Genomic DNA, 47,596 nt, shown 5'->3' on the forward strand with positions numbered 1-47,596 from the left:
TCTGCACGCTGCCGCCTACGCTCGGGGTGTAGCTGTGCTCGACCACCAGCTCGCGGCCGGCCGGGAAGGTCTGATCCCAGCAATAGGTCGCCCGCAGCCGCCAGTTCGGGGCGAGGTGATGTTCCATGCCTTTGCCGGCGTCGAAATCGTCGGGCCGTACGATCTCGTCCTTGAGCAGTTGCTGCTGCGCCTGCGCCGGCAGCGCTTCGAGTGCGGTCTGCGTCGCTTTCGCTCGCGGCTGCAGCGGCACGCCGAGTGCTTGCAGCCGGGCGGTGACGTCGGTCTTGCCGACCAGCGCCTTCTGTTCGAGCTGAGCCGCAACGTCTCGGCCATCGACCTTGGTGTGGAAGTTCAGGAAGTTGTCGGCTTCGTTGTTCGGCACTTCGATGTTGTTGGCGTCCGAATAGTCGATCTCCGGCATCGGAAACGCTACAGTGACGTACTGATCGGTACCGGAACGATTGAGGAAGCGGTAGCGCACGTCGATCCGCTCACGCGAAATCGACAGATCCTCCGACAGCATCTCGATATCGGCATTGGTGCGGAATTCGAGCCCGCCGGTCGTCAGGGCTGCGGTGGTATCATTGGCTCGCACTGGCGGGCAGTACGTCATCAGCGCAGCCACAACGGCTGCTGCGGACGGAGCGATTGTTCGATGCACGGTATCCCCCAACGCCGAGGCTTTGCCGCGAACGCATCGCGGCGCTTGATCCAAATGTGCCAGAGCGCACGACCGGATCAAGCTTGGCGTGACGGGAGGTTCGTCATCAGTTCTGTGCCGGCGCCCAACTCGGAAACGGATCGGGCAACTGCCGCCACGCATCCGGCGTGAACTCCGCATCCTCGCCGACGAGACACAGATCGAGCTGGCGACGCAGCGCTGTCTCGTCCATCTCGGCAGTGCCGATGAACACGATTTCCTGGCGGCGGTCGCCCCACACCGGATCGAAGTACGGCTTCATCGCCTCGTGCCAGTCGTTGCTGTCCGGCCAATGCGTCTTCGGCACCGCCGACCACCACAACCCACGCTTGGAAGTCCGCACCATCGCGCCGGCTTGTGCGATTTCGCCGACATGCTGCGGTCGTGTCGCCAGCCAGAAGAAGCCCTTGGCGCGGATCACGCCAGGCCAGCTCCGGTTGCAGAACGACTGAAACCGCAGCGGATGAAACGGCCGCCGCGCGCGGTAAACGACCGAGCGGATACCGTATTCCTCGGTCTCCGGCACGTGGTCGGCGAAGCCGTTCAGCTCCTTGAACCATAGCGGATGCTGATGCGCGCGCTCGAAATCGAACAGCCCGGTATGCAGCACCGACGACAGCGGCACCTCGCCGAAATCGGCCTCAATGATCTTGGCATCCGAGTTCAGCGCCCGCACAATCGATCGCGCAGTTTCGCGCCGGCTCGGTGAGGTCGCAGAGACCTTGTTGAGCACGATGACGTCGGCGAATTCGATCTGCTCGACCAGCAGGTCGACCAGCGTGCGCTCGTCGTCCGCGCCGGCGACTTCGCCGCGGTCGCGCAGGAATTCCTGGCTGGAGTAGTTCGCCAATAGGCTTGCGGTATCGACCACCGTCACCATCGTGTCCAGCCGCGCGATGTCCGACAGGCTGGCGCCGTTCTCGTCGCGGAATTCGAACGTCGCGGCGATCGGCAGCGGCTCGGCGATCCCTGTTGATTCGATCACCAGACCGTCGAACCGGCCGCTTTCGGCGAGCTTGCGCACTTCCTGCAGAAGGTCCTCGCGCAGTGTGCAGCAGATGCAGCCGTTGGTCATCTCGACCAGCGTTTCCTCCGATCGCGTCAGCCCGCCATCCTGCCGCACCAGCTCGGCGTCGATGTTCACCTCGCTCATGTCGTTGACGATCACCGCCAGCCGTCGCCCCTCGCGATTGGCCAGCATCCGGTTGAGCAGGGTGGTTTTGCCGGCACCGAGAAAGCCGGACAGCACGGTGACCGGGAGCAGGGGGTGATCCATGACGAGGAAAGCCTTCGTTGCAGGTACTGTAGGGTTGTGAATGCAACGTTATAACATTACATATGGGGCGGCAAGCGGCCGCGGTTCGGCTTGGACGGACGCCGTTCAATTGATCGTGCGCAGGCGGTGGCGGCTTGAAGCTAGCCTGCGATCGGCGTCGCTTTCGTGCCGCTCGCATTGGGCTGCGCGCCCCGGCGACCATTGAGAGGCCGTTGGTTCTGCAGTAAGGCTTGTTGATGGTCGCTTTGCTTCGGCGCGCCTCTCACTGAAGCCTGTTTTCGGCCGCCGGCGCGCCTTTCCGGCGACGGACATTTTCACGGAACAGTTCAATGCCTGCTTATCGCTCGAGAACGACGACCCACGGCCGCAATATGGCCGGCGCGCGCGGCCTGTGGCGCGCCACCGGTATGAAGGATTCCGATTTCGGCAAGCCGATCATCGCGGTGGTCAATTCGTTCACCCAGTTCGTGCCCGGCCACGTCCATCTCAAGGACCTCGGCCAGCTCGTCGCGCGTGAGATCGAAGCGGCCGGCGGCGTCGCCAAGGAGTTCAACACCATCGCGGTCGACGACGGCATCGCGATGGGCCACGACGGCATGCTGTATTCGCTGCCGTCGCGGGAATTGATCGCTGACAGCGTCGAGTACATGGTCAATGCGCATTGCGCCGACGCGATGGTGTGCATCTCCAACTGTGACAAGATCACGCCCGGCATGCTGATGGCGGCGATGCGGCTGAACATTCCGGCGGTGTTCGTCTCCGGTGGTCCGATGGAAGCCGGCAAGGTGGTGCTGAAGGGCAAGACCCACGCGGTCGATCTGATCGACGCGATGGTGGCGGCCGCCGACAGCGCGATGAGCGACGAAGACGTGCAGACCATGGAGCGCTCGGCGTGCCCGACCTGCGGCTCGTGCTCGGGCATGTTCACCGCCAACTCGATGAACTGCCTCACCGAAGCGCTCGGCCTGTCGCTGCCCGGCAACGGCTCGGTGCTCGCCACCCACGCCGACCGCAAGCGGCTGTTCGTCGAGGCCGGCCACACCATCGTCGATCTGGCGCGGCGTTACTACGAGCGCGACGACGCTTCGGTGCTGCCGCGCAATATCGCGAACTTCAAGGCGTTCGAGAACGCGATGACGCTCGACATCGCGATGGGCGGCTCGACCAACACCGTGCTGCATCTGCTCGCTGCCGCGCGCGAGGCCGAACTCGATTTCTCGATGAAGGATATCGACCGGCTGTCGCGCCGGGTGCCGTGCCTCAGCAAGATCGCGCCGTCGGTGTCGGACGTGCACATGGAAGACGTGCATCGCGCCGGCGGCATCATGGCGATCCTCGGTGAGCTCGATCGTGCCGGCCTGCTCGATACCTCCTGCGGCACCGTGCATTCCGAAACGCTCGGCGCAGCCCTGGCGCGGTGGGACATCCGCCAGAGCAACAGCGAGAGCGTCCGCACCTTCTTCCGAGCGGCCCCGGGCGGCGTGCCGTCGCAGACCGCGTTCAGCCAGGACCGTCGCTACGACGAGCTCGATCTCGACCGTGAGAAGGGCGTGATCCGCGACGCCGCGCATGCGTTCAGCAAGGACGGCGGTCTCGCCGTGCTGTACGGCAACATCGCGCAGGACGGCTGCATCGTGAAGACCGCCGGCGTCGACGCCTCGATCCTGACCTTCTCCGGCCCGGTGAAGGTGTTCGAGAGCCAGGACGACGCGGTGTCGGCGATCCTGACCAATAAGATCGTCGCCGGCGACGTCGTGGTGATCCGCTACGAAGGTCCGCGCGGTGGTCCGGGCATGCAGGAGATGCTGTATCCGACCAGCTACTTGAAGTCGAAGGGCCTCGGCAAAGCCTGTGCGCTGATCACCGACGGCCGGTTCTCCGGCGGCACCTCGGGCCTTTCGATCGGCCACGTCTCGCCGGAAGCGGCGGAAGGCGGCCTGATCGGTCTGGTGCGCGACGGCGACCGGATCTCGATCGACATCCCGAACCGCACCATCAGCCTCGACGTCTCCGAGGCCGAACTCGCCAAGCGCGGCGAGGAAGAGCGCGCGCGCGGCGAAGCAGCGTGGACGCCGAAGGACCGCAAGCGCAACGTCTCGGCGGCGCTGCAGGCCTACGCGATGCTGACCACCAGCGCCGCCAACGGCGCGGTGCGCGATGTGAAGCGCCGGTTCGGTAAGTCGAACTAAGCGGCTGACTTACGGCTGGGCAGTTCTGTGTTGATGAACGCAGAACTGCCCGCGACCGCTCTCAAGGCAACGATATCTTCAGGGCACGGACGCATTGCATGTAGCAATGGTGCTGTGCCTCAGCCTGACCGCCGCAGCACTGCGGGCCGCTGCCGCGCCGTACGATACGCGGCGACCGCTTCGCCGAAGGCGAGAAACAGCGCGCGGTTGATCGGATTGACCTGCGGATCATATTCGGCGTGCCACTGCACGCCGAGTGCGAAGCCCGGCGCCTCGGCGATGCGGATCGCCTCGATGGTGCCGTCTTCGGCGACGCCTTCGATCACAATGCGCGGGCCGGGCTGGAGAATGCCCTGGCCGTGCAGCGAATTCACCCGGATCAGATCGCGGCCGAACAGCCGCGCGAACACGCCGCCTGACGTGAGCTGCACGTCGTGGCGATCGGCGAACACCACGGTCGGATCGGGATGGATCTCGCCGTTCTCCAGCCGCGGCATCCGGTGGTTCATCCGTCCCGGCAGCTCGCGGATCTCCGGATGCAGCGAGCCGCCATAGGCGACGTTCATCTCTTGAAAGCCGCGGCAGATCCCGAACAGCGGCACCCCGCGCTCGACACAGGTGCGCACCAGCGCCAGCGCCAGCTCGTCGCGCGGCTGGTCGTAGGGCTCGTGGCGGGGATTGGGCTCGGTCTTGAAGTAGGTCGGATGCACATTGGCCCGGCCGCCGGTCAGCAGGATGCCGTCGACCACCGCGAGCAGGTCCTCGATCTGGGCGAACTCGGACGAGCCGCCGAACATCAGCGGCAGCGCACCGGCCACCTCGGCCACCGCGCGCAGGTTGCGCTCGCCCACATGCTGGACGGCAAACCGATTATCGACGAGATGGGCGTTGCCGATCACGCCGACCACCGCTCTGCCAGTCATCCTGTTCCTCCCAGACAACCCTCGGACCATACAGCCAAAACGACGAAAATCGAGCCCGACGATGCTGCCTTAATTGGTTGCCAGCTCTGCACTGGCGATCCGTCTGATCAGCCGGTAGAAGCTGGCGCCAATCAGCCGAGTTCGTGCGGCGTCCGAGCCGGCACGGGCTTGTATTTTCCCGAGGATCGCCCGCAGCCATGTGCCTCGCTTCATGTCGATGACCGTCCTTGCCGGCAGGGCCGCCCGATGAGCGTGGTCTCGCGCCCGGATACGCCCGCTGTTGCAGGCCCCACCTCCGCGGCGCCGGCGGCGTCCGCTCCGTGGCGACTGCCTGCCGTGGTGCGCAATTTCGTGCGCAACCGGGAAATCGGTCTGGTGTTGGTCGCGGTGGTAATCGGGCTGTTGTCGGGCCTGTTAGTGGCGATCATCTGGCGCCTGAGCGAATTCGCGCATGCGGTGCTGTTCAATATCCCATTCGATACACGGCTCAGCGCCAACGGCGTGATCTCCTGGCAGCGCACCCTGTTGGTGCCGCTCGGCGGCGCCATTATCTTGACCCTCATCGGCCTGTTTTACGCTGGCCGGTTCAAGGGCCGGCTCGCCGACGCGATCGAAGCCAACGCGCTGTATGGCGGACGGGTGTCGATGCGCGGCAGCCTGCTGATCTCGCTGCAAACGCTGCTGTCGAATGGCTGTGGCGCTTCGGTCGGCCTGGAAGCGGGCTACACTCAGATCTGCGCCGCGTTCAGCTCGCAGATCGGCCAGCGGCTCGCCGCCCGGCGCGCCGACATGCGGCTGCTGGTGGCTTGCGGCGCCGCCGGCGCGATCAGTGCGGCGTTCACCGCGCCGCTCGCCGGTGCGTTCTTCGCTTTCGAGGTCGTGCTCGGGGCCTATACGTCGGCGAGCCTGGTGCCGGTGATCGCCAGCGCGGTGTCGTCGTGGCTGGTGATGCGCAATCTGGTGCACCCGTCGTTCCTGCAGATCCCCGGCGTGCCGACGCCGGCCTCGGTCGAGATGATCGGCCAGACCATGTTGCTCGGCGTGCTGTGCGCATTCTTCAGCATCCTGGTGATGCTGGCGGTGGCGTTCTCGGAGCGGGTGTTTCAGCGCATCAGCATCTGGCGCGGCGCGCTGCGGCTGGTGATCGGCGCACTGCTGCTCAGCGGGCTGGCGCTACTCAGCCCGACCGTGCTCGGCTCGGGCCATGGCGCGATGCAGCTGTTGCTGATCACCAACCCGACCTGGCTGATGCTGTTGACGACACTGATCCTGAAGACGCTGGCGTCGGCGATTTCGCTCGGCGCCGGCTTCCGCGGTGGCCTGTTCTTCGCCTCGCTGATGCTCGGCTCGCTGATTGGCCAACTCTACAGCACGGTGCTCACGCCGTACTTCCCGGACATCGCGCTGCAGCCCGGCACGGCTGCGGTGGCCGGCATGGTGGCGCTCGGCACCGGCGTGATCGGCGCGCCGTTCAGCATGATCTGTCTGGCGCTCGAACTGACCGGCGACTTCTGGGTGACGATCGGCGCGGTGGTGGCGGCGTCGATGAGCGCGCTGATCGTGCGCGAGCTGTTCGGCTACAGCTTCGCCACCTGGCGCTTCCATCTGCGCGGCGAGACCATCCGCGGGCCACAGGACATCGGCTGGGTCAAGCAGATCAGCGCCGCCACGCTGATGCGGACGGATTTCCCGACCGCGCCGGCCGACCTGCCGATCGTCGAGGCGCAGAAGCTGTTCCCGCCCGGCCGCGTCAAGCAGATCGTGTTGCGGCACGTCGACGGCAGCTACACCGGCATCGTCAACTCGGCCGAACTGCACGGCGTTGCCGATCCGGGAGAGGCGTTGCTGGAGACCCTGGCGCAGCAGCGCGATCAGTTCCTGCTACCGCAAGTGACGGTTCGCGACATTCTCGCAGCGTTCGATCGCACCGAGGCCGACGTGCTGGTGGTGATCGACAACGCCGAGGATCGCCGCGCGATCGGCACCGTCAGCGAGGCGCACGTGCTGCGGACCTATTCGACCGAGCTCGAGCGCCGTAATCAGGAAGTGTTCTTCCGCTGATGGCGGAGACCGTTCAGCCGGTCGCCGCCAGATCCGCCATGTAGGCGCGCCAGCCACCGAAATGCGAGATATCGCGGGCGCCTTCGATCGCCGCCGGCTCGGTGAGGAAGCCCTTCACCGCGGTGCCGTCGGCGAGCGTCAGCGTGCCGATCGACAGCGGCGATGGGATTGCCGCAACGAACGCGCCAAATGCGCCCGGCGACAGCGCCCACACTTCCACAGCGATCGCAGAACCACCACCGGGCGCCACGCGCAGCAGGCCAGGCTTCGGCGGCACGGTGCCTTTCAGCGCATAGAGTTTGTAGTCCGGTGCCGTGGCGGTGGCCGACAGCAGCCGGCCGCCGAGTGCGGTCAGTTCCCGGTTCAGCGGCATGCCGGACAGATGCGCTCCGACCACCGCGATTGCGATCTCCTCGGGCGCATCACCACCTGTGACTTTGGCTAGCGGTGGCTGGGAGTGGCTGCTGGCGCCGATCGGCAGCGCGGTGTCTGCATGGAAGACACGGCCGAGACTGGCAAGTTCGGCATCGCGCCCGGCAGGCGCCAGCAGGGTGATGCCGAACGGAATGCCGTCGCTGCGGATCGACGCCGGCAGCGCGAGGCCGCAGAGGTCGAGCAAATTGACGAAATTGGTGTAGGTGCCGAGCCGGCTGTTCAGCGTGATCGGATCGGCCAGCACCTGGTCGACTGTGTAGGCGGTTGGCGCGGTCGGCAGCACCAGCGCGTCGATGCCGGCGAAGCTGCGCTCGGTGATCTTGCGCAGTGCCTGCAGCCGGTAGAGCGCCGCGAAGGTGTCGGCGGCTGACAGCTTGGCGCCGGCGAGCGTGATCTGCCGTGTCACCGGATGCACCGCGTCCGGCTGGGTTTCGAGCAGCTCCCGAATGGTCAGATAGCGCTCAGCCACCCATGGCCCTTCGTAGAGCAGCCGGGCCGTCTCGTAGAGCGGCTCGACGTCGATCTCAATCAGCTCCGCGCCGAGCCGCCGCCAGCGCTCCAGCGCCTCCTCGTATCCCCCTGCCGCGAGGTCATCGCCGAAGAACTGCAACTGGCCTTTCTGCGGTATGCCGAGTCGGACCCGCGGCGGCATCGCCGTCACTGCCGCCACCGGCCGCTCGCGCGAGAACGGATCTTCAGCGTCCGGCGCCGTCATCACCCGCAGGGCGGTGATCGCGTCATCGGTAGTCAACGCGAACACCGAGACGCAGTCGAGCGTGCGGCAGGCCGGCACGACACCCGTGGTCGAGATCATTCCGAGGCTCGGCTTCAGCCCGACGATGTTGTTGAGCATCGCCGGCACTCGGCCGGAGCCCGCCGTATCGGTACCGAGCGACAGCGGCACCAGACCGGCACCGACCGCGACGGCCGAACCGGAGCTCGATCCGCCGGGCACGAGATCGCTGCGCATCGCGTTGCGCGGCACGCCATAGGGCGACCGCACACCGACCAGGCCGGTGGCGAACTGATCGAGATTGGTCTTGCCGATCACGATCGCACCGGCGGCGCGCAGCTTGGCGACCGCGGTGGCGTCGCGGGCTGGCTGATACGCAAATGCCGGGCAGGCGGCGGTGGTCGGCAGGCCGGCGACGTCGATATTGTCCTTCACCGCGACCGGCACGCCGTACAGCGGCAGCGATGGATCGCGCGCCGCCAGCGCAACCGCTTCGGCGATCGCGTCCGCCTCTTCCCGCAGGGCGATGAACAGCGCCGGGTCCGCATAGGCACGGATGCGCTGATAGCAGCGTGCGATCGTCTGCGCCGGGGTAGTGGTGCCGGCGCGATGCGCGGCGACGATTTCACTGATCGTTTCAAACTTGCTCATACCGACACCGCGTAGATTTCGTATTCGTCGCGCACCAGATCGATGTGATGGCGCATGGCCTTGGCAGCACCGTCGCGGTCGCCGCGCAGGATCGCGATCACCACGCGATCGTGCTCTGCGTGGGATTTCGCCAGCCGGCCGAGATTGCGGAATTGGGCGCGGCGGAACGGTTGCACCCGCACCCGCGTCGCCAGGGTGATCTCGGCGATGTAGTCGTTATGCGCGCCGGCATAGATCGCGTTGTGGAAGTGCTCGTTGACGTCGTGGAAGCGTTCCGGATTGCCCTGCGAGCTGAGCATTCGCAGTTCCTCGTGAATGGTCTCCAGCGTCCGGCGCTCCAGCGGCGTCATCCGCTCGGCTGCAAAGCTCGCGCACATTGCTTCGAGTTCGGACATCGCTTCGAACATGCCGGTCAGCCGTTCGAACGACGGCTGCGCCACTACCGCGCCGTGATGCGGCCGCGACTCGACGAGGCCGCTGGCGACGAGCTGGCCTAGCGCCTCGCGCACCGGCGTGCGAGAGACCTTGAAGCGTTGCGCGATGTCGGTTTCGTCGAGCGCCGCGCCGGGTCGTAGCGTGCCGCGCACGATCTCGTCGGCAAGTTGGCGCCGCAGCTCCTCGGCGCGGGTGATCTTGATTGGAGGGGGAGCGGACCGCACGATCCGCGCGTCCGGATTGATTACTCCCGGCGGCGCGAGAGGCGGCCTGGTTCGGCGTGAAGCCTGCGCATCATCGAAGCTCATGGCGACGCCCGCGGTTCGTCGATCATGCTGACATGAGCCGCGACGATGCGCCAGCCTTCGGCAAACCGTACCCAGGTCTGCATCTGACGTCCGACCTTGCCGGGCGCGTTGTCGCGGTAGAACAAGGTCGATGCGACCGCGGTGTCACGGCCATAAGCCGTGATAATCGTCCGCGCGGTGGTGCGCATCAGTCCGACCGGCGAGCGAGCGCCGCGGAACGCTTTAATCTCGTCGTAGCCATAGAGGTTTTCGCCGCCGCCATAGCGCAGCGTGCGCGGATCGTCGTGAAACAGCTCGTTGAGCGTGGCGACGTCGTTGCCGACGAGTGCGGCCTCGTAGCGGGCGAAGGCATCGCCGACTTCGGCGACAACGTCGGGCAGATCGATATCCATGGTCAGAAATCCTTCGGTCGCGGCGCGCGGGCGACGCCGGCGCGCTCCAGCGCTGCGGCGACGCGCAGCGCGATGTCCTCGCGCCACGGCGCGGCGATGATCTGCACCCCGATCGGCAGCGGCTCGAGCGGGATTGGGGCGGCTACCACCGGCAGGCCGATGAACGAGATCGGTTGAGTGTGGATGCCGACGTTGGCACGCACCGGCAGTTCGACTCCGTCGAGCGTGAAGGTGACCTGTCCGAGCTTGGGCGCCACGCAAGGCGTTGCTGGAGCGATGATGACGTCGACCTGCTCGAACAATTCGAGCACGCGGGCGCGGTACCAGCGCCGGAATTTCTGCGCGCGGTCGACCAGCGGCGCCGGCACCATCGCGCCGGCGAGCAGCCGGTCGCGCACCGCGGGATCGAAATCATTCGGCTGCTGCCGCAGCCGGTCGAGATGCAGCGAGGCGCCTTCGGTCGTGCTGATCACGTAGGCCGCGGCGCGGGCGCGGGCGGCTTCCGGCAGTTCGACCGAGCGGGTGATACCAAGCGCCTTGACCACACGGCCAACGGCTTCCTGCGCTTCCGGAAACAGATTGGTCTCGAAGTAACCACCGGCCTTTGCGATCCGCAGGCCGTCGATGCCCCCCGCGAGCAGGCCGGAGACCGGCTCCGGTGCCCGCGTGGTGCAGGGGGCGTCGCCGTCGTCCGGCCCCTGCATCGCGTCGTAAGCCAGCGCCAGATCGGCGACGCTGCGTGCCAGCGGGCCAAGGTGATCGAAGCTCGCCACGAACGGGAACGAGCCGGTGCGCGGCAACCGCCCATAGGTCGGCTTGAGTCCGAAGATGCCGCACAGCGAGGAGGGCACGCGGATCGAGCCGTTGGTATCCGAGCCGAGCGCCAGTGGCACCTCGCCGCCGGCCACCGCCGCGCCCGATCCGCCGGAGGAGCCGCCGGTCATCCGGGTCGGATCGTGCGGATTGCGCGACGGGCCGTCGTGGATGTTCTCGCCGGTGAAGTCGTAGGCGTATTCGCCCATGTTGAGCGCGCCGATCAGTACCGCGCCTGCCGCTTCCAGCCGCTTGATCAGCGGCGCGTCGCTGGCGGCCGGGCTGCGGTCGCGGTTGATCTTGGAGCCGGCGCGGGTGGCGAGGCCGGCGACATCGAACAGGTTCTTCACCGCGAACGGCACGCCAGCGAGCGGGCCGACGCTTTCGCCGCGCGCGATTGCGGCATCAATGTCGCGGGCGCGTGCGCGGGCCCGCTCGGCGACGACATCGGTGAAAGCGTTGAGGGTCGGATCGGCCTTGGTAATACGGCTGAGTGCGGCCTCGGTGGCGGCGAGCGCAGTGGTGCTCCGGTTCGCTACGGCTGCGGCGATCTCGGCGGCGGTCATCCAGTCAGTGGACATTACGGGATCGATCTCAGGCACGGAACACGCTCGCAGGTTCGGTCTCGTCGGGAAGCGGAAATTCATCGACCATCCGCGCCAGCTTCAGCGAGACCTCGAGATTGGCCCGCACGGCCGGCTTCCACGCCGGATCGATCGGCAGCCCAAGCGCAGCAGCAACGGCGTCGATGTAGGAGTCGAGGGGATCGTTCAAAGTCAGTACCTTTCACGAGCGCTATAGTTCAGGTCGTCATTCCGGGGCGCTCGCGTGAGCGAGCGAACCCGGAATCTCTTTTTGATCATCTTGGGATTCCGGGTTCGCGCTGTGCGCGCCCCGGAATGACCATGGAAAATTGCGCATCGCGTCATCACGTCACCGGCAGTGGCGGATGCGGGATCGCGGTGAGGAGTTCGCGGGTGTAGCCGTGCTTCGGGCTGCCGAGCACCTGCTCGGACGTTCCCTGCTCGACGATCCGTCCGGCGCGCATCACGACGACGCGGTCGCACAGCAGCCGCACCACGTTGAGGTCGTGCGATACGAACAGGTAGCTCATCCCGAGAGTCTGCTTCAGGTCCTGCAGCAGGTTCAGCACCACCGCCTGCACCGAGACGTCGAGCGCAGCAGTCGGCTCGTCGAGGATCACCAGCTTGGGCCGCAGCGCGATGGCACGCGCGATGCCGACGCGCGCCTTCTGGCCGCCGGACAGCTGATGTGGAAACCGATCGAGCAGATCGAGCGGCAGGCCGACCTGCTCGGCCAGTTCCTCGCAGCGGGCGCGCACCGCATCGCGGCCTTTGATCTCGCCGAGTTGCAGGATCGGATCGGCAATCGCGCGCGCCGCGGTGAAGCGCGGGTTGAGGCTGTCGGTCGGATCCTGAAACACCATCTGGATCGACTTGCGCAGCGGCAGCCGGGCGAACCGCTGCGGCAGGATGGTGCCGATCTCCTCGCCGTCGAACACGATGCGGCCCGAGGTCTGATCGAGCAGCCGCATCAGCATCATCGAGGTGGTCGACTTGCCGCAGCCGGACTCGCCGACCAGTCCGACGCTTTCGCCATGGCCGATCTGGAAGCTGATGCCGTCGACCGCGCGAAACACGTCTGGTTCGGGGGCCGGTCCGCGCGAGAACAGCCGGCTCATCGTCGCAGTCGCACCCTGGCGCGGATATTCCTTCACCAGCTTTTCGACCAGGAGGAGGGGAGCAGCTGTCTTCGAAGCGTTTGCGTCTTCGCGCGAGCCACTCGCCTCATCGTCACCCCCGGGCTTGACCCGGGGGTCCATCGTCTTCGACGAAGCTTCTCCCGAAGTGGGATGGATCGCCGGGTCTAGCCCGGCGATGACGCCTTCACGCGGAGCCCCGTCGCCTTCACCCTCCGTCAGCAGCTCCCGCAGACTCACCCCGAGCCGCGGCGTCGCGCGCATCAGTTTCTTGGTGTAGGGGTGCTGCGGATTGGCGAAGATATCGGCCGCCGAGGCGGTTTCGACCACGCGGCCTTTCTCCATCACCACGACCCGGTCGCAATAGGCGGCGGCTAGACCGAGGTCGTGGGTGATCAGGATCGTCGACAGCCCGCGGCTCTTGGTCAGCTCGACGATCAGGTCCATCACCGCCTTCTGAGTGGTGACGTCGAGGCCGGTGGTCGGCTCGTCCGCGATCAGAAGCTGCGGATTGCAGGCGAGCGCCAGCGCGATCACCACGCGCTGACACATGCCGCCGGAAAGCTGGAACGGATAGGCGTGGTAGCGCTCGCGCGGCCGCGCGATCTTCACCGCCTCCAGCGCCGCGATTGCCTTCTCGCCGCGATCGGTCGAGGTTGATTGGACGTGCTGGCGCAGCACGTCTTCGATCTGATCGCCGACCTTGCGGATCGGATTGAGCGCGGCGCGGGGGTTCTGGAAGATCATCGAGATCTCGCGGCCGCGCAGGTCACGCATCTCGTGCTCGCTGGCGGCCTTCAGATCCATGCCGCCGAACATCACCGAACCTTCGGCGATCCGGCCGGCGCGGTCGAGGATCCGCATCACTGCGTAGGAAGTGACCGACTTGCCGGACCCGGACTCGCCGACGATCGCCAGCGTCTCGCCTTTGCCGACGCTGATATCGACATGCTGCACCGCCTTGACGATGCCGCGGCGGGTGATGAATTCGACCGTGAGGTCACGGACGTCGAGCAGGGGCTGGGTGGTCATCGCGGCATCTCCACATTCCAGTTGTCACCGCCGGGCTTGACCCGCCTGCGGGGCCGAAGCCCCTTCGGCGCGGCGGAGGCCCGGCGGTCCATCGTCTTCGAACGACGCTTTTGCGAAGCGGGATGGATGGCCGGGTCGAGTCCGGCCATGGCGGAGGCTTGTGGGGCGAGGTGAGCGGCCAACAGGTTCATGGCTCACGTCCTCCGCTGCGGGTCGAAGATGTCGCGCAGGCCGTCGCCGAGCAGGTTGAAGCAGAACACGGCGATCATCAGCGCGAGGCCGGGGAACAGCGCGATCCACCATTCGCCGGAGACCATGAACGACGCACCTTCCGCGACCATGATGCCCCACTCGGCGGTCGGCGGACGGACGCCGAGGCCGATGAACGACAGGCCGGCGGCGTTGAGGATGGCGTAGCCCATCGTCAGCGACATCTGCACGATCATGATCGGCATGATGTTTGGCAGGATGTGCGCCAGCAGAATGCGCATCTCGCTGTTGCCGGACAGCCGCGCCGCCATCACGAAGCCGGCTTCGCGGCGAACATTGGCCTCGGCACGGGCGACGCGGGCATACAGCGGGAAGTTCACGATCGCGGTGGCGATGATGATGTTCTGCACTGTGTTGCCGAGCGCAGCGACAATCCCCATCGCCAGCACGAACAGCGGAAACGCCATGATGGTGTCGGCGACGCGGCCGACGATGCGGTCGGTCCAGCCGCCGAAGTAACCGGCGGCGACGCCGGCGAGACCGCCCATCAGGAACACCAGCACCACCGAGGCGACGGCGATGAACAGATCGAGCCGTGTCGCGACCACGACGCGGCTGAAGATGTCGCGGCCGAGCTGATCGGTGCCGAACCAATGCGCGGCCGACGGGGCTTTGAGTGCCTGCGCGGTGTCGCTGGCGAGCGGATCGTAGGGGACGATGTACGGCCCGAACAATGCGGCGAACACGATCACCACCAACAGGCCGAACGCGAAGGCGGTGACGCGGTTGTCACCGAGCACGTAGCGGGTGTGCTCGATGGTGTCCCGCAGTGCAGAGCGGCGCGCGGGTTTGGCGCTGGCGGAGGTTTTGCCGATCGGAGGGGCGACGCTGGTCATGGTCATGCTCCTAGCCTTCCAGCCGCACGCGTGGGTCGATCACGCCGTAGAGAATGTCGATCAACAGGTTGAGCAGCACGTACATCACCGCCATGGTGAGCACGAAGCCCTGCACCGGCGCGAAGTCGGACGCGATCAGCGCTTCGACCGCGTAGGAGCCGATGCCAGGCCAGGCGAACACCTTCTCGACCAGCACGTTGGCGCCGAGCAGGAACGAGAACACCATCGACAGCGTGGTGATCACCGGCAGCATCGCGTTGCGGAATGCGTAGGTCATCGTCACCTTGCGCGGCGACAGGCCGCTGGCGCGCGCGGTGCGGACGAAGTCCGAGGCCAGCACCGCCAGCATCGAGGCGCGGGTCATGCGGGCGATCGGTGCCAGCGAGAAGATCGCCAGGGTTGCTGCGGGGAGCAGAAGCTGACTCAGCGCCGACCGGAAGGTCTCGAAGTCGCGCGCGATCAGGCTGTCGATGAGATAGAACCCGGTCACATTGGGGGGCGCGCTGTAGAATACGTCGAGCCGGCCGAGCGGCGCCGGGGCCCAGCCGAGCTTGAAGTAGAACACGTAGACCAGCAGCAGGCCGGTGAAAAACACTGGCAGCGAGACGCCGGCGGTGGTGGTGACGCGGCAGAGGTGATCGATCCACGAGCCCGGCCGCGTCGCCGCCATGATGCCGAGCGGGATCGCGATCACGATCGCCAGCGCGAGGCCGAGCAGCGTCAGTTCGGCGGAGGCGGGCAGGCGGTTCCTCAGTTCGGTGACGACGGGTTGGCCTGTAGTCAGCGACTCGCCGAGATCCCCGCGGGCGAGATCCGTAGTGTAGCGGACGAACTGTTCGGGCAGCGATTTGTCGAGGCCGAGCTTGTGCCGGATCTGCTCGATCGCCTCTTTGCTGGCCGCGGGCCCGGCGAAATACGCCGCCGGATCGCCCGGCAGCGCGCGGGTCAGCAGAAAAGTGACGATCACCACGCCGATCAGGCTCGGGATCGCGAACATCAGGCGTTTGCCGATCAGGGTGAGCATTGGATCACAGCCTCACGAACATAGTCATTGCTGAAGTATCAGCGGGCCTGCTCCCCTCCCCCTTGCGGGGAGGGGTCGGGGTGGGTGTCCCCAGGCACAGTGCCTGCGTCGTCCTCACCCCGGCCCTCTCCCGCAAGCGGGAGAGGGAGAAGAGGAGCGTTGTTGTCACGCTCAGCCCTTCACCATCGTCCGGTAGTCGAGACGGCGGTGGAACCAGTAGGCGAAGCCGGAGACGTTCTTCTGCATCGCGACGTTGAGGTAGGGCTGGTACAGCGGAACGCGCGGGATGTCGGTGAAGGCGAGGTCGACGAATCCCTTGACGTCGCGGTCGTAGGTCGCGGTGTCGCCGATCGCGGCGGCGATGCGGGAGCTATCGATCAGCTTATCCATCTCGGGCGAGTCGTAGCCCATGGTGTTGAAGATCGACTTGCCGGAGTGATAGCACCAGTAGAAGAAGTACTCCGGATAATCGAGCCAGCCCGAGAAGATGTTGACGTAGAGCGGCATCACCTTCTTGTTGAGCTCGGTACGCCAGTTGGCGCCGGGGATCTTGTTGATGGTGCAGCGGATGCCGATCTGCGCCAGGCTCTCCTGGATCAGGATGCACATCGGCTCGTTGACGCCGGCGAAGCCGAGGTCGAACGACAGCGTGGTGTCGAAACCGTTGGCATAGCCGGCCTCGGCCATTAGCGCCTTCGCCTTGGCCATGTCGGTGTTGTACTTGGTCGGCTGCGGCCACTTCACTTCGGTCGGCTTATCGGCGGCCGCGCCGAACATCGGGTTGGCGAGGCCGAACATCACCGCGTCGATGATCTTCTGATACGGAACCGCATAGGCCACCGCCTCCCGCACCTTCGGATTGTTGAACGGCGGCTGAGTGACGTTCATGCCGAGATACTGGATGCCGTTGCTGATCGGCAGCGACACCACGTTGACCTTGCCGTCGCGCTTCATCTCGGCGAAGTCCTGGTTCGGCAGCTCGTAGGAGATGTCGGCGTCGCCGCGCTCCAGCAGCGCGCGGCGGTTGCCGGCCTGCGGCACCATCCGCCAGATCACGCGCTTGATCTTCGGCAGCGGGCCGCCGACCCACTTGTCGTTGCGCTCCATGATCACTTCGGTGCCGGCGGTCCACTTCACCACCCGATAGGCGCCAGAGCCGGCGGTGTTCTGCTTGGTGTATTCGAGACCCCACGGGTCCTTCTCGGTGGCGTTCTTCTTCACCAGCTCGGAGTTGACGACGCAGGGCACGATCACTGCGAGATCCGGGATCGTCAGCCGGTCCTTCTTGAGGAAGTCGACCCGCACCGTGTGGTCGTCGACCACCACGAACTGCTCGGGCTTGGTCAGCGAGCCGGCGCTCATCTGGAAGGTCGGGAAGCCGCCGACGCTGACCGAGCGATCGAGCGACCACTTCACGTCCTTGGCGGTGACCGGCGTGCCGTCCTGGAAGGTGGCGTTCTTCTTCAGCTTGAAGGTCGCCGACATGTCGCCGATCACCATGTCGTCGGCGAGCTCGCCCTTGAACTTGTCCTTGTCGTAGTAGGGAACGCCGCCGGGGCCTTCCTTCATTTCGTGGGTGATCAGCCGGTCGTAGCAATTCCACGACACCTCGTAGCCGGGCACGTTAGTGCCGACGCCGTGGATGTCGAGATTGTTCGGACCGCTTTCGGAGACGACCAGCAGAGTTTCCGATCGGGCGTCGGCCTTGGCGGCCGACCAGATCGCCGGTGCTGGCACCATCGCGCCGGCGGCGAGGGCTGTAGCGGACTTGAGGAAATCACGACGCTTCATATGCGGCTCCAAAAGCAACGAGGAAGTAGCTGATGGAACTGGTTCGCAAGCTTCGTGCCAGACGCTTAAATCTGCATAACCGTCTGAAATGTCGCTGTATTTTTATGAATGGGGGTTGGGAGGGTCGCCTCCGTTCCGCCCAATTGCATACAATGCGCAGAATTTGCACAAACAATGTGCACGTGCCGGTCGGTGGGCCGATGGTGAGCGGGAGGGCCGCGCCGCACTAGCGCCGCCTTCGGAAGATCGGCCTTCGAAGGCGGCTGCGCGGCACTAGTCCGATGCTCGCTGAGGGGGAGCGGCCAAAACAAAAGCGGCGGGGAAATCCCCGCCGCCTGCGTCGTCAGTGGCTCGAACGATCCGCCAGAGGCGATCAGTTGATCTTGGCGCTTTCGTTGCGGACCTGGGTGTACAGCACGCTGTCATTGGCCGGCTTGGCTTCGATCGCGGTGGTCGGGCGAACCACCGGACGGTGGCTGCGATACACTTCGAAAGCGTACCAAGCGGCGACCACGGCGGCGATCAGCGCAACCTGGCTCGGCGGCAGGATCAGCGACAGCGCGATCAGCGCGGTGGCGACCGTGCCGGCCTTCACCACGCTCTCACCGTCGTGGAACATGGCGTTGAAGCGTTCCCAGTTCTCGCCCTTCCAGAAAGGTGCCGAGAACCGGTCGAGCGCGAACCGCGTCCACGCGCCGGCGAAGCCGAGCTTGCGCGCCCACATCAGATAGAGCGAGCCCGCGAAAGCGAGCAGCGAGACCAGCGCGCCGACCGGACCGGCGGCGTAACCGATGACCACGACCAGCGCGGCCGTGAATGCAATGATCCAGTATTGCATTGTGTGACCCTTTCACCCGCTTGGCGGGCGCCTTTCAGATTTGATTCGATGGCGGCGTTAGCCGGTGCATTATGGGCTGTTTTCCACAGCGGCGCCGCAAAAAATTGGCGCGTTAGTTATTCATCCGATTAGCACTTTGGTCAAAGGTAATTAGTTATGGCGCGCTCTGCGCCAGAAATGATCGCCGGGTGCGACAGCCTGCCGCGACCCGACGACCGTGCGATGATTGTCGAGGATGATCTTACCGCAGAACGTCAGCGCGCGAGGCGGCTTTCGGCTTCGGCGATCTTGGCGTTGCGGATGCGCTTGGCGTCGCGGCTGGCCATGAATGGCATGCCGAGCTTGCGCGCCTTCACCTGCACCGATGAACGTGCGCGCTTCAGGGCGGCTGCCGCGCGCACCGCCGATGCGCCGCTGGCAATCAGCTCCTTCAACCGCTCGACCTGTTCGTCGTCCCACGGTCTACAAGCATTGCTCTTGGCGGACGTCGGCATCAGCGGCTCCTTTTGCTGTCGGGCCCGCTCGCCGGTGGCCAGCGCGCGGGCAGGGCATGTGAAGGTTCGTGCGCGAACTCTGCGGCTGGCGGGGCGGTCGCCGATGGTCGCAGCGCAGGTTCGGCGATCGGACTGGCCCGGACGCGATCAGCCCTCGTCGGGAGGCCGGGCGCAGTCGTTCGCATCTCAATCATTTGCAGCAGCGAAAGTTCCTGGTTGCGGCTCGCGGCACCTGTTACCGGCGCTGTCGCAAACCTGTCATCGGCGATCGATAGGGGAGGGCACGCAGCGGCGGCCGTGCCGCCCGAGGCTGCGTTCAGTCGAAAATGAGGAAGCCGATGAAACTGGTCCGGTTGATGACCGCGCTATGTGCGCTGTCCGCATTTGCTTCGCTGCAGCCGGCGAAGGCTGCGGATGTGATCTGCTACAACTGCCCGCCGCAGTGGGCCGATTGGGCGACGATGCTGAAGCAGGTCAAAGCCGATCTGGGCTACGACATCCCGTTCGACAACAAGAATTCCGGCCAGGCGCTGTCTCAGCTGATCGCCGAGAAGAGCAACCCGGTCGCCGACATCGGCTACTTCGGTGTCAATTTCGGCATGAAGGCGAAGGCGCTGGGCGTCACCCAGCCGTACAAGCCGGCAAAGTGGGACGAAGTCCCGGCCGGCCTGAAGGATCCCGAAGGCGAGTGGACCGCGATCCATTCAGGCACGCTCGGCCTGTTCGTCAACGTCGATGCGCTCGGCGGCAAGCCGGTTCCGGCGTGCTGGAAGGATCTCGAGAAGTCGGACTATAAGGGCATGGTCGGCTATCTCGATCCGCCCTCGGCGGCAGTCGGCTATGTCGGCGCGGTCGCGGTCAATCTCGCGCTCGGCGGCAGCGATCAGGATTTCTCGCCGGCGGTGTCATTCTTCAAGAAGCTGCACGACAATGATGCGATCGTGCCGAAGCAGACTTCTTACGCCCGCGTCGTGTCGGGCGAGATACCCATCCTGTTCGACTACGATTTCAACGCCTACCGCGCCAAGTACAGCGAAAAGGGCAACTTCGCTTTCGTGATCCCGTGCGAAGGTTCGGTCGTATTTCCCTATGTGGTCAGCCTGGTGAAGGGTGCGCCGGACGCCGAAAAGGCCAAGAAGGTGATGGACTATCTACTGTCCGACAAGGGGCAGGCGGTTTGGACCAACGCATACTTGCGCCCGGCGCGGCCGATCGCGCTGCCGCCCGAGGTTAAGGCCAAGTTCCTGCCGGACAGCGACTACGCGCGCGCCAAGAACGTCGACTGGGCCAAGATGGAAGCCGCGCAGAAGGCGTTCACCGATCGCTACCTCGCCGAAGTCCGCTGAGCCGGTCCCTCGTCCCGGCCAGCGACGGCCGGGACAACTCCAAATCATGAAGCACCGACGTTTCCTGTTGATCTGTCTGGCGCCGCTGGTCGTGTTGACCGCGGCGTTCTTCCTGCTGCCGATGGCACGGCTGGTGGTGGTCGGCGCCGAGGGGCCGCAAGGGCCGGCCGGTTATCTTGCGATCCTGCTGGAGCCGCGCTACCGCGCGACGCTGATCAACACCGTGCTGCTCGCCGCCGCCACCACGGTCGCGACGCTGGTCATCGCGACCATCGCCGGGCTGTTCCTGCAGCGGCACCGGTTTGCCGGCCGCTCCGTGCTGATCGCGATGCTGACCTTCCCGCTGGCATTCCCTGGCGTGGTGATCGGCTTTCTGATCATCCTGCTTGCCGGACGGCAGGGCGTGATCGGCGATCTGACGCGGCTCGCCACTGGCACCAAGGTGGTGTTCGCCTATTCGATCTGGGGGCTGTTCCTCGGCTATCTGTATTTCTCGATCCCGCGGGTGATCCTCACCATCATGGCGGCGGTGCAAAAGCTCGATCCGGGGCTCGAAGAGGCGGCGCGCTCGCTCGGAGCCAGCCCGTGGGCCGTGCAGCGCGACGTGGTGCTGCCGGCGTTGGTGCCGGCCTTTGTTGCTTCCGGCGCGATCGCATTTGCGACCGCGATGGGCGCGTTCGGCACCGCCTTTACGCTCGCTACCAATATCGATGTGCTGCCGATGCTGATCTACACCGAGTTCACGCTGGCGGCGAACTTCGCCACCGCGGCGTCGTTGTCGGTCGGCCTCGGCCTGATTTCTTGGGCGATGCTGGCGCTGGCGCGGTCGTTGACCGGCGGCACCGTGGCGGCGACGGGCTAGGCCGATGCGCGACCGCTTGATCTTCGCCGGACAATTGCTGTTCACGCTGCTGGTCGCCGCGTTTCTGGTGGTGCCGGCGCTGCTGTCGGTCGCAGCGGGTGTCACGGCGAACTACTTCCGCGGCATTTCATCCGGCGTCACTCTGCAATGGGTGGTGCAGGTGTGGACGCTGTATGCCGACAGCATCGTGTTGTCCTTCGTGATCGCACTGGCGACGCTGGCCGTGACGCTGGTCGTCGGCGTCCCGGCCGCCTACGCGCTGCATATCCGCGGCGGAGCCTGGTCGCGGCTGATCGAAGAGGTAATCACGCTGCCGCTGGCGATCCCGGGCCTGGCAATCGCGCTGGCGCTGCTGCTCACCTATGGCGGCTTCGGTGAGTTCCGCCGGTCCTGGCTATTTATTCTGGTCGGCCATGTGGTGTTCACCATGCCGTTTATGGTGCGATCGGTGATGGCGGTGTTCGCCACCATCGACATCCGTACCCTCGACGAGGGCGCGGCTTCGCTCGGCGCATCGCCGGCGCGGCGGTTCGTCGATGTCATTGTGCCGAATGTGATGCCCGGCGTTCTGGCCGGCGCCCTGATGGTGGTGACGCTGTCGCTCGGCGAGTTCAATCTCACCTGGATGCTGCACACGCCACTGACCAAGACACTGCCGGTGGGCCTCGCCGACAGCTACGCGTCGATGCGGCTCGAAGTCGCCTCGGCCTACACGTTGATCTTCTTCATCATGATCGTCCCCTTGCTGGTGGCGATGCAATCGCTCGCGGAGCGGGAGCCGAAACGATGACGGCGGATGACGGACACGGCGTGGCGGTCGAGGTCGCGGCCTGTGGCAAGACCTTTGCGGACGGGACCCGCGCGCTGGAGCCGGCAAGCCTCAGCATCGCGCGCGGCGAAACGCTGGTGCTGCTCGGTCCGTCCGGCTGCGGCAAGACCACGATGCTGCGGATCATCGCCGGGCTGGAGAGCCCGGATGCCGGCGGGCGGGTCTTGTTTGACGGCGCAGATGTGACCTCGGTGCCGATCGAGAAGCGCAATGTCGGCATGGTGTTTCAGTCCTACGCGCTGTTTCCCAACATGACGGTGGCCGACAACATCGGCTACGGGCTCAAGATCCGCGGCGTCGCCAAGGCAGAGCGCGCCGCACGGATCGCCGAACTGGTGGCGCTGACCAACATCGCCGGGCTTGAACATCGGCGGATGGATCAGCTCTCCGGCGGCCAGCGTCAGCGCGTCGCTCTCGCCCGCGCCGTGGCGATCCGTCCCGCGGTGCTCCTGCTCGACGAACCGCTCACCGCACTCGATGCGGCCCTCCGTGAGCGGCTCCGCGGCGAGCTCGACCGGTTGCTGCGCTCGCTCGGCATCACCACGATCTATGTCACCCACGATCAGGCCGAGGCGATGGCGCTCGGCGACCGCATCGTGGTGATGAGCAAGGGCGCGATCGCACAGGTCGGCACGCCGCGCGAGATCTATTTCCGCCCGGCCACTCGGTTCGTTGCCGAGTTCGTCGGCGCCGCCAATATCATCGAGGCCGAGATCGCCGATGGTGCGCTGCGATTGCCGGGCGGACACTGGCGCATCGCGGGCAGCGCCAGCCACAGTCGCGCGGTTGCGATGATTCGCCCGGAGACGATCCGGATTGCGGCGCCCGAGGCCGCGACGCTGCAGGGCGTCGTCGACAGCGTCAGTTTCGTCGGTGACCGCCAGCGCGTCGTGGTGTCCGGCGCTGCCGCGCGGCCGCTGGCGATCGACGCACCGAACGCGCTGCCGATCAGGGGCGGCGATCGCATCGGCCTCGTGGCCGATCCCGAAGCCATCCGGCTGCTGCCCGAGCACCTGTGACGAACCAGAATGAGAGATCCGACCATGCCGCCGAAGCCGATTCTGATCGCCCAGATTTCAGACCTGCATATCAAGGCGCCCGGCGAACTCGCCTACGGCAAGGTTGACACCGCGGCGGCGCTGACCCGCTGCGTCGCAGCGCTGAACGCGCTGACGCCGCGGCCCGACCTGGTGGTGATCTCCGGCGATCTGGTCGACACCCCGAGCGCTGAGGAATACGCGCATCTCGAACGGCTGTTGGCGCCGCTGCAGATTCCGTTCGTTGCCGTACCGGGCAATCACGATTCCCGCGACCTGATGCGCACCGCGTTCGCGCAGCCAACGTTCCCGGCCGAGGGACCGCTCAATCAGCTCTATCCCGTCGACGGGATCGATATCGTGCTGCTCGACTCCAATGTTCATGGCCAGCCGCATGGCGAGCTCGATGCCGGGACGTTGCAGTGGCTCGAGGCGGTGCTGTCGTCGTCGGATCACCGGCCCGCCTTGCTGTTCCTGCATCATCCGCCATTCGCCACCGGCATCTGGCACATGGATCGCCAGAACCTTCGCAACGCCGCGGAGTTCGCGACCCTCGTCGAGCGCTATCCGTGGGTGCGGCTGGTCGCTGCGGGCCACGTGCACCGCCCAACGGTGACCGGCTTTGCCGGGACTGTCGCGACGATCTGTCCGGCCCCCAATCATGCGGTGGCGCTGGATCTCGGCGAACAGCTCGCACCGTCGTTTTGCGTCGAACCGCCAGCGTTTCATCTGCACGCCTGGTTTGCCGAGCGCGGCGAACTCGTCACGCATCAGGTCCCGATCGGGGCGTTCGACGGCCCGCATCCGTTCTTCGGCGCGGATGGCAAGCTTCTGTGAAGGCGTAGGAACCCTGCGGCATTAACGACGCTGCGGGAATTAGGAACAATTTTACCGAGGGAAACCTCTCGGGCCCGGAACGATCAAGAGGCTAAGCCCTTGATGATCGGTCGGGACGGTAGAGGGATGACTGAGGTGAGCAGGAGACCTGTTGTGCTGGTGGTCGAAGACGAACCGCTCCTGCGCATGAACGCAGTCGATATGATCGAGACGGCCGGATTCCAGGTGCTGGAGGCCGGATCGGCCGACGATGCGATCGCGATTCTCGAGAAGCGCGACGATATCCGCGTGGTGTTCACCGACATCCAAATTCCGGGCTCGATGGACGGCTTGAAGCTGGCCCGCGCCGTGCGCGGCCGATGGCCGCCGATCAAGATCGTCGCCACCTCGGGACGGGTGCATGTGACTGCGGATGATCTGCCGGATGGCGGCCGCTTTGTACCAAAGCCGTACACTCCCGAGCAGATTACCGGATTGCTGCGAGAAATCTTGGCCTGAACCGCGCTCGGGTCACGATGGCACTTGCCCGTGCGCTTTCCAAAATTTAATCGTATCGTTCTAGAAATAGGTCTTTTCGAGCTATCCTCCCGTCCCAGCTAAAGAATAAGGGAGGACGGACTAGGATATCATGAAACGGCCACTGATCATTTTCTGCCTGCTGAGCGTGGTCGCCGCCGCGGCGTACTTTTCATTCAGCCACTGGGCGATCAGGCACGAGACGCTGACCTTCTTCGATGAAGCGCGCGGCCGTCCTGTCGCGATCGATCTTGCAGTGCGGCGAGACGCCGAAATGAAGGCTGAGGCCGGAATGGTCACGCTGCCGGTCGCGGTGGTCAGCCACGGCAACACCGTCAAGAACACCGAATACTCGTTCCTGGCCAACGTGCTCGCCGCCCGCGGCTATCTGGTCGCCAGCATTCAGCACGATCTCCCTGACGACAAGCCGCTGATGACGGTGGCCGGCTCGCTCTATGTCGGGCGCCTGGCCGTGTACGAGCGCGGCGAGCAGAACATCTTCTTCGCCCTCAAGGAGCTGAAGAGGCTCGAGCCCAACGCCGACTACGATCATCTCACTCTGGTCGGCCATTCCAATGGCGGCGACATCTCGATGTTCTTCGCCCAGCAGCACCCCGAAATGGTGCGGCGCGTGGTGACGCTGGACAATTTGCGGGTGCCGTTCGTGACCTCCGGCTTCGCTAAGATCCTATCGTTCCGTTCCAAGGATCCGCAGTTCAAGACCGACCCCGGAGTGTTGCCCGATGCCAAGACCGCCAAGGAGGCTGGCATCGAAATCATCGACACCGGCGCCCAGCACACCGAGATGAGCGACCGCGGCCCGGACAGCGTCAAGGCGCGGATTCAGTCGACGCTCGATAAATTCCTGTCCGACGAGGGCAGCAGCAAGTTGCAGCCGCTCGACGTGCAGAAGGACATCAAGCGGATGTACAACGATCCGCGGGCGATGGGGCCGTAGCGCATTGAGCTGGCGTGTCGGATCAGCGCCGGGCCAACAAATGAAAAGGGCCTCGCGCCGCCGACGCGGCCGAGACCCTTCCAGAATACTGTTACTGCGCGCGAATTAGCGCCAGAACAGCGCCAGCAGAATGATGATCGGCAGCGGGATCCCGATCAGCCACATCAAAGCGCCTTTTCCGAAAGTCATGTCTCATCCTCCAGTCATCCAACCTGGGGCGATAACCGTGTCACTCGCGAACTGTTCCGCGCTGGCGCCTTGGTTCGAACAACTCATCCGGATGCCGTCTTGACGGCCGACCCGCGGCGGGCGAGGGATCGGACCTGATCTGAAGTCATGGAGTGCAAGATGGCTGCGAAGGTGAGCCCGCTGGCGGGCAAGACCGTCGATCCGAACAGTCTGGTCAACGTCCCGCGGCTGGTGACGGCATATTTCGCCGGCAAACCGGACCCCGCGGTGGCGACCGAGCGGGTGGCGTTCGGCACCTCCGGGCATCGCGGTTCGTCGCTCAACAATGCCTTCAATGAGGACCACATCGTGGCGGTGAGCCAGGCGGTGTGTGATCATCGCCGCGCCGCCGGCATTACCGGTCCGCTGTATATCGGCATCGACACCCATGCGCTGGCCGAGCCGGCGCTGGTCAGCGCGCTCGAAGTCTTCGCCGCCAACGAGATCGACGTCGTGATCGACGACCGCGGTGGTTACACGCCGACCCCGGTGATCTCGCACGCGATCCTCACCCACAATCGCGGCCGCACCGACGGGCTCGCCGACGGCGTCGTGGTCACGCCGTCGCACAATCCGCCCGAGGACGGCGGCTTCAAGTACAATCCGCCGAACGGCGGTCCGGCCGACACCGACATCACCTCGGCGGTCGAGAAGGCCGCCAATGCGATGCTCGAGAACGGGCTGAAGGGCGTCAAGCGGATCTCCTACGATCGTGCCCGCAAGGCGGCTTGCGTGCATCGCCGCGACTACATCACGCCTTATGTCGAAGACCTCGCCAATGTGGTCGACATGGAGGCGATCCGGTCGAGCGGAGTGAAGCTCGGCATCGATCCGCTCGGCGGCGCGGCGGTGCATTATTGGCAGCCGATCATCGAGCGCTACAAGCTCGACGCCAAGGTGGTCAGTGACGCGGTCGATCCGACCTTCCGCTTCATGACCGCGGATTGGGACGGCAAGGTGCGGATGGACTGCTCGTCGCCTTACGCGATGGCGCGGCTGATCGGGATGCGCAACGACTTCGACGTGGCGTTTGCCAACGACACCGACGCCGACCGCCACGGCATCGTCACCCGCTCCAGCGGGCTGATGAATCCGAACCACTACCTGTCGGTCGCGATCGCGTATCTGTTCGCGCACCGGCCGCATTGGGGCCGTGACGCCGCGATCGGCAAGACCGCGGTGTCGAGCGCGATGATCGATCGCGTCGCCAACAAGATCGGCCGCAAGGTGGTCGAGACCCCGGTCGGCTTCAAATGGTTCGTCGACGGGTTGATCGGCGGCAGCTTCGGCTTCGCCGGCGAGGAGAGCGCCGGCGCCTCGTTCCTGCGCCGCGACGGCAGCGTCTGGACCACCGATAAGGACGGCATCATCCTCGGCCTGCTCGCGGCGGAGATCACAGCGGTGAGCAAGGCCGACCCGGGCGAATTGTATCAGCGCCTCACCGCAGAACTCGGTGCGCCGTTCTATGCGCGGATCGATGCGGCGGCGTCGCCGGCCCAGAAGGCGCTGTTCAAGACCCTGACCGCCGAGAAGCTCGGCATCACGCAGCTTGCCGGCGAGCCGGTCACGGCGACGCTGACCAAGGCGCCCGGCAACGGCCAATCGATCGGCGGCGTCAAGGTCACCACCGCCAACGGCTGGTTCGCGGCGCGTCCGTCGGGCACCGAGGACGTCTACAAGATCTACGCCGAGAGCTTCGTCAACGCCGATCACCTCAGCAAGATCCAGCACGAAGCCCAGGCCGCCCTGAGTGCAATGTTCGCCGCAGGTTGACGCGCGACAACGTTGGAACCGGCAAGCCGGGCGATGACCTAGTCGAACGCAGAGCTTCGTCATTGCGAGGAGCGAAGCGACGAAGCAATCCAGGAGTTCGCGACTGACGCTTCTGGATTGCTTCGCTTCGCTCGCAATGACGGACTCTTCTGCCTCGCGATCGGGTTGGAAGGTTCCTTATGTCCGGCTGGACTGAATTCGTCGCCGCCTTCGCCGTGTTCCTGCTCAGCCACGCGATTCCGGCACGGCCGGCTGTGCGGACGAGGCTGGTCGGTGCGCTCGGCGAGCGCGGCTTCCTGATCGCCTACAGCATCGAGTCGTTGATCGTGCTGACCTGGCTGATCGTCGCCACCGAGCGGGCGCCGTTCGTCGAGCTGTGGCCGTTCGAGACCTGGCAGATGTGGGTGCCGAACCTGGCGCTGCCGCTGGCCTGCCAGTTTGCGGCGTTCGGCATCGGTGCCGCCAATCCGCTGTCGTTCGGCGGCGATCCGCGGAAAATATTCGATCCGCAACACCCGGGCGTCGTCGGTATCGTCCGGCATCCGCTGTTGTGGGCGATCGGCCTGTGGGCCGGCGCGCATGTCGTGCCGAACGGTGACCTCGCGCATGTGCTGCTGTTCGGCTTCTTTGCGATGATCGCGCTGGTCGGCATGATGATCATCGACCGCCGCAAGCGGCGCCAGCTCGGCGCCGAGCGCTGGGCGGAACTTGCGGCGCGCACCTCGTTCTGGCCGTTCGCGGCGCTGATCAGCGGCCGCTTCAAGCCGCAGCGCTGGCGGATCAGTCCGCTGCGGTTCGGCATCGGGATCGCGGCGTGGCTGTCGCTGCTGCTGCTGCATCCGTTGGTGATCGGCGTCTCGCCACTGCCCTAACCGCCAGTCTCAGCCGTCATTGCGAGCGCAGCGAAGCAATCCCGCTCCGTCCACTGAGCTGGAATGGTTCGTCTACTGCCCCCTCTCGCCGTGACAGACGATGTAGGTTCCCTGCAAATCGTTCGCGAGTTTGTGCTGGCACAACCAGCACTGGAGGCCGCGCTCCTACACAGGATGAGCCGGCAGATGTACCGCCGGTGTCAGTTCCGGTGGACCGCGATGAGCAGCACGACGATCGAATCTTCCGCAGCCGGCCCCGCCAAGCGCAAGCCGGTGCAGCGCTATCCGTTGCAGAGCCGCTTGACCATCCTGTCGGCCGGCTTCCGCCCGTTCTTCCTGCTCGGCGCGATCTTCGCTGCGGTCGCGGTACTGCTATGGCTGCCGGTGTATCACGGCGAGCTGACGCTGCAGACCGCGTTCGCGCCGCGCGACTGGCACGTCCACGAGATGCTGTACGGTTATCTGCCGGCGGTGATCACCGGATTCCTGCTCACCGCGATTCCGAATTGGACCGGACGCCTGCCGCTGCAGGGTGTGCCGCTGGCGACGCTGGCGGTGGTGTGGCTCGCTGGACGGCTGGCGGTGACGTTCTCTGCCGACACCGGCTGGCTCGCAGCGCTGCTGATCGATGCCTGCTTCCTGCTGCTGGTGGCGCTTGCGGCGCTGCGCGAGATCATCGCCGGGCGGAACTGGCGCAACCTCAACGTCGTCGCGCTGTTGACGCTGCTGCTAGTCGGCAACGTCGCATTTCATCTCGAAGCGCATTTCGGCGGCACGGCCGACTACAGCATCCGGATCGGCATCGCGGTGGTGATCATGCTGATCTCGCTGATCGGCGGCCGTATCACGCCGAGCTTCACCCGCAACTGGCTGGTGCGCGCAAATCCCGGCCGGCTGCCGCAGCCGTTCAACAAGCTCGACATGGTGATCGTCGCGTTCAGCGGCCTGACGCTGGTGCTGTGGATTGCGATGCCGTTCAGCCCGATCAGCGGCTCGGCGTTGTTGATCGCCGGCATGCTGCATCTGGTCCGGCTGGCGCGCTGGGCTGGCGACCGCACCGTCAAGGAGAAGCTGCTGCTGGTGCTGCACGTCGGTTATCTGTTCATCCCGCTCGGCTTCCTTTTGACCTCAGCGGCTGCGTTCGGGCTGATCCCGGTCAGCGCAGGCATCCACGCCTGGATGGTGGGCGGCGCCGGCGTGATGACGCTGGCGGTGATGACCCGCGCATCGCTCGGCCACACCGGCCAGCAACTCACCGCCTCGCTGCCGACGCAGGGGATCTATCTGGCGGCGCTGTTGGCCGTCACCGCGCGGATCGCGGCGGCGCTGCTGCCGGCCTGGAGCGATCCGCTGCTGCATCTGGCCGCGCTCGGCTGGGCCACCGCCTTCCTAGGCTTCGCGCTGAGCTATGGCCCGACGCTGCTCGCCCGCGGCAAGCCGCACTGATCCGCTCGACCCTTCGCCATCTCCAACCAGGACATAGTCATGACCGAAGCCGTCACCACGACCGAACGCGTGCTCGACGTCCGCGAGATCCCGCCTTATCAGCGCCACGAGATCATCCCGCGGCTGTTCGATCATTTAGCGCCCGGACAGGCGATGCAGATCGTGGTCGACCACGATCCGCGGCCGCTCCGCCAGTTCTTCGCGTCGGTCCACGGCGACGATTGCCAGTGGACTTATCTGGAGCAGGGACCGGAGGTGTGGCGCGTGCAGCTCCGACGCGCCGCGTAGCACTCAACGTGTGCCGAACCGGGCGATGTCCTCGTCCGAATAGCCGGCCTGCTGCAGCACCGTCTTGGTGTGCTCGCCGAGCCGCGCTACCCGCGGGTTCGGCGACGGATTGGCCGACGACATCCTGAACGGCAGGTTGAGCACCTTGAAGCTGCCGGCATCGTCGTAAACTTCGGCGAGCGCCTTGCGGTGTTCAGTTTGCGGATCGGCCATCGCCTCGGCAACGGTGCGATAGGCCGAGCAGGGCACGCCAAACTTGTCGAGCGTGGCGAGGCACTGCTTCGAGGTCAGCTTGCTCGACCAGCTCGTCTCAATGGTGTCCATCAGCTCGCCCCAGTTGAGGCGGCGGTCGGCGTATTTTTCGAACCGTGGATCGGTGATCAGGTCCGGGCGCTCGGCCGCCAGCATGAAGCTGCGGAACGATTTTTCGCTGGCGACGGCGATCATCACGTAGCCGTCGGAGGTTTCGACCGGTCCGAATTGCGGCCGCGCCGGCAGCGTCACCGGAAACTGCGACCACTGCATCTCGTTCAGCGTCAGCGTCAGCATCGCCTCCAGCATCGACACGTCGATGTGCTGGCCCTCGCCGGTGCGGACGCGCTGATACAGCGCCGAGGTAATCGCCCCATAGGCGTAGATCCCGCTGACGACGTCGGCGAGATAAATGCCGCAATAATCCGGGCGATCGCGGCCCGGCTGATAGGCGAGATGCGCGAGATCGAAGCCGGATGCGGCATGGATCGCCGGCGCGTAGGCGGGCAGTTCCGCGGATGGCCCGGTCTGGCCGTAGCCGGAGATCGAGCAGTAGATCAGCTCGGGATTGAAGCCGCGCAGCGACGCGTAGTCCATCTGTAGCCGCTGCATCACGCCGGGGCGAAAGTTCTCGACCAGGATGTCGGCGCCGGCGACCAGCCGCTGCACCGCTTCGAGGCCGTCGGGCGATTTCAGGTCGAGCACGATGCTCTTCTTGCCGACGTTGAGCTGGCCGAATGCGGTGCTGCAGGCCTCGCGCACCGGCGGCCGGTTCCGCATGGTGTCGCCGTCGGCGGCTTCGATCTTGATCACCTCGGCGCCCATGTCGGACAGCATCCGGGTGCAGTGCGGGCCGGCGATGGTGGTGGAGAAATCGAGCACGCGGAGCCCCTCGAGGGCCTTGGCGTTGGCGGAGGTGGCCAGCGGTTTCTGCGTCCGCGTTTCGACGGTCATTCGGTCTCCCCTGATCCTTCCCGTTCTAGGCGCGACGCGTACAGTGCCAGCGCCCGCGGGAAGTTGCTTGCTCAATGAACAGCAAGGCTAGCGGGTCGATCGAACAGGATCAACGGGGCGAAATGGAACGGACGCTATGGGTCCGACAGCCAGCCCATGCTGAGCGCGAACCGCACCACCTCGACGCGGTTGTGGAAGCCGAGCTTGGCCATGCCGCGCGCCTTGTAGGTCTCGACGCTCTTGGCGCCGATCTGCAGCTTGGCGGCGATGGTCTTGTTGCTATGGCCGATCGCGGCGAGCCGCAGCACCTCGATCTCGCGGGTCGACAGTTCCGACACCGCGTTGTGCTCGTCGCCATTGTGCAGATGCGGCGTGGTACGCCCGATCGCACGGCCGGCGATCGCCGGATCAAGATAGATGCCGCCGCTGCCGACCGCATGGATGCCGCGGATCAGTTCGTCGGTGGCGGAGCGCTTCAGCACGTAGCCGGCGACGCCGAGATCGAGCAGCTGGCGCAAATAGGCGCCGTCTTCATGCACGGTCAGCACCAGCACGCGGCAGTCCGGACACGTGGCGAGGAACTTGCGCGCCACCTCGATGCCGTTGAGGCCGGGCATCGACAGATCGAGCACGGCGACGTCCGGCTTTAATTCCGTGGCGCGGCGGAGCGCGTTCGGGCCGTCGCTGGCCTCGCCGACCACTTCGAGCCCGGGATCGCCTGCGACCAGCGCCTTCATGCCGCTGAGCACCACCGGGTGATCGTCGGCGATAAACACGCGCAGTCGAGAAGGGGATTGCTGGTCCATCGCGGTTGCTTTCATCTGGTCACAGCGGAATGCGCGCGTACAGCGCAGTGCCCTTGCCGGGCGCGGATTCGATTTCGAGCGAGCCGCCGACCAGCGTCAGCCGCTCACGGATGCCGAGCAGGCCCAGCCGTCCGGACGGCTGCTTGTGGCCGGCGGTGACGAAGCCGCAGCCGTCGTCCTCGACGATCATCGTCACCTGGTCGTCGCCGAGCTGCAGGATGACGCTGACGTGGCGGGCCGAGGCATGGCGCACGACGTTGGTGAGCGCCTCCTGCAGCACGCGGTACAGCGTGGTCTCGACTGGCGACGGCAGCCGGCGCGAGCCGAGCGTCATGTGCAGGTCGAACTCGATGCTCGACTTCTCGCTCCAGGAGTCGAGCAGGTTCTGGATCGCGGTCTGGATGCCGAGGTCGTCGAGCGCGGTGGGGCGGATTTCCCACGCGAGCCGATTGGCCTGGCGGCCGACATCGGCGGTCAGGCTCTTCATCTCGGCGATGCGCTGCTGCAATTCGGGATTGTCGCCGGCGGCCTGGCCGAGTTTGTCGAAGCCGAGCTGTAACAGCGTCAGCGACTGCCCCAGCGTGTCGTGCAGTTCGCGGGCGATCCGCAGCCGTTCGGCTTCCTGATCTTCGACTGTCCTGCGCAGCACCTTGGATAGGTCCGCCTCGACCAGCACCCGCCGCCGCTTCTCTTCCTGCAGCGTCTTGGCGACGTCCTTGGAGCGGCTCAGGCCGAGCTCGACCTGGCGCATCAGCTGTTCCTGAAGCAGCTGCGCCGAGCGCCGCTCGCGGGCGATGCCGTCGATCCGGCGCAGCACGACGTCGAGCAGCGACTCGCGCAGCCGGTGCGCCGCATCGATTTCGGCGTCGAGCCACGGCTCGCCGTGCAGCCGCACCGACTCTTGCCAACTCGACACACAGCCTTTGGGAGTTCGGCTGCCATCGGCACCGACGCCGACCGGCTTGTTGGGCATGCCGGCCCAGGTGACGACGCGAACCACTTCGGGGCGGAACCACAGCACGTAGTTGTGCGGCGTATTGGACAGCGACAGCGCCAAAAGCCCGCTGGCGCAGCCAGCGAACGCCTTGGCGGGCGGATAGGCCAGCGCCAGGCAGTCGGTGTGATACACGCCGTCGTGCGCAACGCCGTGCAGCCATCCCATCATCGCGGCGACCTGCGCAGGACCCGGTGTCGCGCCGATCCCGGTGAACTGGCCGTCGATCCACAGGCCGACGCCGGCAGCCGGAATGAAGTCGAGCAGGTTCGGATAGAACCGGATCAGCCCTTCGGCGAGATCCGACTCCTGACTCATCCGCGTGACCAGCTCTTCGTGGATGCGCGTGCTACGCAGCCGCGCGGCGAGCTGATCGGCGGCGAGCCGCGCCTCGAGCTGCAACGACGCCATTTCGGCGAATAGCGCACAGGCTTCTCGCATCCGGTAGGGCAGAAATCGTGGGGTGCCGTGATGGCAGACGATCAAGCCCCATACTTCGCCTTCGACCACCAGCGACAGCGACAGCGACGCGGCGACGCCGAGCTGGGCCAGATACAGCCGGTGCTCGGGGGAGCAACTGCGGATCGCGCTGAACGAGAGATCAAGTGCGGTGCCGCTGCGCGGACTGTGCGCCGGCACCAGCGGTGCGGCGGGCGCGTGAACGTCGGGTTGTACCCGAATCCGGCTGGCAGGCCCCGGCCGATGTGGAATGTCCGGTTGCGGATCGCGCAGGCCGAGGAACGGACTCGCATCGGGATCGCGCGCTTCGGCGATCACGTCGGCGCTGCCTTCCGGCGCGAAGCGGTACACCATCACCCGGTCGAAGCCGGTCACGTTGCGGAGCTCAGCGGCCATCGCGTCGAAGAAGGCCTGCAGGTTCGGCGCCGGCCGGACCCGCCGGATCATCGACTGCACCAAGCCGAGCGAATTCTCCGGCGCGGGTTCGCGCCGCGGATCGAGCTCCACGACCAGCAGCCCCGAGGCGTGGTGGACGATGACGTCGATCGGCGTGGCGTCCGGCGCACTCAGCGTAAAGACGTGCTGCGGCCGTTCGATCGCTCGCTCTGCAGCGGCAAGCGTCTGCAGCCGTGCGATCTGGTCGGACGAGAACACACTCGAAGCGGCAGTCCCCGGCAACAGATCCGCGGCCGCGCCGAGCAGCGATGCGGTCGCGCCGGCGGCGTGGATGATGGTCAAATCCGCCGGAGCCAGCGCCAGCAGTGCGGCGTGGGGCTGAATCGCACCGGGCAGGACCTCTGTACGCGTCCCACCGGCGAGGGTGATCGGGTCGAAGTCCGAGACCCTGAACCCGGCAGAATTGTCAAGGCCAGAGTACATCACAATCTACTCAATTTTCCGTGTCCGGGACTCGTCGGACCGGTTTGAGGATGTCCGGTATGACACGGACAGTCGTCAGTGTCATGTTAAATTGACAAAGATGTGTGTCAGGATAGTCTTACAATCACTCGGATGTGATCAGGGCGTGAGTCCTCGTCATCCGAGGGCTGGAAGCATCCACACCGGTCCGCTCCAACGCGAGGCGACTCGTTGTTGTCCGGCGGGCGGGTGCAGGAGCGAACAGGGAATGCTGAGACCAAGCGAACAAATGTTCGGCGTAGCAGCAATCAACCTACGTGCAGGTTCAGCACGACACTGATCGTAAGTCTCTCAGGAGGATTTACTATGGCAGACGATCCCAACAAGGTCTGGCCGACCGGTCTGACGATCGCGGAATCGGAAGAGCTCCACAAGCATGTGATCGACGGCACGCGCATCTTCGGCGCGATCGCCATCGTCGCTCACTTCCTGGCGTATGTTTACTCGCCCTGGCTGCACTAAGGAGTACGTAAGATGAATCAAGGTCGTATTTGGACTGTTGTGAAGCCGACCGTTGGTCTTCCGCTCCTGCTCGGCAGCGTGACCGTGATCGCGATCCTGGTGCACTTTGCTGTTCTCAGCAACACCACCTGGTTCTCGAAGTACTGGAACGGCAAGGCCGCGGCGATCGAGAGCTCGGTCTCCATCGGCTAATTCAGCTTCTTTTGAAGCTGTTATGGCTGGACCGGGATCCAAGGGTCCCGGTCGCTTGCTTTGTAGCCCGAGTGGGGTGCGGACATTTGATCTGCCGCAGTTCATCTTTGGTCGCAAAGTGGTGCTGTTCGATCGGACACCGGCGGATCTGACCGCCGGGCTCACGCAAGCTGGAATCGCTGCACGATGAACACAGTCAGCCAAAAGATGATGAAAGTCTGGTCCTCGCTTGGGCCGCGCTTTCTGCCTTTCGCGGATGCGGCCACGCCGGATCTGCCTCTATCCCGGTTGCTGCGCCTGTCGCTGTTTCAGGTCGCAGTCGGCATGTCGCTGGTGCTGCTGGTCGGCACCCTGAACCGGGTGATGATTGTCGAACTCAACGTGCCGGCCTCGATCGTCGGCGTGATGGTTTCGCTGCCTTTGATCTTTGCGCCGTTCCGGGCGCTGATCGGCTTCAAATCCGACGTTCATAAATCTGCGCTGGGCTGGCGCCGCGTGCCGTTCCTGTACAAGGGCACGATGGTGCAGTTCGGCGGCCTCGCCATTCTGCCGTTCGCGCTGCTGGTCCTGTCCGGCGGCGGCGACTCGGCGCAGGCCCCCGTGTGGGTTGGACAGGTTGCAGCCGCCGCGGCATTTCTGCTGATCGGTGCCGGCGTGCACACCACCCAGACCGTCGGCCTCGCACTCGCGACCGACCTGTCGCCGCCTGAGTCGCGGCCGAAGGTGGTCGGCCTGATGTACACCATGCTGATGTTCGGCATGATCGCGAGCGCAATCATCTTCGGTGTGCTGCTCGCCGAGTTTTCGCCCGGGCGCCTCATTCAGGTGATCCAGGGCTCCGCCGTCGTCACCATCGTGCTCAACGGCATCGCGTCCTGGAAGATGGAAGCGCGCCGCCGCGACAACCCCAATCTGGTGACCGCGCATCCCGAGGCGCCGAGCGGCGGCTTCCGAGAGTCGTGGGACGCCTTCATTCAAGGTCCGAACGCGATGCGCCGGCTGATCGCCGTCGGCTTCGGTACCATGGCGTTCAGCATGGAAGACGTGCTGCTCGAACCATATGGCGGCCAGATCCTGCATCTGAGTGTCGGCGACACCACCAAGCTCACCGCAGCGCTGGCGGTCGGTGGTCTGTTCGGCTTCGGCTACGCCTCGCGCGTGTTGAGCCGCGGTGCTGATCCGTTCCGGATGGCCAGCTTCGGCGCCCTGGTCGGTATTCCGGCATTCCTCGCGGTGATCTTCTCTGCCGATCTGTCGTCGAGCACGGCCTCTGCGCTGGTGTTCGGCTTCGGTACGCTGATGATCGGCTTCGGGGCCGGTCTGTTCGGACACGGCACGCTGACCGCGACGATGAACGCTGCGCCGAAGGATCAGGTCGGTCTCGCACTGGGCGCCTGGGGCGCTGTGCAGGCTTCGGCCGCCGGTATTGCTATCGCGCTCGGTGGTATTCTTCGCGACGTGGTAACCGCTTATGCGCCGCACGGTTGGGGCGGCGCTGCAGCGGGTTATCACTTTGTCTATTACCTCGAACTAGTGTTGCTCATTGCCACGCTGGTGACGATGTTCCCTCTGACACGGCGGCGGGAGCCGATTCTGATGCAGGGCCAGTTGCGCGGGTCCTGAGAGTGAGACGGAGTAGCTATGACCCACATCATCACCCGCTTGTATGACTCGAGCAGCCGCCTGTCGGCACTCGAGAGCGATTTGAAGAGCAATTCCTTCAAATACGCCGTGGTCACGGCCGGCCGTTCGTCCACCGAAGAAACTGCTGCCGCACTTCTCAAGGCCGGCGTGTCGCGCGCGGAAGCCGCGACCTATGCCGACTATCTCAAGAAGGGTGGCGTCGTCGTCGCGGCGCAGGCCGAGTTCGGCTACGGCGCGAAACTGACCAAGATTCTCGACGGCTACGGGCCGAACCCGATCAGCCTGAAGTCGTCGTCCTCGTCGCGTGCCGCCGAACAGAGCGATGCCGCGCCGTTCTCGAATTTGATCCACGCGCCGGTGCTGCTCGAGACCTCCGGCCCGTACAAATCCTATTCCGGTGACTTGCTGCTGGTCGACAGCGACAAGACCTTCTCTGGTACGCCGCTGGTTATCAGCAGCGATGGCCCGTATCAGTCGTTCTCCGGAACACCGTTGTTGCTCGACAGCAGCGGCCCATACAAGTCCTTCTCAGGGACTCCTCTGTTGCTGGACACCAGCGGTCCGTACAAGTCGTACTCGGGCGAGCCGCTGTTGATCAACAACTCCACACCCTTCTCCTCCTGGCTGGGCCTGCCAGTGCTACTCTAAGTAAAGGAATCGACCATGAGCGAAGAATACAAAGGACACTCTGGACATCCGCTGATCCTCAAGCAGGAAGGCGAATACAAGAGCTATTCCGGTGAGCCGCTGATCCTGAAGCAGGAAGGCGAGTACAAGGGTTATTCCGGTACTCCGCTGATCCTCGAGCAGAAGGGCGAGTATCAGAGCTTCTCCGGCACCCCGCTGATCCTGAAGCAGGAAGGCGAATACCGGGGCTTCTCCGGCGCGCCGCTGATCCTGAAGCAGGAAGGCGAGTACAAGTCGTTCTCCGGCTATCCGCTGCTGCTCAACATCTGAGCCAGCCGGCCCTACAGGTCCCATGACGCCGCGGGCAGCAATGCCCGCGGCGCCGTGCTTTTGGGTCGCAAGAAAATGCTGGGCAAACGCGCGCCCAGCGGTCAATCTGTTTCCAACGACACAAAAAAAGTCGAGGAAACATGACCCACTCTGCTTCCGCTGCGTCCAGCAGCGCCGCGGCGTCCGCTCCGTTCAGCGGCCCCGCTCCCCATCCAGATTGCGAACATGTCGACGTGCTGATCGTCGGCGCCGGAATTTCCGGCATTGGCGCCGCCTACCACCTGACGACGCAGTGTCCCGGTACCCGCTTCGCCGTGCTCGAAGCCCAGGACGGCTTCGGCGGTACCTGGCGAACCCACCGCTATCCCGGCATTCGCTCCGACAGCGACCTCTACACCTTCGGCTATCGCTTCAAGCCATGGACCGGAAAGCCGATCGCGACGGCTGCCGAAATCCGCGACTATCTCGGCGAGGTGATCGCCGAGCACGATCTCGATCGCCACATCCGCTACCGCCACCGCATCGTTTCGGCGAACTGGTCGAACGAGGATGCGTGCTGGACGATCGAGGCGTTGCGCGGCGAGGGTGGCGAGACCGTGCGCTTCACCGCCAACTTCCTTTGGATGTGCCAGGGCTACTACCGCCACAGTGAAGGCTATACCCCCGAATGGCCGGGCATGGCCGAGTTCAAGGGGCGGATCGTCCACCCGCAGACGTGGCCGGATGATCTCGACGTTGCCGGCAAGCGGGTGATCGTGATCGGGTCGGGCGCGACGGCTGCGACTCTGGTGCCGTCGATCGCCCCCAAGGCTGAGCACGTGACCGTCCTGCAGCGCTCGCCGACCTATTTCATTCCCGGCCGCAACAAGATCGAGATCGCCGACACGCTGCGCGAGCTCGGAATCTCCGAAGATTGGATTCACGAGATCGTCCGCCGCAAGATCCTGTTCGATCAGGCAACCTTCACCCGCCGCTCGATGAGCGAGCCCGAGGTGGTGAAGCAGGAATTGCTCGCCGGCGTACGCGCCCATCTTGGCCCGAATGCCAATCTCGATCCGCACTTCACGCCGAGCTATCGGCCGTGGCGGCAGCGCATCGCCTTCGTTCCCGATGGCGATCTGTTCAAGGCGATTGCATCCGGCAAGGCCTCGGTGGTCACCGACGAGATCGACTGCTTCACCGAGCAAGGTATCCGGCTGAAGTCCGGCGAGACGCTCGAGGCCGACATCGTCGTCACCGCGACCGGCTTCAATCTCAACGTGCTCGGCGACATCGCATTCTCGATCGACGGCAAGCCGCTCGATTTCGCCGAGACCGTGACCTATCGCGGCATGATGTTCACTGGCGTACCGAATATGGCGTGGGTGTTCGGCTATTTCCGCGCCAGCTGGACGCTGCGGGCCGATCTGGTCGCCGACTTCGTCTGCCGTCTGCTCAGCCACATGAAGCAGAACGGCCATCGCAGCGTGGTGCCGGCGCTGCGGCCGGAAGACCGGGACATGGCGCTATTGCCGTGGATCGATCCGGAGAACTTCAATCCCGGTTACCTGATGCGCGGGATGCACTTACTGCCCAAGCGCGGCGATAAGCCGGAATGGCAGCACAGCCAGGATTACTGGACCGAGAAGGACCAGTTCCCCGCGATCGATCTCGACGATCCGGCGTTCGTTTACGGTAGCTGATCTGTCGCAGAGGTCGCCTGCCGGTTCCGTGTAAGTGCCGGCAGGTCTCCGTCTTTAACTTTCGATTAACTCAGTTCGGTGAAACGCGGCGTCCCTTATCACTTCGTAGTTCTCCGATTCACACAGCCGTGAGGCGGCGAAAGCGCAACGAGTTCATGCGGTTCCGTACCGTGTGACATTGCGCCGCCGCCGCACGATGTTGTGCCGCACAATTCCGCGATTAATTTCCATTCATCAAGCGTGTCCACGATCGCGTTGCTGCGATCGGCAGCCGACGGTCGGCTGCGCATAACGAGGCGTCGGTGCCTCGTGGATGACACGAGACGGGTTGAAGAGGTTATTTTGATGCGGGGATGGACCAAGCTGGGTTGGACGGCCGTTGCGCTCGCCGTCTTGGCGCCGGCGCTTGCCGGGTGCAAGGAACCGTCCGCCGCCAACGCTTCGGCGGCGGAGAAGCCCGAAGTCAGCATCGTCACCGTGAAGCCGCAGCCGCGCTCGATTGTGCGCGAACTGCCGGGCCGGATCGCGCCGATTCGTGTTGCCGACGTGCGGCCGCGCGTCTCCGGCATCATTCTGCGCCGGACGTTCCAGCAGGGCAGCGAGGTCAACGCCGGCGATCCGTTGTATCAGATCGATCCGCGCCCGTTCGAGGTGGAGCTGCAGGCTGCCGAAGCTGCGCTTGCCAAGGCCACCGCGGCCCGCGATCAGGCCGACATGCACGCCAAGCGCGTCTCGATGCTGGCGAGCGAGCAGGCGGCGTCACGTGCCGCCAACGAAGTCGCCACCACCAATCTGCGCCAGGCAGCGGCTGAAGTCGCAGTACGCGAGGCGGAAGTCGCGCGCGCCAAGCTCAATCTGGAATACGCCACCATCCGCGCGCCGATCAGCGGCCGGATCGGTGCGGCGCTGGTCAGCGAAGGCGCTCTCGTGGTGCAAAACGACGCCACCAGCCTCGCGACCATTCAGCAGCTCGACCACGTCTATGCCGACTTCACCCAGCCGGTCTCCGAGATGGCGCGGCTGCGCCGCGCGTTCGACTCCGGCGAGCTCGATCAGATCGCCGCCGATGCGGTGCGCGCTCACCTCGTGCTCGACGACGGCACGCACTATCCGGTGCACGGCAAGCTGCTGTTCTCCGACGCCAAGGTCGACGCCTACACCGGTCAGGTGACGCTGCGTGCCGAGTTCGACAATCCGAAGCGCGAGCTGCTGCCGGGCATGTATGTCCGGGTGCGGATCGAGCAGGGCATCGACGCCGACGCCCTCGCGGTGCCGGAGCAGGCGGTCCAGCGCAACAGCGGCGGCGGCAGCGAAGTGTTCGTCGTCAAGGACGACAACCGCGTCGCCGTGCAGGCGGTGCGGGTCGGCGCCCAGCAGGACGGCCATTATCTGGTGCTCGACGGCTTGAAGCCGGGCGAGCGGGTGGTGGTCGAAGGCTTCCAGAAATTCGCTGCGGGTGACACCGTGGTGCCGGTGAGCGTCAGTGATCGCCGGTCGGCGGCTGCCGCGCCGACCACCACGGGTTCGTCGAACGCGGTGCGATAGGCGCCGCCCGATGCCCGCATTTTTTATCGACAGGCCGATCTTCGCCTGGGTGATCGCGCTGTTCATCTGCTTGATCGGCGCGATCTCGATTCCGTTTCTCCCGGTCGCGCAATATCCGATCATCGCGCCGCCTTCGATCTCGGTGTCGACGCAATATCCCGGCGCCTCGCCGGAGAACCTTTATAACAGCGTCACCCGGCTGATCGAAGAAGAGCTGAACGGCGCCAACGGCATTCTGAACTTCGAGTCGACCTCCGACTCGCTCGGCCAGGTCGAAATCATCGCCAACTTCGAGCCGGGCACCGACACCGAAATGGCGTCGGTGAACGTGCAGAATCGCATTAAGCGGATCGAGGCGCGTCTGCCGCGCGCGGTGCTGCAGCAGGGCATCCTGGTCGAGGAAGCTTCCAGCGCGGTGCTGCAGATCATTACGCTGACCTCGACCGACGGCTCGCTCGACGAAGTCGGCCTCGGCGACTTCATGATCCGCAACGTGCTCGGCGAAATCCGACGTATCCCCGGCGTCGGCCGCGCGACGCTGTATTCGACCGAGCGTGCGCTGCGCATCTGGATCGATCCGGCCAAGCTGATCGGCTACAACCTCACCGCCGACGACGTCACCAAGGCGATCGAGGCGCAGAATGCCCAGGTCGCCTCCGGCAGCATCGGCGCCGAGCCGACCCCGAAAGGCCAGAAGATCTCCGCCTTGGTGCTGGTGAAGGGGCAGCTGTCCTCGGCCGACGAGTTTGGCGCCGTGGTGCTGCGCGCCAACTCCGACGGCTCGACGGTGCGGCTGCGCGACGTGGCGCGGATCGAGATCGGCGGTTTCAGCTACCAGTTCAACACCCGCCTCAACGGCAAGCCGACCGCAGGTCTGTCGGTGCTGATGTCGCCGACCGGCAATGCGCTCGCCACCGCCAGCGCGGTGGAAGCCAAGATGAAGGAGCTGTCGCGCTTCTTCCCGGCCAACATCAAATACGAGATCCCCTACAACATCACCCCGGTGGTCGAGGCCTCGATCACCAAGGTGCTGCACACGCTGGTCGAAGCGGTGGTGCTGGTGTTCGTGGTGATGTTCCTGTTCCTGCAGAACATCCGCTACACCATCATCCCAACCATCGTGGTGCCGGTGGCGCTGCTCGGCACCTGCGCGTCGCTGCTGCTGTTCGGCTATTCGATCAACATGCTGTCGATGTTCGGCATGGTGCTGGCGATCGGCATTCTGGTCGACGACGCGATCGTGGTGGTTGAAAACGTCGAACGCATCATGTCCGAGGAAGGGCTTCCGCCGAAGGAGGCGACCCGCAAGGCGATGTCGCAGATCACCTCGGCGATCATCGGCATCACGCTGGTGCTGATCGCGGTGTTCCTGCCGATGGCGTTCTTCCCCGGCTCGGTCGGCATCATCTATCGGCAGTTCTCGGTGACGATGGTGTCGGCGATCGCGTTTTCGGCGCTGATGGCGCTGTCGCTGACGCCGGCGCTGTGCGCCACGCTGCTGAAGCCGGTCAACAAGGGCCACGCCCACGCCGAGCGCGGCGTGTTCGGCTGGTTCAACCGCACGCTCGACAACATCCGCGAGCGCTATTCCAGCATCGTGCGCTGGAATCTCGGCCGCACCGGCCGGCTGATGGTGATTTACGCAGTGCTGGTCGCCGTGCTCGGCTGGGGCATGGCGCGAATGCCCGGCGGCTTCCTGCCGATCGACGACCAGGGCTTCGTCACCGTCGACGTGCAGACGCCGTCGGATTCCTCCTACAACCGCACCTACGACGTCGTGAAGCAGGTCGAGGATTATCTGCTCAAGCGCGACGGCGTCCAGAACGTTACCTTCCTCACCGGCTTCAGCTTCCTCGGTCAGGGCATGAACGCCGCGCAGGCGTTCGTCACGCTGAAGGATTGGGGCGAGCGCGACGAGAACTCCTCCGCCGCAGCGATCGTCGACGATGCCAACCGCAAGCTCGGTGGCATTCGCGACGCCCGAATCTCGGCTCTGCAGCCGCCCCCGGTCGACAACCTCGGCAACTCGTCGGGCTTCAGCTTCCGATTGCAGGACCGCGGCCAGAAGGGCTACGAGGCGCTGGTCAAGGCCAGCGAGCAGCTGATTGCCGCCGCCAACGCCAGCCCAGTGCTGCAGAAGGTCTATGTCGAAGGCTTGCCGCCGGCACCGGTGCTCAACTTGATGATCGACCGCGAGAAGGCCGGTGCATTCGGCGTCACCTTCGAGGACATCAACACCACGATCTCGACCAATCTCGGCTCGGCTTACATCAACGACTTCCCCAATCGCGGCCGCATGCAGCGCGTGATCGTGCAGGCCGACGCGGAAGGGCGGATGAACGCCGACGACATCCTGTCCTACACGGTGAAGAACAGCCGCGGCCAGCTCGTGCCGTTCTCGTCCTTCGCCACGGTGGAATGGGCCAAGGGCCCGACCCAGATCGTCGGCTTCAACTACTATCCGGCCATCCGCATCAGCGGCGAGGCGCGGCCGGGCTTCACCTCGGGTGACGCGATCGCCGAGATGGAGCGCCTCGCCGATCAGTTGCCGCGCGGCTTCGGCTACGATTGGACCGGCCAGTCGCTGCAGGAAAAGCTGTCGGGCTCGCAGGCACCGATCATCCTGGCGTTGTCGGCGCTGGTGGTGTTCCTCGTGCTGGCGGCTCTGTACGAAAGCTGGACGATTCCGCTGTCGGTGCTGCTGACGGTGCCGCTCGGCATCGCCGGTGCGGTGGTTGCGGCGACGACGCGGTCGCTGCCGAACGACGTGTACTTCACCGTCGGCCTGATCACGATCATCGGTCTCGCCGCCAAGGACGCGATTCTGATCGTCGAGTTCGCCAAGGACCTGCGCAAGGAAGGCAAGACGCTGCGAGAGGCAACGATGGAGGCGTGCCATCTGCGCTTCCGGCCGATCCTGATGACCGGTCTGGCGTTCTGTTCGGGCGTGTTGCCGATGGTGATCGCGAGTGGCGCCGGCGGCAAAAGCCAGCAGGCGCTCGGCACCGGCGTGATGGGCGGCATGATCGCGGTCGTGGTGCTGGCGCTGCTATTTGTTCCGGTGTTCTTCGTCGTCGTGCAGCGGCTATTCGCCCGCGATCGCTCCGACGATCCTGTCGGGGAAACCCTGACGCATCAGGTTCCGATGCACGCGCAACTGCCGCACGATCAGGCTTAAGCTCCGTATTCGCGAGCGTTATCAGCTCGCGATTCCCGCGGGCGGAAAGCCGGAACCAATCGAATTATCTCCAGTTGTTGGTCGACAGGTGAACAACTCGTCTCGTCGACAGACAACTGGAGGAATTCATGAACGGAGACCAACCGATTAGCTGGCTGATGTTCTTCACGCTCGCTGCAGGCGTGGTGATCGTCGGCCTCGCTTTCATCAATTTCATTCGCTCGCGCTCCAACCGCGCGATCGCCGCCGATACGCTGGAAGGCAGCACCTCCGCCCGCGGCGCGGCGCCCGATGGCGCTCTGCCCGAACTCGCCGGCATTGCGGTGTTCGCGTTCATCGCGATGGGCCTGCTGGCGTTCGGCGCCACCTACAAGGGTGGTGAGCGCGACACCGCGCAGGTCAGCGGCCCGGCGTCCGAGTCGGGTGCCACCGGCACCACCGGCATGGCGCAGCCGAAGGGCGTGCAGAACGATCCGAAGCGCTATCAGCCGCACAACCCGGGCACCGACACCCGCGTTGCCCCAACCGCGTCCGACACCGGCGTCGGCAACTCGCCGGGCTCGACCGGCACGGTGACCAAGTAATTTCCGGCAGCGTGAGCTGGGTTAACAAGAAGGCCTCGGTCGAAAGACCGGGGCCTTTGTTTTGCTAGAGCGCTTCATCGTTTGATTGAAAGCGGATTTGGCCCTTGAGGAGCCACATCGCCTGCGGCGCATGGTTGGAGACGGTGCTTCGCGCCTCCCACTATGAGGTTCTGCAAGCTGCGACCGCGAGGAACCTCCAGACACAAAAACGGGGGCCGCGGCCCCCGAGGTCGTGCCTGATGGATGATGGCGTTGCTTAGTGCGCGGCCTCGTAGGCTGCCTTCTGCTGCTCCATCAGGGCGATCTTTTCACTGATCTTGGCGCGCTGGGTGGAAAGGGTCGATGCGATCGACGGCATGCCGGCGGTGACCTTCAGCGCATCGTCGTATTTGGACAAATTGCGCTTTTCGCCGTCGATCAGGCCCGGCAGCACGCTGCCGTCGAGGCCGTCGAACAACGAGCGCACGCTCATGATGGTGCGGTGAACCACGCTCATGAACGAGCCGGAATCGTCGGCGGTTTCGCCGGCGTTGATCAGCAGCCCGGCCAGTTCTTCGGCGTTGCCGTGATGCAGCGCGATCATGTCGCGAAACAGCGGCGTCATGCCCTTGCCTTCGGCGTCTTCCAGCGCTTCCTCGTAGCCGTTGCGGGCGTCGATTTCGCTGGTGTGCAGCGTCTTCAGGTGGTCGATGATATCGGTGTCCACGTCAGCCTCCATGCTCGGTTCAGCGATGGCGGGCGACAAACGCCCGCGCACCTGCCGCGCGATAACCGGGATCAGGAAACTCGGTTCCGGACAGGAACCACGGCACGGAAAGTTGTTAGTTGCGGCGTTCGCCGTCTTGCGGCTCGAGCCCGTAGGGCTTCACCAGCGCCCAGACATGGGCCGGTATCATGTTCTTCATTTTGTGTTTGTAGTGCCGCCGCAGATGCAGCACGGTCTCGACCGCCTTCATCTCGACCCGGGCGCGCGCGAATTCTATCCCGCGCGGTCCGACCTTCGGCATCAGCCATCCCATGAACGGCCGTAGCCAGTTGGGCATGCCACGCACCGGCAGGCCGCCGGCGGCGAGCTCGGTGTTCTTGAGGAAGCCCTTCACCGGCGCCACGCGGTTGCCGGCGGTGGTCGGCTCGCTCAGTTTGACGTCGTCGCCGAGCAACCTCAGCAGTTCCTCGCCGCGCTCGTTGCGCACCAGGAGCCACTGTTCGCCGCGTCCGCCCATATAGCCTACGGTGATATCGGCGAGCGTATTGGTGTAGTCGACGCAGGTGCGGCAGGTGATCGGGAAAAAGTCCGGCGGCAGCTTCGAGATCGGCAGCAGCAGAAACGGCACCCGCTTCACCTTGCCGTCGTCGAACCGCATCTCGACGTGATAGTCGGCACAGAATTCCAGATAGGTGATGGTCTCGGGCTTGTCGGACAGCAGGTCGAGGAAGCCGTGAAACGCTTCGGTGGTGGTGTTGTCCGAGCAAGGCGTGCCGATCACGTACAGCTTTTCAAGGCCGAGCTGATCCTGCAGCCGGCGCAGCGCGTAGATCTGGCAGGGCACGCCGATCACCGCGAGCCGCTTATAGCCGGCGGCGATGGCCGGTTCGATCAGCGCCAGTGAAGGTGCGTAGCCCATCCGCATGCCGCGGCACTGCGCCATGCCTTCCGGCTTGGTTACCAGCACCGGCATCGGCTTCCATTTATCGGACGGGTCCGGCGCCATCGCGATCACCGCGTCGACCGCGCCGGTCTCAAGTAGCCGCTGCGCGATCGTGGTGGTGATGCCTGTCCACTGCGCGCCCTCGCGCGGCTGCTTCATCGCTGCCTGCAGCATCCGGCGATACGGGCCGAAGAACGCCTCGTCGCCCGAGGCGCTGTCGCGGTTGCGGCCGTGCACCCGCTGTTCCATCGCCGGATAGTCCGGCTTGATGAACTGGCAAGCTTGGCCGCACTGCTTTGGATCGCCCATCCGCGACACGCCGCAATCGGTGCACAGCTCGCGCTCCGCCGGCTGGTTCAGCGGCGGCGTCCACAGTGCAGACGAGGTGTTGCGGTCATGCATGGGCGCGTCTTGTAGGAACCGGCCAATGGCCTCGCCATTCGCCTTAAGTTGCTTTCCCGATCAATAGAGCCAAAGCCGGGCGACCGATAGATCTGCGTCAAACTCGCGGCCGATCGCCACCAGACCGATCCGGCGCAGCCTCCGGCGATCGAACGGCACGTCGGTGCGGTGCGGGATGAACTCGGCGAACGGAAATTGGATCACCTGCCAGTGCGGCCCCGCCAGGAGCGGATGGCGATAGGACTGCTGCGGCCGCGCCAGATCGGTGGTGCGAAGATGCAGGCCGTAGGCCTCGCCATTGCCGAGCAGCTCGGCGGCGATGCCGTTGAAACCGCCGGCATCGAACGCGCCGCCATCCGGCGACAGATCCATCGCGATCTGGATGAAGCCGCCATTGTTGTCGGTCGAGACCGCGCCGCGCATCCGCGCCGCCATCCGGCCCTCGATCTCGGCAAGCTGCAGCGTGCCTTGCGAAACGCCGCCCATCACGGTGTCGGTGATCACCTGCCAGCGCCGCTGTCCTGCCGCCGGCCACAGCTCGTGCTGCATCAGCGGATCACCATCGGGAACGTCACCGCAATTGCCCAGGCGAACAGCACCGCGTTGGCCAGCGCGCCGGGCAGCGGATGATTGGTCGCCTTGTAGGTCCAATTGCTGATCAGCCCGAAGGCCAGGAACAGCAGCAGGATCGCCGGCACGATGATGATCAGGAAGAACAGCTTCTGCAGATTGAGCGCCACCGCGACGGCGAGCGAGGCCAGGAAGCAGAATTTCGCCAGCGCATAGGCGCCGCGCTTGGCGCCCTGGCCATGCGCCATCCATTCGGCGGTGATGAAATACGGGATCGTGCCGCACGCCACCGCCGCGATCAGGTGGATGCGCTGTTCGATCGGCATGAACGAGAACAGATAGGTGTCGAGCGCGATGCCGAATCCCAGAATGTTGTAGGCGATCGCCGCCACGGCTGCGATCACCAGCGCCCCGATCGCGACCCGCGGGTGGGCG

Annotated in this window: 43 protein-coding genes and 1 pseudogene (1 of these 44 running past the window's edge); 22 read left to right on the top strand and 22 right to left on the bottom strand. The window is 65.2% G+C overall.

What is annotated here, in order from left to right; translation table 11 throughout:
* A protein-coding gene (locus VRZ08_RS20410; RefSeq protein ID WP_414533701.1) for a DUF4424 domain-containing protein crosses the window boundary here: on the bottom strand, window positions 1-613 show its 5' portion. Its footprint begins 344 nt before the window's first position; only the first 613 of its 957 coding nucleotides appear in the window; its start codon is at window positions 611-613; the stop codon falls past the left edge of the window.
* Window positions 614-767: 154 nt separating this feature from the next.
* On the bottom strand, window positions 768-1,976 hold the full coding sequence (locus VRZ08_RS20415; protein ID WP_414533702.1) for a GTP-binding protein: 1,209 nt from the start codon (window positions 1,974-1,976) through the stop codon (window positions 768-770).
* A gap of 329 nt (window positions 1,977-2,305) precedes the next feature.
* On the opposite strand from VRZ08_RS20415, the gene ilvD reads away from it, so the two are divergent.
* Window positions 2,306-4,165, top strand: coding sequence for a dihydroxy-acid dehydratase (ilvD, locus tag VRZ08_RS20420; RefSeq protein WP_107343493.1), 1,860 nt, complete (start codon window positions 2,306-2,308; stop codon window positions 4,163-4,165).
* Window positions 4,166-4,284: 119 nt separating this feature from the next.
* Here ilvD and VRZ08_RS20425 read toward each other — a convergent pair whose 3' ends face one another.
* Window positions 4,285-5,088, bottom strand: a complete 804-nt coding sequence (locus tag VRZ08_RS20425) for a gamma-glutamyl-gamma-aminobutyrate hydrolase family protein (protein ID WP_414533703.1) — start codon at window positions 5,086-5,088, stop codon at window positions 4,285-4,287.
* A gap of 246 nt (window positions 5,089-5,334) precedes the next feature.
* Here VRZ08_RS20425 and VRZ08_RS20430 point away from each other — a divergent pair, with 246 nt between their 5' ends.
* Window positions 5,335-7,149, top strand: a complete 1,815-nt coding sequence (locus VRZ08_RS20430; protein WP_414533704.1) for a chloride channel protein — start codon at window positions 5,335-5,337, stop codon at window positions 7,147-7,149.
* 13 nt (window positions 7,150-7,162) lie between these two features.
* Here VRZ08_RS20430 and atzF read toward each other — a convergent pair whose 3' ends face one another.
* From atzF to VRZ08_RS20490, 12 genes are all read right to left on the bottom strand, one after another.
* Window positions 7,163-8,968, bottom strand: a complete 1,806-nt coding sequence (gene atzF / locus VRZ08_RS20435) for an allophanate hydrolase (protein ID WP_346296807.1) — start codon at window positions 8,966-8,968, stop codon at window positions 7,163-7,165.
* Window positions 8,965-9,711 (bottom strand): GntR family transcriptional regulator, encoded by a 747-nt coding sequence (locus VRZ08_RS20440; RefSeq protein ID WP_414533705.1) that lies wholly within the window; start codon window positions 9,709-9,711, stop codon window positions 8,965-8,967. The genes atzF and VRZ08_RS20440 overlap by 4 nt, the downstream gene beginning before the upstream one ends.
* Window positions 9,708-10,103 carry an oxalurate catabolism protein HpxZ gene (hpxZ, locus tag VRZ08_RS20445; protein ID WP_107343497.1) on the bottom strand — a complete coding sequence of 132 codons (396 nt, stop codon included), beginning with the start codon at window positions 10,101-10,103 and terminating at the stop codon, window positions 9,708-9,710. Before hpxZ ends, VRZ08_RS20440 begins: the two co-directional genes overlap by 4 nt.
* A 2-nt stretch (window positions 10,104-10,105) precedes the next feature.
* On the bottom strand, window positions 10,106-11,497 hold the full coding sequence (locus tag VRZ08_RS20450) for an AtzE family amidohydrolase (RefSeq protein ID WP_414533706.1): 1,392 nt from the start codon (window positions 11,495-11,497) through the stop codon (window positions 10,106-10,108).
* Window positions 11,498-11,510: 13 nt separating this feature from the next.
* Window positions 11,511-11,690 (bottom strand): DUF4089 domain-containing protein, encoded by a 180-nt coding sequence (locus tag VRZ08_RS20455; RefSeq protein ID WP_107343499.1) that lies wholly within the window; start codon window positions 11,688-11,690, stop codon window positions 11,511-11,513.
* A 154-nt stretch (window positions 11,691-11,844) separates the two neighbouring features.
* The gene (locus VRZ08_RS20460; RefSeq protein WP_414533707.1) at window positions 11,845-13,668 is read right to left on the bottom strand and encodes a dipeptide ABC transporter ATP-binding protein; all 1,824 of its coding nucleotides are present in this window, start codon (window positions 13,666-13,668) and stop codon (window positions 11,845-11,847) included.
* Window positions 13,665-13,859 carry a hypothetical protein gene (locus VRZ08_RS20465; protein WP_264054738.1) on the bottom strand — a complete coding sequence of 65 codons (195 nt, stop codon included), beginning with the start codon at window positions 13,857-13,859 and terminating at the stop codon, window positions 13,665-13,667. The genes VRZ08_RS20460 and VRZ08_RS20465 overlap by 4 nt, the downstream gene beginning before the upstream one ends.
* 3 nt (window positions 13,860-13,862) lie before the next feature.
* A complete protein-coding gene (locus tag VRZ08_RS20470) occupies window positions 13,863-14,774 on the bottom strand; it encodes an ABC transporter permease (protein ID WP_414533708.1) in 912 nt (303 codons plus the stop codon).
* A gap of 10 nt (window positions 14,775-14,784) precedes the next feature.
* Window positions 14,785-15,798 carry an ABC transporter permease gene (locus VRZ08_RS20475; protein WP_414533709.1) on the bottom strand — a complete coding sequence of 338 codons (1,014 nt, stop codon included), beginning with the start codon at window positions 15,796-15,798 and terminating at the stop codon, window positions 14,785-14,787.
* Window positions 15,799-15,969: 171 nt separating this feature from the next.
* Complete coding sequence (locus tag VRZ08_RS20480) at window positions 15,970-17,589, bottom strand: ABC transporter substrate-binding protein (RefSeq protein WP_414533710.1); 1,620 nt, start codon at window positions 17,587-17,589, stop codon at window positions 15,970-15,972.
* Between the two features lie 373 nt (window positions 17,590-17,962).
* A complete protein-coding gene (locus VRZ08_RS20485; RefSeq protein WP_011157035.1) occupies window positions 17,963-18,427 on the bottom strand; it encodes a hypothetical protein in 465 nt (154 codons plus the stop codon).
* Window positions 18,428-18,681: 254 nt separating this feature from the next.
* Window positions 18,682-18,921, bottom strand: a complete 240-nt coding sequence (locus tag VRZ08_RS20490) for a hypothetical protein (RefSeq protein ID WP_011157036.1) — start codon at window positions 18,919-18,921, stop codon at window positions 18,682-18,684.
* 338 nt (window positions 18,922-19,259) lie between these two features.
* Between VRZ08_RS20490 and VRZ08_RS20495 the strand changes: the two genes are divergently transcribed.
* The 11 genes from VRZ08_RS20495 to VRZ08_RS20545 all read left to right on the top strand — a co-directional run bounded on the left by VRZ08_RS20495 (window position 19,260) and on the right by VRZ08_RS20545 (window position 29,913).
* Entirely contained in the window at window positions 19,260-20,267 is a 1,008-nt protein-coding gene (locus tag VRZ08_RS20495; protein ID WP_414533711.1) for an ABC transporter substrate-binding protein, read from the top strand.
* Between the two features lie 46 nt (window positions 20,268-20,313).
* On the top strand, window positions 20,314-21,129 hold the full coding sequence (locus VRZ08_RS20500) for an ABC transporter permease (protein WP_414533712.1): 816 nt from the start codon (window positions 20,314-20,316) through the stop codon (window positions 21,127-21,129).
* A gap of 4 nt (window positions 21,130-21,133) precedes the next feature.
* Window positions 21,134-21,919 (top strand): ABC transporter permease, encoded by a 786-nt coding sequence (locus VRZ08_RS20505; RefSeq protein WP_414533713.1) that lies wholly within the window; start codon window positions 21,134-21,136, stop codon window positions 21,917-21,919.
* Window positions 21,916-22,977, top strand: coding sequence for an ABC transporter ATP-binding protein (locus VRZ08_RS20510; protein ID WP_414533714.1), 1,062 nt, complete (start codon window positions 21,916-21,918; stop codon window positions 22,975-22,977). Before VRZ08_RS20505 ends, VRZ08_RS20510 begins: the two co-directional genes overlap by 4 nt.
* 24 nt (window positions 22,978-23,001) lie before the next feature.
* Window positions 23,002-23,832 (top strand): phosphodiesterase, encoded by an 831-nt coding sequence (locus VRZ08_RS20515; protein WP_264055440.1) that lies wholly within the window; start codon window positions 23,002-23,004, stop codon window positions 23,830-23,832.
* 102 nt (window positions 23,833-23,934) lie between these two features.
* Window positions 23,935-24,330, top strand: coding sequence for a response regulator (locus tag VRZ08_RS20520; protein WP_414533715.1), 396 nt, complete (start codon window positions 23,935-23,937; stop codon window positions 24,328-24,330).
* A gap of 130 nt (window positions 24,331-24,460) precedes the next feature.
* Window positions 24,461-25,306, top strand: coding sequence for an alpha/beta fold hydrolase (locus VRZ08_RS20525; protein WP_107354719.1), 846 nt, complete (start codon window positions 24,461-24,463; stop codon window positions 25,304-25,306).
* A gap of 348 nt (window positions 25,307-25,654) precedes the next feature.
* The gene (gene pgm, locus VRZ08_RS20530) at window positions 25,655-27,307 is read left to right on the top strand and encodes a phosphoglucomutase (alpha-D-glucose-1,6-bisphosphate-dependent) (RefSeq protein WP_414533716.1); all 1,653 of its coding nucleotides are present in this window, start codon (window positions 25,655-25,657) and stop codon (window positions 27,305-27,307) included.
* Window positions 27,308-27,486: 179 nt separating this feature from the next.
* On the top strand, window positions 27,487-28,179 hold the full coding sequence (locus VRZ08_RS20535; RefSeq protein ID WP_414533717.1) for an NnrU family protein: 693 nt from the start codon (window positions 27,487-27,489) through the stop codon (window positions 28,177-28,179).
* A gap of 219 nt (window positions 28,180-28,398) precedes the next feature.
* On the top strand, window positions 28,399-29,625 hold the full coding sequence (locus VRZ08_RS20540) for an NnrS family protein (protein ID WP_414533718.1): 1,227 nt from the start codon (window positions 28,399-28,401) through the stop codon (window positions 29,623-29,625).
* Between the two features lie 39 nt (window positions 29,626-29,664).
* Window positions 29,665-29,913 (top strand): DUF2249 domain-containing protein, encoded by a 249-nt coding sequence (locus VRZ08_RS20545; protein ID WP_414533719.1) that lies wholly within the window; start codon window positions 29,665-29,667, stop codon window positions 29,911-29,913.
* A 3-nt stretch (window positions 29,914-29,916) separates the two neighbouring features.
* Here the strand turns inward: VRZ08_RS20545 and VRZ08_RS20550 are convergent, their stop codons facing one another.
* The 3 genes from VRZ08_RS20550 to VRZ08_RS20560 form a co-directional block, all read right to left on the bottom strand.
* Entirely contained in the window at window positions 29,917-31,119 is a 1,203-nt protein-coding gene (locus VRZ08_RS20550; protein ID WP_414533720.1) for a CaiB/BaiF CoA transferase family protein, read from the bottom strand.
* 134 nt (window positions 31,120-31,253) lie between these two features.
* On the bottom strand, window positions 31,254-31,925 hold the full coding sequence (locus VRZ08_RS20555) for a response regulator transcription factor (RefSeq protein WP_414533721.1): 672 nt from the start codon (window positions 31,923-31,925) through the stop codon (window positions 31,254-31,256).
* 19 nt (window positions 31,926-31,944) lie between these two features.
* Window positions 31,945-34,257: a GAF domain-containing protein gene (locus tag VRZ08_RS20560; RefSeq protein WP_414533722.1), complete on the bottom strand. Its 2,313-nt coding sequence runs from the start codon at window positions 34,255-34,257 to the stop codon at window positions 31,945-31,947.
* A 345-nt stretch (window positions 34,258-34,602) separates the two neighbouring features.
* Here VRZ08_RS20560 and pufB point away from each other — a divergent pair, with 345 nt between their 5' ends.
* The 9 genes from pufB to VRZ08_RS20605 all read left to right on the top strand — a co-directional run bounded on the left by pufB (window position 34,603) and on the right by VRZ08_RS20605 (window position 44,540).
* On the top strand, window positions 34,603-34,758 hold the full coding sequence (pufB, locus tag VRZ08_RS20565; protein WP_011157052.1) for a light-harvesting antenna LH1, beta subunit: 156 nt from the start codon (window positions 34,603-34,605) through the stop codon (window positions 34,756-34,758).
* A 12-nt stretch (window positions 34,759-34,770) separates the two neighbouring features.
* Window positions 34,771-34,950, top strand: coding sequence for a light-harvesting protein (locus VRZ08_RS20570; protein ID WP_011157053.1), 180 nt, complete (start codon window positions 34,771-34,773; stop codon window positions 34,948-34,950).
* Window positions 34,951-35,136: 186 nt separating this feature from the next.
* Window positions 35,137-36,573, top strand: a complete 1,437-nt coding sequence (locus tag VRZ08_RS20575; RefSeq protein ID WP_107343513.1) for a PucC family protein — start codon at window positions 35,137-35,139, stop codon at window positions 36,571-36,573.
* Window positions 36,574-36,591: 18 nt separating this feature from the next.
* On the top strand, window positions 36,592-37,242 hold the full coding sequence (locus tag VRZ08_RS20580; RefSeq protein ID WP_164573230.1) for a hypothetical protein: 651 nt from the start codon (window positions 36,592-36,594) through the stop codon (window positions 37,240-37,242).
* Window positions 37,243-37,257: 15 nt separating this feature from the next.
* Entirely contained in the window at window positions 37,258-37,551 is a 294-nt protein-coding gene (locus VRZ08_RS20585) for a hypothetical protein (protein WP_107343515.1), read from the top strand.
* 140 nt (window positions 37,552-37,691) lie between these two features.
* The gene (locus VRZ08_RS20590; RefSeq protein WP_414533723.1) at window positions 37,692-39,233 is read left to right on the top strand and encodes a flavin-containing monooxygenase; all 1,542 of its coding nucleotides are present in this window, start codon (window positions 37,692-37,694) and stop codon (window positions 39,231-39,233) included.
* Between the two features lie 345 nt (window positions 39,234-39,578).
* Window positions 39,579-40,778 carry an efflux RND transporter periplasmic adaptor subunit gene (locus VRZ08_RS20595; protein WP_414533724.1) on the top strand — a complete coding sequence of 400 codons (1,200 nt, stop codon included), beginning with the start codon at window positions 39,579-39,581 and terminating at the stop codon, window positions 40,776-40,778.
* A gap of 10 nt (window positions 40,779-40,788) precedes the next feature.
* Complete coding sequence (locus tag VRZ08_RS20600; RefSeq protein ID WP_107354728.1) at window positions 40,789-43,956, top strand: multidrug efflux RND transporter permease subunit; 3,168 nt, start codon at window positions 40,789-40,791, stop codon at window positions 43,954-43,956.
* 128 nt (window positions 43,957-44,084) lie between these two features.
* Complete coding sequence (locus VRZ08_RS20605) at window positions 44,085-44,540, top strand: hypothetical protein (RefSeq protein WP_107343518.1); 456 nt, start codon at window positions 44,085-44,087, stop codon at window positions 44,538-44,540.
* 256 nt (window positions 44,541-44,796) lie between these two features.
* On the opposite strand, the gene VRZ08_RS20610 is transcribed toward VRZ08_RS20605, so the two are convergent.
* The 4 genes and pseudogenes from VRZ08_RS20610 to VRZ08_RS20625 form a co-directional block, all read right to left on the bottom strand.
* Window positions 44,797-45,246 carry a ferritin-like domain-containing protein gene (locus VRZ08_RS20610; protein WP_107357433.1) on the bottom strand — a complete coding sequence of 150 codons (450 nt, stop codon included), beginning with the start codon at window positions 45,244-45,246 and terminating at the stop codon, window positions 44,797-44,799.
* Between the two features lie 115 nt (window positions 45,247-45,361).
* The gene (locus VRZ08_RS20615) at window positions 45,362-46,591 is read right to left on the bottom strand and encodes a Coenzyme F420 hydrogenase/dehydrogenase, beta subunit C-terminal domain (RefSeq protein ID WP_414533725.1); all 1,230 of its coding nucleotides are present in this window, start codon (window positions 46,589-46,591) and stop codon (window positions 45,362-45,364) included.
* Window positions 46,592-46,651: 60 nt separating this feature from the next.
* The gene (locus tag VRZ08_RS20620; protein ID WP_414533726.1) at window positions 46,652-47,140 is read right to left on the bottom strand and encodes a CIA30 family protein; all 489 of its coding nucleotides are present in this window, start codon (window positions 47,138-47,140) and stop codon (window positions 46,652-46,654) included.
* A pseudogene (locus tag VRZ08_RS20625) lies at window positions 47,140-47,596 on the bottom strand (alpha/beta hydrolase); the annotation flags it as partial. The pseudogene VRZ08_RS20625 and the gene VRZ08_RS20620, both read right to left, overlap by 1 nt.

It is taken from the genome of Rhodopseudomonas sp. G2_2311, from assembly GCF_047501505.1.
GTDB classification, from domain to species: domain Bacteria; phylum Pseudomonadota; class Alphaproteobacteria; order Rhizobiales; family Xanthobacteraceae; genus Rhodopseudomonas; species Rhodopseudomonas palustris_H.

Excerpts from the sequence above, each read along its gene's own strand:
- VRZ08_RS20415 (WP_414533702.1), bottom strand. The coding sequence starts at position 1,976 with ATGGATCACCCCCTGCTCCCGGTCACCGTGCTGTCCGGCTTTCTCGGT.
- ilvD (WP_107343493.1), top strand. The coding sequence starts at position 2,306 with ATGCCTGCTTATCGCTCGAGAACGACGACCCACGGCCGCAATATGGCC.
- VRZ08_RS20425 (WP_414533703.1), bottom strand. The coding sequence starts at position 5,088 with ATGACTGGCAGAGCGGTGGTCGGCGTGATCGGCAACGCCCATCTCGTC.
- VRZ08_RS20430 (WP_414533704.1), top strand. The coding sequence starts at position 5,335 with ATGAGCGTGGTCTCGCGCCCGGATACGCCCGCTGTTGCAGGCCCCACC.
- atzF (WP_346296807.1), bottom strand. The coding sequence starts at position 8,968 with ATGAGCAAGTTTGAAACGATCAGTGAAATCGTCGCCGCGCATCGCGCC.
- VRZ08_RS20440 (WP_414533705.1), bottom strand. The coding sequence starts at position 9,711 with ATGAGCTTCGATGATGCGCAGGCTTCACGCCGAACCAGGCCGCCTCTC.
- hpxZ (WP_107343497.1), bottom strand. The coding sequence starts at position 10,103 with ATGGATATCGATCTGCCCGACGTTGTCGCCGAAGTCGGCGATGCCTTC.
- VRZ08_RS20450 (WP_414533706.1), bottom strand. The coding sequence starts at position 11,497 with ATGTCCACTGACTGGATGACCGCCGCCGAGATCGCCGCAGCCGTAGCG.
- VRZ08_RS20460 (WP_414533707.1), bottom strand. The coding sequence starts at position 13,668 with ATGACCACCCAGCCCCTGCTCGACGTCCGTGACCTCACGGTCGAATTC.
- VRZ08_RS20465 (WP_264054738.1), bottom strand. The coding sequence starts at position 13,859 with ATGAACCTGTTGGCCGCTCACCTCGCCCCACAAGCCTCCGCCATGGCC.
- VRZ08_RS20470 (WP_414533708.1), bottom strand. The coding sequence starts at position 14,774 with ATGACCAGCGTCGCCCCTCCGATCGGCAAAACCTCCGCCAGCGCCAAA.
- VRZ08_RS20475 (WP_414533709.1), bottom strand. The coding sequence starts at position 15,798 with ATGCTCACCCTGATCGGCAAACGCCTGATGTTCGCGATCCCGAGCCTG.
- VRZ08_RS20480 (WP_414533710.1), bottom strand. The coding sequence starts at position 17,589 with ATGAAGCGTCGTGATTTCCTCAAGTCCGCTACAGCCCTCGCCGCCGGC.
- VRZ08_RS20485 (WP_011157035.1), bottom strand. The coding sequence starts at position 18,427 with ATGCAATACTGGATCATTGCATTCACGGCCGCGCTGGTCGTGGTCATC.
- VRZ08_RS20490 (WP_011157036.1), bottom strand. The coding sequence starts at position 18,921 with ATGCCGACGTCCGCCAAGAGCAATGCTTGTAGACCGTGGGACGACGAA.
- VRZ08_RS20495 (WP_414533711.1), top strand. The coding sequence starts at position 19,260 with ATGAAACTGGTCCGGTTGATGACCGCGCTATGTGCGCTGTCCGCATTT.
- VRZ08_RS20500 (WP_414533712.1), top strand. The coding sequence starts at position 20,314 with ATGAAGCACCGACGTTTCCTGTTGATCTGTCTGGCGCCGCTGGTCGTG.
- VRZ08_RS20505 (WP_414533713.1), top strand. The coding sequence starts at position 21,134 with ATGCGCGACCGCTTGATCTTCGCCGGACAATTGCTGTTCACGCTGCTG.
- VRZ08_RS20510 (WP_414533714.1), top strand. The coding sequence starts at position 21,916 with ATGACGGCGGATGACGGACACGGCGTGGCGGTCGAGGTCGCGGCCTGT.
- VRZ08_RS20515 (WP_264055440.1), top strand. The coding sequence starts at position 23,002 with ATGCCGCCGAAGCCGATTCTGATCGCCCAGATTTCAGACCTGCATATC.
- VRZ08_RS20520 (WP_414533715.1), top strand. The coding sequence starts at position 23,935 with ATGATCGGTCGGGACGGTAGAGGGATGACTGAGGTGAGCAGGAGACCT.
- VRZ08_RS20525 (WP_107354719.1), top strand. The coding sequence starts at position 24,461 with ATGAAACGGCCACTGATCATTTTCTGCCTGCTGAGCGTGGTCGCCGCC.
- pgm (WP_414533716.1), top strand. The coding sequence starts at position 25,655 with ATGGCTGCGAAGGTGAGCCCGCTGGCGGGCAAGACCGTCGATCCGAAC.
- VRZ08_RS20535 (WP_414533717.1), top strand. The coding sequence starts at position 27,487 with ATGTCCGGCTGGACTGAATTCGTCGCCGCCTTCGCCGTGTTCCTGCTC.
- VRZ08_RS20540 (WP_414533718.1), top strand. The coding sequence starts at position 28,399 with ATGAGCAGCACGACGATCGAATCTTCCGCAGCCGGCCCCGCCAAGCGC.
- VRZ08_RS20545 (WP_414533719.1), top strand. The coding sequence starts at position 29,665 with ATGACCGAAGCCGTCACCACGACCGAACGCGTGCTCGACGTCCGCGAG.
- VRZ08_RS20550 (WP_414533720.1), bottom strand. The coding sequence starts at position 31,119 with ATGACCGTCGAAACGCGGACGCAGAAACCGCTGGCCACCTCCGCCAAC.
- VRZ08_RS20555 (WP_414533721.1), bottom strand. The coding sequence starts at position 31,925 with ATGGACCAGCAATCCCCTTCTCGACTGCGCGTGTTTATCGCCGACGAT.
- VRZ08_RS20560 (WP_414533722.1), bottom strand. The coding sequence starts at position 34,257 with ATGTACTCTGGCCTTGACAATTCTGCCGGGTTCAGGGTCTCGGACTTC.
- pufB (WP_011157052.1), top strand. The coding sequence starts at position 34,603 with ATGGCAGACGATCCCAACAAGGTCTGGCCGACCGGTCTGACGATCGCG.
- VRZ08_RS20570 (WP_011157053.1), top strand. The coding sequence starts at position 34,771 with ATGAATCAAGGTCGTATTTGGACTGTTGTGAAGCCGACCGTTGGTCTT.
- VRZ08_RS20575 (WP_107343513.1), top strand. The coding sequence starts at position 35,137 with ATGAACACAGTCAGCCAAAAGATGATGAAAGTCTGGTCCTCGCTTGGG.
- VRZ08_RS20580 (WP_164573230.1), top strand. The coding sequence starts at position 36,592 with ATGACCCACATCATCACCCGCTTGTATGACTCGAGCAGCCGCCTGTCG.
- VRZ08_RS20585 (WP_107343515.1), top strand. The coding sequence starts at position 37,258 with ATGAGCGAAGAATACAAAGGACACTCTGGACATCCGCTGATCCTCAAG.
- VRZ08_RS20590 (WP_414533723.1), top strand. The coding sequence starts at position 37,692 with ATGACCCACTCTGCTTCCGCTGCGTCCAGCAGCGCCGCGGCGTCCGCT.
- VRZ08_RS20595 (WP_414533724.1), top strand. The coding sequence starts at position 39,579 with ATGCGGGGATGGACCAAGCTGGGTTGGACGGCCGTTGCGCTCGCCGTC.
- VRZ08_RS20600 (WP_107354728.1), top strand. The coding sequence starts at position 40,789 with ATGCCCGCATTTTTTATCGACAGGCCGATCTTCGCCTGGGTGATCGCG.
- VRZ08_RS20605 (WP_107343518.1), top strand. The coding sequence starts at position 44,085 with ATGAACGGAGACCAACCGATTAGCTGGCTGATGTTCTTCACGCTCGCT.
- VRZ08_RS20615 (WP_414533725.1), bottom strand. The coding sequence starts at position 46,591 with ATGCATGACCGCAACACCTCGTCTGCACTGTGGACGCCGCCGCTGAAC.
- VRZ08_RS20620 (WP_414533726.1), bottom strand. The coding sequence starts at position 47,140 with ATGCAGCACGAGCTGTGGCCGGCGGCAGGACAGCGGCGCTGGCAGGTG.